The organism is Pseudoduganella ginsengisoli, assembly GCF_009720865.1.
GTDB lineage: Bacteria > Pseudomonadota > Gammaproteobacteria > Burkholderiales > Burkholderiaceae_D > Rugamonas > Rugamonas ginsengisoli.
This window is the reverse complement of sequence record NZ_WNLA01000013.1, coordinates 1-57,671: the sequence shown is the minus strand read 5'-3', so window position 1 is coordinate 57,671 and position 57,671 is coordinate 1. Positions and strand designations below refer to the sequence as shown.

The window sequence follows — 57,671 nt, the reverse complement described above, 5'->3', positions numbered from 1 at the left end:
CGATCTTGCCGCCCGTGTGGAAAACGTGGTGGTTCCGCACCGGCTTTGCCGCGCTGCTGCTGGGCGGCGCGTATGGCATTTACCGCGTGCGCATGCGGCAGTTGCAGTGGCAAAAGGAAAACCTGGAACGCGAAGTGAATTTCCGCACGGCGGAAGTTGAGTTGAAAAACTCGCTGCTGCAACAGCAAAAGACGGAACTGGAACGGCGCCGCGTGGAGGCGGAAGGGCAGCGCGCGGAAGCGGAGCAGCGCCGCATGGATGCCGAGCGCCAGAAGCAGGAAGTGGAATCGCAAAAGGAAGCGGTGGAGCAGGCGCACCGCAATATTTCCGTGCTGTCGGAAATCGGCCGTGAAATGGCGGCCACGCTGGACATTGAAAAAGCCATGCGCACCTTGTACCGCCATGTGCGGCACTTGATGGATACCGACATGTTCGGCGTCGGCTTTTACCGCGAAGAGACGGGTACCATTGATTTCCCGTTTTCCATGGAGCGGGGCATGCGCAGCCTGCCATACAGCCGCCGCGTCGATGACCCGGACCAGCTGGCCGTGTGGTGCCTGTTCCACCGCCACGATATTTTCATCAATGACTTTTATGCGGAATACAGCCGCTATATGGGACCGGCGGGGCTCGACAAGCTGAAGCCTGCGCTGCTGGCCGATGGTTCGGAACCGGAATATGCGCAATCGATGCTGTACACGCCGCTGGTCGTCAATGACCGCGTGGTGGGGGTGCTGTCGGTGCAGAGCCGCAACAAGCACGCGTACAAGCAGGTGCACCTGGACATGCTGCAAACCCTGGCCGCGTATGCCGCGGTGTCGCTGGATAACGCGATGGCGTACCAGCGGCTGGAAGAAACCTTGCGCGAGCTGCGCGATACGCAAGAACAGTTGATGCAGCAGCAGGCGCAGGTGCGCCTGCACACGGATGAACTGGCGCAAGCGAACCGCGCGCTGCAAGACAATGAAGAACGGCTGCGCTACGCAAAGCAAAAAGCCGAAGATGCGACGCGCCAGAAATCCGAATTCCTGGCCAACATGAGCCACGAAATGCGCACGCCGCTGGCCGGCGTGATCGGCATGCAGGGCTTCGCGCTGCGCGACCAGAAACTGCATGAGACCACGCGTGAACAAATCGAGCGCGCGCAAGCCAATGCACAGGCGCTGCTGGCCATCATCAATGACTTGCTGGACTTTTCCAAGATTGAAGCGGGCAAGCTGACGATTGAGAATATCGACTTCGCGCTGGCCGGCATGGTGGAAAACGTGGCCAGCCTGTTTGAAGAGCAGGCTGCCGCGTATTCGGTCGGCTTCTCAGTGGACTTTTCTGATGGCTTGCCTACCTATGTCGTGGGCGATCCGACCCGCTTGCGCCAGGTGCTGGTGAACCTGGTCGGCAATGCGTTCAAATTCACGCAGCGGGGCGAGGTGCGGCTGAAAGTCGAAAAGATGCCGCGCGATGCGAACATGGACGACGATTGCCATTTGATCCGCTTCACGGTGCAGGACACGGGGATCGGCATCGAGCCTGATGCGATGCCGCGCCTGTTCCAAAAGTTCGAACAGGCCGACAGCACCACCACGCGCCGCTACGGCGGCACGGGGCTGGGCCTGGCGATTTGCCGCCAGCTGGTGGAATTGATGGGCGGCGAAATTTCCGTCGCCAGCACGCCGGGCGTGGGCAGTATCTTCACGTTTGAAATCCCGCTGCAGGAAGGCGTGGCGCCGCCCGTGGTGCCGCACGTGCCGCGCGAACCGCACACGCACCAGTTGCGCGTGCTGTGCGCCGAAGACTTCCCGACCAACCAGATCATCATCCGCATGATGCTGGAAGACCTGGGCCACAAGGCCGACATTGCCGCCAATGGCTTGCTGGCCGTGGCCGCTTGCGCCCGCACGCGCTATGACTTGATCTTGATGGATGGCCGCATGCCGGAAATGGATGGCCCCAGCGCCACCCGTTTGATCCGCGCCGGCGGTCCGGATGGCGCGCCGGTGCGCGACCAGGAATTGATGATTATTGCGCTGACGGCCAATGCCAGCGAAGAAGACCGCAACCGCTACCTGGCGGCCGGCATGGATGACTTCCTGACGAAGCCGATCGATGAAGCGGCGCTGCATTACCAGCTCAGCCGCGCCATTGAACGCCAGCTGCAGCGGGGCATTGCGCTGCCGCCAATGCCGGCGCGCGAACAGCCGCGGCCAACGGTGGAAGAACTCGACAACATGTTTGGCGTGGCGCCGGTGACTGTGCCGTCGCCATCGCTGGCGCCCCGCCCTCAGCCAGGACAGTATGACGATCCGCTGAAAGCGCGCCTGCGCGCCGCCTTCCTGGCGGATTTGCCGGCCCGCCTGGCGGAGCTGGATGAAGCCATTGCCGCGGCCGACAGCGATGCGGCAGGGCGCCTGTTCCATGGCATGAAGGGCAGCGCCGCGTACCTGGATGAACCGGATTTGCGCACCCTGTGCGGAGAACTGGAAAAAGCCGCCGATTGTGCCGACTGGAGCGCCATCGGGGCCGGCTTGCCGGGGCTGCGCGCGCTGCTGGCCGGCGTCGCCCAGACCGTGCAGCCAGAGTAAGCGCGGCACCCATTGTTGAGCACGCATCAATCCGTTATCGGTTACACTGGAATCCTCGCTGGACAGCCGCGCGGACGGCGTGGAGAGTAATAAATGAAAGTATTGGTAGTAGACGACGATGTTGTGTCGCGCATGGTGCTGATGCACCTGATCGACAGCTGCGGCAAATTTGACATCGTGGAAGCGGAAGATGGCGCGGACGCGTGGCAGCAGCTGGAAAATGGCTTGCGGCCTGCCATTGTGTTTTGCGATTTGCGCATGCCGCGTTTGTCCGGCATGGAGTTGCTGCAGCGCGTCAAAGGCGATGCGGCGCTGAATGCGTTGCCATTTGTCCTGGTGTCGTCCGCCACCGACAAGGAAACCGTGCAGCAAGCCACGAAGGCCGGCGCTGCCGGCTACATCGTCAAACCGTTCCAGGCCGACCAGGTGCGCGTGCACTTGACGGCGTTCCTCGACCAGGCCGCCAGCGGCTATGAACACCAGGCGGAAGCGCCGTCGGCCACGCAACTGCGCCTGGGCATCAATGCGGACCGTTTGCTGGTCTACCTGACGGGATTCCAAAACCAGCTGACTGCCGCCAGCGGCGAACTCGATGCACTGTTTGCACGGGGCGAGCAGCAGGAAGCGCAATCGCGTATCGACCGCCTGCACGCGGGCTGCGTCACCCTCGGCTTGACGGGCGCCGCCAGCGCGCTGAAAAGCTTTGCGCCGGGATTCCTGTCCAGCGATGCGGTGCAAGCCGTGCTGGCCGACGTGATCCGCGCCGTCATTCACCAGTCTGCACTGGTCCGCAAATCCATCGGCGGTAATTAAGCGCTGCCGGATTACGCTGCGCTAATCCGGCCTACGGTCTTTGCCAACAACACTTGATGTAGGGCGGATTAGGTGCGCAGCGCCGTAATCCGCCATGCCTTGCCCTTGCCTTAAAAATACTTTAGGTTTAAAGTAAATGTCTGCAGGCTGACTTTTACCGACCAACCCCCCAAGGGCGACCAAGATGACAGCAATTGCCGCACCCGCATCGACACCTGCATCCGGGCACGAAGACCCGTTTGCACGTAACCACTTGCCTCCGCGCGGCTTGTGGCCTGAGTTGTGTTTCGACTTGCCGGAACTGCAGTATCCGGACCGCCTCAATTGCGCCGCCGAGCTGCTGGACCGCGCAATCGAGCGGGGCTGGGGCGAACGGATTGCCATCCGCAGCGCCGGCGCCGCATGGACCTATGCGCAATTGCAGCAGCAAGTGGACCGCATCGCATACGTGCTGCGTACGCGCCTCGGTTTAAAGACGGGCAACCGCGTGCTGCTGCGGGGCGCCAATCATCCGATGATGGCCGCGTGCGTACTGGCCGTGCTGAAAGCAGGTCTGGTGGCGGTGCCGACGATGCCGCTGCTGCGGGCCCGTGAACTGGGCGCGATTCTCGGCAAGGCTGAAGTCAATGCCGTGCTGTGCGCCGACGCGCTGCGCGGCGAACTGGATGCGGCAGAGCATTTGCCCGCCGCGGTGGTAACGTTCAATGGCGATGGCGGTCCCGGTTCGCTGGAAATGCTGATGAACGATGTCCCGCCCGGCGTCTTTGCGCCGTGCGATACCAGCGCGGAAGATGTGTGCCTGATCAGCTTTACGTCCGGCACCACGGGCGTGCCGAAAGGGACCATGCATTTCCACCGCGACGTGCTGGCCATATGCGACTGCTTCCCCCGTTCGACGCTGAAATCCGGGCATGACGATGTTTTCATCGGTACGCCGCCGCTGGCGTTCACGTTTGGCCTTGGCGGCTTGCTGCTGTTCCCGCTGCGGGCCGGTGCATCCACCGTGCTGCTGGAAAAGCTGACGCCGGAAACGCTGCTGCAGGCAATCAGGGATTTCAAGGCTACGATCTGCTTTACCGCGCCCACGTTTTACCGCCAAATGGCGCCGCTGGCGGCGCAATACGACCTGTCTTCGCTGCGCAAGTCCGTGTCGGCCGGCGAAGCGCTGCCGCTGGCCACGCGCGAGGCATGGCAGCAGGCCACCGGCCTGCGCATGATCGATGGCATTGGCGCGACGGAGATGCTGCACATCTTTATCTCGGCTGCCGATGACGATATCCGTCCCGGCGCCACGGGCCGGCCGATCCCCGGTTATCAGGCATGTGTGCTGGACCTTGACGGCCACCCGGCCGGCCCTGGCGTGATTGGCCGCCTGGCCGTCAAAGGCCCGACCGGCTGCCGCTACCTGGCCGATGAACGCCAGCGCGATTACGTGGTCAATGGCTGGAACTTGACGGGTGACGCGTATGAAATGGATGACGACGGCTACTTCTTTTACCGCTCGCGCACGGATGACATGATCATTTCCGCCGGCTACAACATCGCGGGGCCGGAAGTGGAAGACGCGTTGCTGCGCCACCCGGCCGTTGCGGAATGCGGCGTCGTGGGCAAGCCCGATCAGGACCGGGGCCAGATTGTCGAAGCGTTCGTCGTGCTGAAAAGCGGCGTCGAAGGCAACGACGCGCTGGCGGCGGCATTACAGGAATTCGTCAAAGGCCAGATTGCGCCGTATAAATACCCGCGCGCGATCCGCTTCGTGCCGGCGCTGCCGCGCACGGAGACAGGCAAACTGCAGCGCTTCAAGCTGCGCCAGGAATAGTCTGACAGATAAGGCCGGCTGCCTAGCCTGGCGCACCAGATAAGCATTGGAGCTGATGACATGAATATCGTATGCATAGGGGGCGGCCCGGCCGGCCTGTATTTTGCGCTGCTGATGAAAAAGCAAAACGCGGCGCACAACATCACCGTCATTGAACGCAATCGCCCGTATGATACGTTCGGCTGGGGCGTCGTGTTTTCCGACCAGACCTTGGGCAACCTCGCGCAAGCGGATGAACCCACGGCGAAAGCCATCCTGCAGGCGTTCAACCACTGGGACGACATCGACATTTTCTTCAAAGGCGAGAAAGTCACGTCCGGCGGCCATGGCTTTTGCGGCATCGGCCGCAAGCGCTTGCTGAATATCCTGCAGCAGCGCTGCGAACAGCTCGGTGTGCAGCTGGTGTTTGAAACGGACGTGGCGGATGACCAGCAACTGGCAGCGCAGTACAAGGCCGGCCTGGTGATCGCATCCGACGGCTTGAACAGCCGTATCCGCACCCGTTATGCGGCCACGTACCAGCCGCAGATCGAAACGCGCCAGTGCCGCTTCGTGTGGCTGGGCACGAAAAAGAAATTCGATGCGTTTACGTTTGCATTCAAGGAAACGGAGCATGGCTGGTTCCAGGCCCACATTTACCAATACGATGGCGATACGTCGACGTTTATCGTGGAAACGCCGGAAACCGTTTGGCGCGCGGCGGGGCTGGAAGACATGTCGCAGGAACAGGCATTGGCGTTTTGCGAAAAGCTGTTTGCCGAACAGCTCGACGGCCACGCGCTGATGTCGAATGCGGCGCATTTGCGCGGCTCAAACGTATGGATCAAGTTCCCCCGCGTCGTGTGCCAGCGGTGGGTGCACTGGAATGGCGCTGTGCCGGTCGTGCTGATGGGCGATGCCGCCCATTCCGCCCACTACTCGATCGGTTCGGGCACCAAGCTGGCGCTGGAAGATGCGATCGAGCTGGCGTCGTGCTTTGGCAAGGGCGCGGATATCCGCGCCACGCTGGAGCAATATGAAGCCGTGCGCTCGGTCGAAGTGCTGAAGATCCAGAGCGCGGCGCGCAATTCCATGGAATGGTTTGAAAATGTGCGGCGCTATACGGCGCTGCAGGCGCCGCAGTTTGCGTATTCGATGCTGACGCGCAGCCAGCGCCTGTCGCATGAAAATTTGCGGCTGCGCGATCCGGACTATGTGGCGGGCTATGAAAAGTGGCTTGCACGGCAAGCGTTCGAACAGTGCGGCTTGCCGCAGCCTGCGGAAAATGCGAAGCCTATGCCGCCCATGTTCACGCCCTATAAAGTACGCGGCCTGGTGCTGAAGAACCGCATCGTCGTGTCGCCGATGGCGCAATACAGCGCAGTGGACGGCACGGTGGGCGATTACCACCTCGTGCACCTGGGCGCGCGCGCGATGGGCGGCGCGGCCATGGTGATGGCGGAAATGACGTGCGTGTCAGCCGATGCGCGCATTACGCCGTGGTGCCCCGGCATGTATGCGCCGGAACACACGGCCGCGTGGAAGCGCATCGTCGATTACGTGCACGCGCACACCGATGCAAAGATTGCACTGCAGCTGGGCCATGCGGGCGCCAAGGGTTCGACGCGCGCCATGTGGGACGGCATCGACATGCCGCTGCCGGAGGCGGGCGACAACTGGCCGCTGGTGTCCGCATCGAGCCAGCAATATTTGCCGGGTATTTCGCAGACCGCGCGCACTGCCACGGTGGACGACATGCGCCGCATCGAAGCGGCCTTCGTGCGCGCCACGGCCGCGGCCGAACAGGCAGGCTTCGACTGGCTCGAATTGCACTGCGCGCACGGCTACCTGCTGTCTTCATTCATTTCGCCATTAACGAACCAGCGCGGCGATGAATACGGCGGCAGCCTGGAAAACCGCTGCCGCTTTCCGCTGCGCGTGTTTGCCGCCATGCGCGCCGCTTGGCCTGCCCACAAGCCCATGAGCGTGCGCATTTCCGCGCATGACTGGGTGGAAGGGGGCATTACGCCGGATGACGCGGTGGCCATTGCCCGCCTGTTCAAGCAGGCCGGCGCCGACGTCATCGACTGTTCGTCGGGCCAGGTCAGCAAACTGGAAAAGCCTGTGTATGGCCGCATGTTCCAGGCGCCATTTGCCGACCGCGTGCGCAATGAAGCGGGGATTGCCGCCATGGCCGTGGGCTCGATCTTTGAAGCGGACCATGCGAACGGCATCATTGCAGCGGGCCGCGCGGACCTGTGCGCCGTGGGCCGTCCGCACCTGGCGGATCCTGCATGGACGTTGCATGAAGCCGCCAAGCTGGGCTACCAGCCCGTCACGTGGCCCAAGCAATATATGCCGGGCAAGCAGCAGCTGGAACGCAACCTGGAGCGCGAACGCCAACTGGCGGCGGCGTCATCAGGACTCAGCCCGCAGGAAATCGCGGCGAAATTGCTGGAGGGGTGACATGGTCAACGCATTGGGTACATTACAGGGAAAACATGCGCTGGTGACGGGCGGCGGCCGCGGCATCGGCCTGGCATGCGCGCGCGCGTTGCTGCTGCGGGGCGCCAAAGTGACGTTGGCGGGACGCGACTTTGCGGCACTGGTGCAGGCGCAGCAAGCGCTGCGCGCACTGGGCGAAGTGGCGGTCCAGACCATCGACGTGGCCGATGAAACGTCCGTCAACGCAGGCTTTGCTGCGGCGGCGGAGCGTTTTGGCCGCATCGATATCCTCGTCAACAATGCGGGACAGGCCAAGCCCGCGCCATTCCTGAAAACCGATACGGCGCACTGGCAGCACATGCTGGCCGTGAATTTGTCGGGCGTGTTCCACTGCTGCCAGGCTGCGCTGCCCGCCATGCTGGATGCGGGCTGGGGCCGCATCGTCAATGTCGCGTCCACGGCAGGCTTGACGGGCTACCGCTATGTGTCGGGCTATGTGGCGGCCAAGCACGGCGTGGTGGGCTTGACGCGGGCGCTGGCGCTGGAAGTGGCGGCCAAGGGCGTCACTGTCAACGCCGTGTGCCCCGGCTATACGGAAACCGACATCGTCAAGGAAGCGATTGCCAACATTGTGGCCAAGACGGGCCGCACGGAAGAGGAAGCGCGCGCTGAACTGGCGGCAGGCAATCCGCAAAAGCGCCTGGTGCAAAGCGAAGAAGTGGCGAACGCCGTCGCGTGGCTGTGCCAGCCCGATTCCGCCGCCATGAATGGCCAGGCGATTGCCGTGGCCGGCGGCGAAGTGATGTAGGAGCGCCCATGGCAGCCGAACATGATTCCGACCCGGGCCACGCGCTGGACCTGGCCAGCCGCCTGACGCAAGACCACCACCAGTCGTTGAAACTATGGCTGCGCATGTTGTCGTGCACGGTGAAAATTGAAAATGAAATCCGTTCGCGGCTGCGCGCCACGTTTGGCATCACGTTGCCGCGCTTTGACTTGATGGCGCAGCTGGAACGCTATCCCGATGGCTTGCGCATGGGCGAACTGTCGAAGCGCATGATGGTCACGGGCGGCAATATCACGGGCATCACGGACCAGCTGGAACAAGAGCGCCTCGTGGTGCGCGTGCCCGACCCGAAAGATGGCCGCGCGTACAGCGTGAAGCTGACGCAGGAAGGCCGTAAAGCCTTTGCCATCATGGCGGAAACCCATGAAGCGTGGGTGGCGGAATTGCTGGCGCCCATGACTACGGACGACAAGGCCCAATTGATTACGTTGCTGTCGCAAATGAAGCGGCATCTGAATGAAGGAACTGCACAATGAAATACTTACCCGGCGAACCGCAGCACTTGCCCGGCAACCGCAGCCAGATGGCGGGATACCAGGCGCGCCACTTCCTGTTCGCGGTGGATAACGGCGTGGCCACGGTGGCGCTGAACCGTCCCGAGCGCAAGAACCCCCTGACGTTTGAATCGTATGCGGAATTGCGCGACCTGTTCCGCGCCTTGACGTATGCGGATGACATCCATGCGATCGTCGTGCAGGGCGAGGGCGGCAATTTCTGTTCCGGCGGTGACGTGCATGACATTATCGGCCCGCTGACCAGGCTGGATATGCCCGGCCTGCTGTCGTTCACGCGCATGACGGGCGACCTGGTGAAAGCCATGCGCGCCTGTCCACAGCCCATCATTGCCGCCATCGATGGCGTCTGTGCCGGCGCCGGCGCAATGATGGCGCTGGCGTCCGACATCCGCCTGGGCACGGAGCGCAGCAAAACTGCGTTCCTGTTCACCCGCGTGGGCCTGGCCGGCTGCGACATGGGCGCGTGCGCGCTGCTGCCGCGCGTGATTGGCCAGGGCAGGGCGTCGGAATTGCTGTACACGGGCCGTTCGCTGGGCGGCGTGGAAGGAGAACGGTGGGGCTGGTTCAACAGCCTGCACCAGCCTGAAGAATTGCTGGCGGCCGCGCAAGCGTTTGCCCGCGGCCTGGCCGATGGGCCGACGTTCGCGCATGGCATGACGAAGAAAATGCTGCAGCAAGAGTGGAACATGGGCGTCGATGAAGCCATCGAAGCGGAAGCGCAGGCGCAAGCGATTTGCATGGCCACCAATGACTTCCACCGCGCTTACCACGCGTTCGTGGCCAGGCAAAAACCGCAATTCGAAGGGGATTAAATGTCAGATAAAAGCTACCTCGACTGGCCGTTTTTCGATGCGCGCCATAAAGAACTGGAACAGCAGCTCGATGCGTGGGCGGCCCTGCATTTAAAGGATGCGCATGGCATTGATGCGGATGACAGTTGCCGCAAGCTGGTGAAGTTGCTGGGCGACGGCGGCTGGCTGCGCCACGCCGTGGGTGGCACGGCCTTTGGCGGCGCCGGCGGCACGATTGATACGCGCGCCATTTGCATTTTGCGTGAAACGCTGGCGCGCCATGAAGGCTTGGCGGACTTCGCGTTTGCCATGCAGGGACTGGGTTCCGGCGCAATCAGCCTGTTTGGCACGGATGCGCAAAAACACGCGTATTTGCCGAAAGTATCGCGCGGCGAAGCGATTGCCGCGTTTGCCCTGTCGGAGCCGCAAGCCGGTTCCGATGTGGCGGCAATGGCTTGCGCTGCCGAGTTTGTGGAAAACCCGGACGGCGGCGACTATGTGCTGAACGGTGAAAAGACGTGGATTTCCAATGGCGGCATTGCGGACTTTTACGTCGTGTTTGCCCGCACGGGTGAACAGCCTGGCGCGCGCGGCATCAGCGCTTTCATCGTCGATGCCGGTACGCCGGGCTTTTCCATCGCCGAGCGCATCGATGTGATTGCGCCGCATCCGCTGGCGCGGCTGAAGTTCGACCATTGCCGTATTCCTGCCACGCAGCGCATCGGCGAAGGGGGGCAGGGATTCAAGGTGGCGATGGCCACGCTCGACGTGTTCCGCACGTCGGTGGCGGCCGCCGCGCTGGGATTTGCCCGCCGTGCGCTGGATGAAGCGCTGGCGCGCGCCACGTCGCGCCAGATGTTTGGCCAGGCATTGGCGGACTTCCAGTTGACGCAGGCGAAGCTGGCGCAGATGGCGACCGGCATCGACAGCAGCGCGTTGCTGACGTACCGCGCCGCATGGCAGCGCGACCAGGGGCGCAACGTGACGAAAGAAGCGGCCATGGCAAAAATGACGGCCACGGAAACCGCGCAGCAAGTCATTGACGCGGCCGTGCAAATGTTTGGCGGCCTGGGCGTCGTCAGCGGCGTGCCGGTCGAACGCTTGTACCGTGAAATCCGCGCGCTGCGCATTTATGAGGGCGCGACGGAAGTGCAGCAATTGATCATCGCGCGTGAACTGCTGAAGGGACTCAAATGAAATTTCTGCAACCGCCTGGATGGGTAAGGCCGCGCGGCTATTCCAATGGCGTCGCGGCCAGCGGCGCCACCGTGTGCGTCAGCGGCATGATCGGCTGGGATGCGCAGGGCGTGTTCCATACCGATGACTTTGCCGGGCAAGTCAAACAGTGCCTGGAAAATATCGTGGCCGTGCTGGCGGAAGCCAACGCGCGTCCCGAACACATCGTGCGCATGACGTGGTACGTGGTCGACAAGCATGAATACATGGGCGCGTACAAGGAGATTGGCGCCGTGTACCGCGACATCATCGGCCAGCATTATCCAGCCATGACGGCTGTGCAGGTGGCCGGGCTGCTGGAAGAGCGGGCGCGGGTGGAAATCGAAGTGACAGCCATCGTACCCTGAGTATCGCTGCTGCTCCATATTGCGCGCCGTTGTTTTGATGAAGCACTGACAATGTGGTTCAATCGACAACGCAACACCGTGGAGTAGCAGTCATGTCTTACAAATCCCGATTTTTCTTCAGCACGCTGGCCTTGCTGGCTGTGCTGCCCGCCCATGCTTCATTGATCACTACGGCAGACCAGGCGCAGTTATCTTCATGGCTGGGCGAAGGTCCGCTGTCGCTGAATTTGCTGTTCGAGAAAACGCCGGGCAAGACGGCGGCGGATTTTCACGCGGCAGCCGATGGCAAGGGCCGCACATTCACTGTCATGCAAGCGTATGGCGTGGATGGCCGCTCGTGGCTGATCGGCGGCTATAACCCGCAAAGCTGGTCATCGAAAGGCGGGTTCAACATGACGCCGGACGAAGCCGACCGCGTTGGCTTCCTGTTCAACCTGACCAAGGGCGTCGTGTTCCAGCAATTGCCCGCGCTGGCAGGCGATGATTTTGGCGCCATGCAGACCGTCAACGAAGCATTGATGGGCCCCACGTTTGGGGCAGGCTTTGATTTGGCGGTGCCATTTGATTTAACCAATGGCGGCAGTTCCGCGCTGCTCAGCTATAACGATGGCATCCACCACCAAAACCCGTTCACCAGCCTGCTGGACAATACGCCGTACACAGGCACACCCAACCTGCGCATAGGCGCAATGGAAGTCTATACGGTGAACCTGGTGCCGGAACCGGGCACGGCCTGGCTGGCGGCCGGTGGATTGGCCGCGCTGGCGCTGGCGCGCCGGCGGCGCCGGGCTTAGGACTGGCTAGAAAGGCAAACGCAGCAAGTCGACCGTCATGCGGATCAGCTTGTTGCGGCCCGGCGTATAGGGCGGGAAGAACAGTTTCACCAAATGCAGCCATGACCCGCGCAGCACAGCCCGTTCATGGGAAAACGCCTTGAAGCCGTATTCGCCGTGCGCATTGCCGATGCCGGAATTGTTGACGCCGCCAAAGGGCAAATTGCCGTGCGCGAAATGCGCGACGCAATGGTTGACGCACGCGCCGCCAGAACTGGTGTGCGACAGCACGCGGCGGATGGATTGCCGGTCCGTGCTCCACAAATACAGCGCCAATGGTTTCGGCTGGCGGTTGATGTCATGGATTACCTGGTCCAGGTCCGTGTATTCAATGATGGGCAGCAGCGGGCCGAAAATTTCTTCCGACAGGATGGCGGCATCCGCCGGCACGCGTTCCAGCAGCGTTGGTGCGATATAGCACTGCGCTTCATCGATGTCGCCGCCCGTCAGTACCTTCGCGCCGCGCGCCACCGCATCGTTGAGCAAGTGCGCCACGCGCTGCGTGTGGCGGCGGTTGACCACGCGCGTCAAGTCGGCGCTGGCTTTTTGCGCCGCGGCGCCGGCGCCGTAGCGCTGCTGCAGCACGGAGCGGCATGCATCGACAAACGCTTGCTTGACGGACGCGTGCACGTACGCGGTATCGGGCGCCACGCAGGTCTGGCCATTGTTGAGGAATTTGCCCCACATCAGGGTTTCCGCCGCCATTTGCACGTTGGCGCTGGCGTCGACAATCACGGGGGATTTGCCTCCCAGCTCCAAGGTTACGCTGGCCAGGTGTTTGGCGGCCGCCGCCATCACGACTTTGCCGACGGCAGGAGAGCCCGTGAAGAAGATATGGTCGAACGGCATGTCGAGCAGCGCTTGCGACGTCGGCAGGCTGCCCTCAAACAGCGCCACTTCATCGGGCGGGAAGGTATCGGCAATGATGCGCCCCATCAGCGCTGACACGTGCGGCGTCATTTCCGACGGCTTGATGATGACGGTATTGCCCGCCGCCAGTGCCGATACCAGCGGGCCAAAGCACAGGCTCAGCGGATAGTTCCACGGCGCGATGACGAGCACGCGGCCCCGTGGCTGGTATTGCACTTGCGCGCCCGTGCCCAGCATGGTCTTGGTCGGCCACACGCGTTTGGGCTTCATCCAGCGCCGCACGCTGCCGATGGCCTGGTGGATTTCATCCATGACCGGCAGGAATTCCGACACTTCGACTTCCGCTTCGGGCTTGCGGTAATCCTGCGCAAACGCCTGGTGGAACGCCGTGCGGTGCGCCAGCATGGCGTCGCGCAGTTTTTCTATGCGGGCGATGCGCTCGCGGGCCGTGGAATCGCGCCAGCGCAGCGCCGTGGTTTGCTGGAGTTCGAATACGGCGCGCATGCGGTGCGGATCGGCTTCACCGGCGGCGGCTTGCAAAGTTTGGGAAGATGGGGCGTCGTTCATCGCGCAGCTGGGAAAGTTGGGCAAAGGATTACACTAGCATGCACGCCGAGCCATGGCTGACAGGTTTACTCTAAAGCTGGACTGGCCGGTGGCGCCGCCGCTGCGCTGTTGTTTTTCTGCGCTTTCCTTGCATTATCTAAAAGTGTGTCATAGCAACGCCGGCAATTGACACTGCCATGGCCGCCCGGCATGCTTGCCCGACAAGTCCACGGGGGAAGCGCATGCGCAAGTTGCTGCTGTTGGGATGCTGGCCCGGCCTTGCCGCCTGCCAGGGCAATGTGACGATATATGGCTCGCTGGATTTGGGGCTCGTGTATGAATGGGGAACGCCGGCCGCGACAGGCTGGAATGTGCAAAGCGGCGTCCAGGCGGGCTCCAGGCTGGGCTTCCGCGGCACGGAAGACCTTGGCAGTGGCTGGTCCGCCATGTTTGTCATCGAGTCCGGCATTGCCGGCGACACGGGCGCCAACCGCCCGACCGGTATCGCGTATGGCCGGCAAACGCTGGTCGGCGTGGCGGGGCCCGGCGGCACGCTGAAACTGGGGCGCCAGTTCAACTTGCTGACCTATGCGCTGAATGATATCGATCCGTTCGAAGGCGGCCATGAAGGGGCGTATTCGAACATCATGTTTTCCGATTACCGCACCAATAACGGCGTGTACTACACGTCGCCGCCGCTGGCTGGCGTGACGGTCGGCCTGGCTTATGGCGCCGGCGAAGTGCCTGGCAGCACGCGCGGCCGCCGTGAACTGGGTTATGCGGTGCAGTACAGCCGGGGACCGTTATTTGCCGTGCTGGCGCAGCGCAACCTGAACAACCTGGCCGCTACCAGTACCCAGCGTGTGACCTTTGGCGGCGCGACCTGGGATTGCGGGCTGTTCAAGGGCGCGCTGGGCTATGCGGTCAACCGGGACGGTGCGCTGCTCGACAGCAGCGACTTGCTGGTTGGCGCATCGTCGGTGCGGGGCGCGGATACCTACATGGTGTCGTGGATACGCCACCGCGACAGTTCGCGGCTGCACCAGCATGCCAGCCAGGCGGCGCTGGGCTATATGCACGCGGTTTCCCGGCGCACCAATTTCTACACGTCCTATGGGCGCGTCAGCAACGACAACGGTGCGCCGTTCACGGCGGGGAATGCGATCGAGACCGGCAGTGGCACCCGTGGCCTGGCGCTTGGCATGTACCATAAATTCTAAGGAGGGTTTGTCGATGAAGATTACCGCATCCTTTATTGCTTCGGCAGCGCTGTCCTTGCTGCCGCTGGCCGCATCCGCGCAGGAAGCGATGACGCTGTGCGTGGAAGACCAGCCGGCCTCGCCCTACACCTTTCCCACGCGCGACGGCACCATGCAGGTGCTGGTGAAAATGGCGGCCAAGCAGGCTGACGTTGCCGTGGCGATGCGCGTGCAGCCGTGGAAGCGCTGTATTGAGGAAGTGCGGGCCGGCACGATGGGCGGCATGCTGAACGCCGGCTATACGCCGTTCCATGCCGAGTATGCGGTCTTCCCCATGCAGGGCGGGAAACCTAATACGGCGCAGTCGCTGGCAAAAATGGACATCATGGCATTCCGGGTCAAGGGCGGCAAGGCTGACTGGGATGGCTCGAAATTTTCCCATGTCAGCAAGCCTGTGCTGATCCCATCGGGTTTTGCCACGATTTCCGACCAGTTGAAGTCCATGAACGTGCCGTTCGATGACAATACCAAGGAACCCGCGCGCAACTTCTACAAATTGATTGCCGGGCAAGGGGACATCCTGCTGGGATTTGACGGCGAAATGCAGGCGCTGGTTGCAGGGCGCAAAGAGGTGCAAGACAAGGTGGAAATGCTGCCAACGAAATTCATGACAGCGGACTTTTACCTGGCCGTGTCGAAGGTCTATTACAGCGCCAACAAGGACAAGGTGGATGCGCTGTGGTCAGCCATCGGCAAAGTGCGCAAATCCAAGGAATACCAGGACGCGATCAAGGATATCCGCTAGGGGATGGTCCCCCCGACAGGAATCGAACCTGTATCCCACGCTTAGGAGGCATGTGTACTATCCATTGTACTACGGGGAGGACGCGGCGCAATTATAGCCGACCGGAGACAAAAAGCTCAATTACGCGCCGCCATTCCCCTCGTGACGGCGCGCCAAGGCAAATTCACGACGATGCGTGCCGCTGCCGGTACAATGCTGGTTTCTTTCGATACGCGCAGGCCCTTACGCGGCCGCAGGCAGCAGGACACAATTCTATGGCAGTTATCTCTCTCACCAATGCGCAACTGGCGTTTGGCCACTTCGCGCTGCTCGACCAGGCGGAATTTTCGCTGGAAACGGGCGAACGGGTCGGCCTGATCGGCCGCAACGGCACGGGCAAATCGTCCCTGCTGAAAATTATTTCGGGCCGCTTCAAGCTCGATGACGGCTTGCTGGTCATGCAGCAGGGCTTGAAAATCGCCTATGTCGAGCAGGAACCGGAATTCGACCCGGAGATGACCGTGTTTGATGCCGTGGCGTCTGGTATGGGCGATTTGCAGGCGCTGTTGAAGGAATACGATGCGCTGACGGGCCAGTTCGGCCAGGGCAATGATGAAGCGCTGATGGAACGCATGCACGATATCCAGGTCAAGCTCGACGCGGCTGACGCGTGGAATTTGAAGAACAAGGTGGAGCAGACCTTGGACCGCCTGAACCTGGGCCCGGACGCGCAAATGAAAACGCTGTCGGGCGGCATGAAAAAGCGCGTGGCGCTGGCGCGCGCGCTGGTGTCGGCGCCGGATGTGCTGCTGCTCGACGAACCGACCAACCATCTGGACTTCATGTCGATCCTGTGGCTGGAAGGGCTGTTGCGCGACTTTAAGGGCAGCGTGCTGTTCATCACCCACGACCGCTCGTTCCTCGATAACGTGGCGACCCGCATCATTGAACTGGACCGCGGCCGGTTGCTGTCTTACCCGGGCAATTTCAGCCAATACCAGACGCGCAAGCAAGAACAGCTGGCGATTGAAGAAGTGGAAAACGCCAAGTTCGACAAGTTCCTCGCGCAAGAGGAAGTGTGGATCCGCAAAGGCGTGGAAGCGCGCCGTACCCGTAACGAAGGCCGCGTGCGCCGCCTGGAGCGCTTGCGCGAACAGCGCGCCGTGCGCCGCGACCAGCAGGGGCAGGTGCGCCTTGAAGTGGCGTCCGGCGAGCGTTCCGGCAAGATCGTGGCGGAACTGGAAAACGTGTCGAAATCGTTTGGCGACAAGGCCATCGTCCGCGACTTCACGGCCACCATCATGCGGGGCGACAAGATCGGCCTGATCGGCGCCAACGGCGCCGGCAAGACCACGCTGCTGAAACTGATCCTTGGTGAAGAAACGCCGGATCACGGCACGGTCAAGCAGGGCACCAAGCTGGCCGTCGCGTACTTCGACCAGATGCGCGCGCAGCTGAATGAAGAAGCGAGCCTGATGGACACGATTTCGCCGGGCAGCGACTGGGTGGAAATCAATGGCCAGCGCAAGCACGTGATGAGTTACCTGGGCGACTTCCTGTTTGCGCCGGAACGGGCCCGCTCGCCGGTGCGCACCTTGTCCGGCGGCGAGCGCAACCGCCTGCTGCTGGCGCGTTTGTTCGCCAAGCCGGCCAACGTGCTGGTGCTGGACGAACCGACCAACGACCTCGATATCGATACGCTGGAACTGCTGGAAGAATTGCTGGAAGATTACAGCGGCACGGTATTCCTCGTCAGCCACGACCGCATGTTCCTCGATAACGTCGTCACGCAAGTCATCGTGGCCGAAGGGCAAGGCAAATGGCGTGAATTCGTCGGCGGCTATACGGATTGGGAGCGCGTGCGCGATACCGTGGCGCCCGCCCTGGCGCCGATCAAGGCCGCCGCCAAAGCCGCCGCGAAAGCCGAACAGCCTGCGGCAACGGCAGCCCCTGCCGCCGCACCGGCCAAGCAGAAAAAGCTCAGCTACAAGGAACAGCGCGAACTGGAGGAATTGCCAGGCAAGATCGCTGCGCTGGAAGATGAGCAGACCGCGCTGACCCTGCAATTGTCCGACCCGGACTTTTACAAGAAAAACGCAGCGGAAGCACGCCGCGTGCAGGAACGCATCGAGCACATCGAACTGGAATTGATGGAAGCGCTGGAACGGTGGGAAGCGATTGAATCCCGAACGTAAGCAGAATTTCCTTTAAGTAAGTCTAAAAGGCCCGTTTCTTTACTGAAACGGGCCTTTTTCTTTGAGTTTCCCATCCGTGCGCTGCTGTTGAGTTGAAAGTTATATTATTCGCAAACTTGACAAGATTGCCTCAATGCATGAAATCCTATTCTTCCACAGTTGGCGCCATGCCAGCCTCCGTCCCCGCGCGCGTGTTGCCGTTTGCCGCGTACATGGCGTTCATTGCCATCGGGGACTTGCTGCCTGCCGCAGGCATTGCTACAGCCGAAGGGCGCTGGCTGTATGCCATCAAGATTGCCTTTGTGGCGGCGCTGCTGTGGGCTTACCGCCGCCAGTACACGGAACTGGCGCGCTTTGACGTGACAGCCCGCAGCGGTGCCGCCGCCGTTGCTGTGGGTTTGCTGGTCTTTGTTTTGTGGATCAACCTCGATGCGGGCTGGATGCAGTTCGGCGTATCGGCGGGTTTTGATCCGCGCAATGACGTGGGTGTAATCGACTGGCGCCTGGCATTGATCCGTATCGCGGGCGCCGCGCTGGTGGTGCCCATCATGGAAGAACTGTTTTGGCGCTCGTTTGTGCTGCGCTGGCTGGAGTCTGCGGATTTCGCCAGCGTGGAACCGGCACGGGTGGGCGTCAGGGCGCTGGCGATTACTGCGCTGCTGTTTGGCGTCGAACATCAATTATGGTTTGCCGGCATCGTCGCGGGCCTTGCATACAGCTGGCTGTATATGCGCAGCGGCAGCCTGTGGGTGGCCGTCATTGCACATGGCGTCACCAATGGCGCGCTGGGACTGTGGGTACTGGCGACCGGCAACTGGCATTACTGGTAAGGAGTAGCCATGCCGACCTATAAAAAAACTTTGCTGCTGGCGCTGGGCGCCGGCGCTGTATTGCCTTCCGTACCGGCGCACGCCATGCTGAGCGATACGATCCACCCATTCCTGGCCGTGGCGCGCAGCCATGACAGCAATTTGTTCCGCCTGGACGACAATGCCGTCATCGGCCAGCGGGGCGATGATTTGACGAACACGCAATTTGGCGTGCTGGTGGATATGCCGATCAGCCGCCAGCGCCTGACTGCGCAAATCAGGCGCTCGAAAGTCAAATTCAGCCATTACGACCACCTCGACTATGACGGCAAGGATTACAACGCGGATCTGGAATGGCACATCGGCAACCACGTGGAAGGGCACGTGGGCGGCAAGTATGCGCAGACGCTGACGTCGTTCAACGATTTCCATACGGCTGAGCGCAACTTGCGCGTACAGCGCCGCGAATATGTTGACGGCGCATGGCGCTTTCACCCCAGCTACCGCGTGCGCGCAGCCGTCAGCAGCAGCAAATCCACCTATGATTTGCCGGTCCAGCAATACAACAACCGCACGGAAAAGCAGGTGGACGTGGGCTTTGATTATCTGCCCGCCAGCGGCAGCCGCTTTGGTTTGCAGGCAACGCGGCTGGAAGGCAAGTACCCGAACCACCGCGCGGTGGGCGGCTTGCTCGTCGATGACAGTTTTACGCAGCACGAATTGAAGGCCAATGTGTTCTGGCAATTTTCCGCCACGTCGCAATTCCAGATGCTGGCCGGCTGGGCCGAGCGCAAGCATCCGGTGTTTGCGGAGCGCGATACCAGCGGCCTCAATGGCCGCGCGGCCATGAACTGGTCGATGCTGCGCAAGCTGAAAATGTCTGCGTCCGCATGGCGTGAATTTGCCGCCGTGGAAAGCAACTTCGTGAACAACAGCATCAACAAGGGCGCCAGCTTCAACACCACGTGGGATATCACGAGCAAGGTGCAGGCGTCGGCAATGGTGCGTCGCGAAAAACGCGATTTCAGTACGCTGGAGGGACGTCTTGCGGCGCCCAACCTGTTTGACAAAACCCGCATTGCAACACTGGGACTGACGTGGGCGCCAACGCTAACCTCGCAGTTGTCAGTGAATGCTTTCCATGAGGTGCGAAGCGGCAATGCTTCCACCAATTACCGAGCCAATGGCGCAGCAGTCAGCGCCAGCATACAGTTCTGAGCACCTGAGAAATACCATGACGGTTAACGACATTCCACTTATTTCATTCTTCCAGCGCGTGCTGGACCCCTTGATCATCATGGGTACGCTGTACCTGTTTTCACTGATGTTTGCCGAGCCGTTCACCGGCTATTCCCTGGTGCTGATGATCCTCGCGTTTTTCATCTCCACGTCCGTGTATCAATACGTCGATCCTTATCAGACCTGGCGCAGCGGCCGCATGCTGGCCTATGCGCGCGACATCTTCATTGGCTGGATCGTGACGGCGGCCATCCTGGTTTTCCTCGGTTCCGTCAGCGGCCTGTCGTACCACTACGACGAACACGTGGTGCTGGTATGGTTTGCCGCCACGCCGTTTGCCTTGCTGGCCAGCCATACGGCCGCGCGCAAGCTGGGCTCCGATCCGGAGCGCGAGACGCAGGAACGCTCCGCACTGATCATCGGCGCCAATGACGTGGGCGTGCGTTTCGCCAACACCATTGACCGTTTGCCGAATTTATTCATGACGGTGCGGGGCTTCTTTGATGACCGCGCGCAGGACCGCATGCCGCGCAACATGAGCCATCCCGTGCTGGGCAGCATGGAAAACATTGCGGCGTTTGTCCGTGAACACCACATCAAAATGATTTTCATCAGCCAGCCGATTTCCGCGCAGCCACGCATCCGCCGCCTGCTCGATGAATTGCAAGATACGACGGCATCCGTCTATTTCCTGCCCGATATCTACGTGTTTGACTTGATGCAGGCGCGCTTTGACAACGTGGGCGGCATGCCGGTCATCGCGATTTGCGAAAGCCCGTTCACGGGGTTCAACAGCCTCGTCAAGCGCGCGTCCGACATCGTGCTGGGCGGACTGATTACGCTGATGCTGCTGCCTGTCATGGCCATCATTGCGCTGGCCGTCAAGATCGACTCGCCCGGTCCGGCGATCTTCAAGCAGCGCCGCTATGGCTTGTATGGCGAAGAAATCATCGTCTACAAATTCCGTTCCATGTCCGTGACGGAAGACGGCGCCAAAGTCACGCAAGCGAAAAAGAATGACCAGCGCGTGACGCGCGTCGGCGCCTTCCTGCGCAGGACGTCGCTCGATGAAATTCCGCAGTTCATCAACGTGCTGCAAGGCCGCATGAGTATCGTGGGTCCGCGGCCCCATGCGGTGGCGCACAACGAGCAATACCGCAAGCTCATCAAGGGTTACATGTTGCGCCACAAGGTCAAGCCGGGCATTACCGGCTGGGCGCAAGTCAATGGCTTGCGGGGCGAAACGGAAACGCTGGACAAGATGGAAGCCCGCATCCGCTACGACCTGGATTACTTGCGCAAGTGGTCGCTGTGGATGGACCTGTGGATCGTGCTGCGCACCATGAAGGTGGTGGCGGGCCACGAGAACGCCCATTAACCACCTGAGCCATTCCCGAATTCAACATTAAAAGTGACTGAGCCATTCGTGCGCGTCAAAAAACCGCGCTGGGCTAAAATCTTTCCACATTAATAATGTTGCAAATAAATATTTACACAAAGGAAATATCTTGGACACTACCGCTTACACCAGCCGCGCTGTCCGCCAACGCGCCGCCACGGCCCTGATCCTGGCGGGCACTCTGGCCCTGGCGGCCTGCGGCAACAAGGAACCGAAAGCCGGCCAGGCGCTGGCCAGCGTCAATGGCTCGGAAATCACGGTATTGCAATTGAATGAAGAATTGCAGCGCTCCGGCGCTACGGGCCAGCCGGACACGGTACGCAAGCAATTGCTGGAATCGCTGATTGACCGCCAATTGCTGCAAAACGAAGCAGCCAAGGATAAGCTGGACCGCGACCCGAAAGTCATGCAGGCGATCGAACGGGCCAAAGCCATGATCATTGCCCAGGCTTACCTGCAAAAGCGCCTGGGTAACCAGGCGAAGCCGACCCACGCGGAAATCGAGGAATATTTCAACCAGCACCCGGAATTCTTTACGAGCCGCAAGCAATTCGACATGCGCGAACTGGTGGTGGCCAGCAAGGATGTGACCGATCCGCTGAAGTCGCTGATGGATAGCACGCGCTCGCTCGATGACGTGGCAGCGTGGCTGGACAATAACAAGGTCAAGTATGCCCGCACGCAAGTGTCGCGCACCAGCGCGGACATGCCGCCTGAGCTGAGCAGCAAGCTGTTGACGATGCCGAAAGGCCAGTTGTTCATCATCCGCGAAGGCGACCGCAGCTTGCTGATGCAAATTGCCGACGTCAAGGACAGCCCTGTCACCATGGACAATTCCGTCGCGCAAATCGAGCAATTCCTGGTCAACAAGAAAAACAAGGAAGCGGCTGAAGCGGAGCTGAAACGCTTGCGCGCCAACGCGAAGATCGATTACTTCAACAAGGCCGATACAGTGGCGGCCGCGCAACCCGTTCCGGCACAGGCCGCTGCCAGTGCAACGGAATCGGATGCGCGCGGTGTCGCGGGCTTGAAATAAGGAGAGGGCATCATGAAGAAAATCATCCTGTGGCTGTCCATGCTGCTGATGGCCTGCACGCTGCGCGTGGCCGGCGCTGCAGCGGATTCAACCGGTATTGTGCTGGGTTCCGGCGACGTGCTGCGCATTACCGTGTATGGCAGTCCCGACCTCGCGACGGAAACGCGCATCGCGGAAAGCGGTACCGTCACGATGCCGCTGGTGGGCCAGGTGCCGGTGGCCGGCCTGACCGTGCCGGCTGCCGAGAAAAAAATCGCCGGCTTGCTGGACAGCGGCGGCTACGTGAAAAAAGCCCAGGTCAATATCCTCGTCACGACGATCCAGAGCGCGCAAGTGTCCGTGCTGGGCCAGGTTAACCGTCCCGGCCGCTATCCGATGGATGGCAAGCGCAGCCTGATGGAAGCATTGGCGCAGGCAGGCGGCATCGGTCCGGAGGGGGGCGATACCGTGACCCTGATCCGTACCCGTGACGGCAAGACCACCAGCGAATCCATCGACATCATCAAAATGGTGCAGTCGGGCGATTTCGGCCACGATTATCAGCTGGCGCCCAATGACGTCGTGTATGTCGAACGCGCGCCCCGTTTCTACATTTATGGCGAAGTGCAGCGTCCCGGCCCGGCCCGCCTGGAGCGCGGCATGACGGTATTGCAGGCGCTGGCCGCCGGTGGCGGTTTGACGCCGCGCGGTACCGAGCGCGGCATGCGCATCAAGCGCCGCGACGCCAATGGCCAGCTGCAAATCATCAGCGCCAAGCAGGAAGACTTGCTGCAAGTTGACGATGTTGTGTACGTAAAAGAAAGCCTGTTTTAAGGAAGTATCATGAATTTTTCCCAGTTCCTGCTGATCTTGCACGCGCGCCGCAAGATCGTGCTGCTGACCTTGCTGGCCACGGTAACCGTCACGGTCGTGGTCAGTGCGCTGTTGCCGAAGACGTATAAAGCCACGTCCACCGTGCTGTTGAATTACAAGGGCGTGGATTCCGTGACCGGCATGGCGGTGCCAGGCCAGCTGATGCCCGGGTATGTGGCCACGCAGATCGATATCATCACCAGCAAGAATGTCGCGCTGCGTGTGATTGACCAGCTGAAGCTGGCGCAAAACCCGGACGTCATCGAGCAATTCCGCCAGGATACCGGGGGCAAGGGTACGGTGCGCGACTGGCTGGCGGACTTGATTTTGAAGAAAGTCGACGTTGTGCCATCGCGTGAAAGCAGTGTCGTGGAAATCAGTTTCAAAGGTGCGGAACCGCAATTCGCCGCTGCCGTTGCCAATGCGTTTGCCGACGAATACCAGAAGCTCACCGTGCAATTGAAAGTCGAGCCAATGAAGAAAGTCGCTACGTACTTCAATGGCCAGACCAAGCAATTGCGCGATGCGGTGGAAGCTGCGCAAAGCCGCTTGTCGAAGTACCAGCAGGAAAACGGCATTGTCAGCCTCGATGGCCGCCTGGACGTGGAAAACAATCGCCTGAATGACTTGTCCGCGCAACTGGTGGCGGCACAGGCGCAGCAAATGGAAGCGGCGTCGCGCCAGCGCATGGCGTCCGGCAAGGCCGGCGAAGCGCCGGACGTGGCCAACAGCCCGCTGATTCAAAACTTGCGCGCCAGCGTCAGCGCGGCAGACAGCAAGCTGGCGGAAATCGGCCAGCGCCTGGGCCGCAATCATCCGCAATACCTGGCCGCGAAGGCGGAAGCCGATCAAATGCGCGCCAGCCTGAATGCGCAAATCCAGACGGCCGCCAACAGTGTGGGCAACAATGCGCAAATCCTGGGGCAGCGTGAAGCCGCGTTGCGTGCGGCGCTGGCCGAACAAAAAGCCCGCGTACTGGAATTGAACCGTACGCGCGATGAATTGAATGTGCTGCAAAAAGATGTGGAAAGTGCGCAGCGCGCATTTGATGCGGCCACGCAGCGCCTGTCGCAAACCCGCATGGAAGGCCAGGCTGAACAATCGGAAGTGGCCATCCTCAACCCCGCCGTACCGCCGATTGACCCGGCTTCGCCGCGCATGCTGTTGAATACGGTGCTGTCCGTCATGCTGGGCGGCGTGCTGGGGATGGCGTTCGGGCTGGTGGTGGAATTCATGGACCGCCGCGTGCGTTCGACGGGCGATCTGGCCAATGTGGCGGATATCCCCGTGCTGGGCAATATTTCGTGGACGCCGCCGAAATCCCGTTCGCGCCTGGCGACCCTGCTGGCGCCGCGCCGCCTGCGATTGACGTAAAGATTGGACTAGACCATGAACGCAACCTTATCTTCCGCTCAAATGAAACCATCCCCGGACTCCAGTATCGGCACCATGCTGGTCGCAGCGGGCAAGATCAGCGCCGATAATTCCGAACGCGTGCTGCGCATGCAAAAGGAATTGGGCATCCGCTACGGCGAAGCTGCCCAGCGTCTGGGCCTGGTCAGTGAAACGGATATCCAGCAAGTGCTGGCGCGCCAGTTCGACTATCCGTACCTGCAGCAGGGCGATGGCGATTATTCGCCGCTGCTGGCCGCCGCATTCCAGCCATTCAGCCCGCAAGTGGAAGTGCTGCGCGCCGTGCGCAGCCAGCTGATGCTGCGCTGGTTTTCCCGCGGGCACAAGGCGCTGGTCGTGGCCGGCGTGTCGTCGGGCGATGGCGCCAGCGTGTTTGCCGCCAACCTGGCTGTCGTGTTTTCCCAGCTGGGCGAGCAGACCTTGCTGGTCGATGCGAATTTGCGCGCGCCGCGCCAGCATGACATATTCGGCGTCAAACGGCGCCAGGGGTTGTCGGACATTTTGGCGGGCAGGGCGGAATTGTCCACCGTGGCGCGCATCGATGATTTCATCGACCTGTCCCTGCTGTGTGCAGGCACCTTGCCGCCGAACCCGCAGGAATTGCTGAGCCGTTCCGGCTTTGCCGCGCTCAATGCGCAGCTGTCGGGCCGCTACGACGCCGTGCTGTATGACGTGCCGGCGTTTGAACGGGGTTCCGATGCGCTGGCGCTGGCGGCGCGCACTGGCGGTGTACTGTTGGTGGCCCGTAAAAATCACACGCCGCTCGATGATGTGCAAGCGCTGGTTGCGCAAGTGCGCCACACGGGGGCGGAAGTCGTGGGGGCCGTGATGGTGGATTTCTGACGCGCGACTGTTGAGCGAAAAGCCCCGGCCACAAAACGTCACACGATGACGGAATGGCAGCAATCTTGTCCTGGAGAGTAATCTTTCGGGAAAGAATATTATCTCGCTGGAAATCAGGATTGACCTAATCTTGTGTGGCATTGTTTACATCGCGTGAAATAAAATGCGGAATTGTTGGTCTGAGGCAACGAATAAAAACTTTTAACGTGCTATCTTTCCGCTCCATGCGATTGCAATGTTTTTGGGAGATCCAAATGAATTTCACGAGGCACTTTTGCCTGGCCGCCGGCATGCTGGCCGCATGTCTTGCAGCTACCGGCGCGTACGCGCAAGTTGACGCGACCATTGGCGGCACGGTCGACGCCAGCAAATTTTCCACCCGCTATGGTTTGTCCAGCGCCAGTACGGCGAACCTGACTTTCGTCAGCGATCCGGCCGGCAGCGGCCGCACGGTGCTGATGACCAGGGTTAAGAGTACGGACGCCAATGTCGGCGCCATCAAGCGCACAGACTTTTATCCGCTGAACGAGTCGCGCACCACGGGCATGCGCTGGTATGGCATCAGCGTGTATATCCCGTCCACGTGGGTCGTGCATCCGAATCCCACGGTGATTGCGCAAATCGATAACGGCACCACCGCCACCAACCTGGCCGCGCCCTTGTCGCTGCTGGTGCGGGGCAATGCGCTGGAAATGAATTTGAATTCGAATTACCTGTCGGCGACGTCGGCGACCGTGAGTAATTCGACCAAAGAAGTTATCAAGCTGGGGCCGCTGGTGACGAACCGCTGGTATTGCCTGGTGGTGCGCTCCGACTGGCAGCCAACGCTGGGCTCGGGCGCCATCACGATGTGGATGAATGGTGAAAAAGTCTATAACGCCAGTAATTCCACCAATTCGTATTTCGGCGCCGCGCACACGCCGCGCACCGGCCTCATGTTCCCCGGCCTGATGGGCGTGACGGAGCGGACCCTGTACACGGACTTCATCCGCCTCGGCGGCGCATCCACGACGGCCTTGCAAATGTACCAGGTCAGTCCGTGTGCAAACTTCATCGGCGGCAACGCTATCCAGTGGTAGTTTGGAGAACATCATGACCCACATTTCAAAGAAAATCCTGCCGGTGCTGGCCCTGGCATTGCCATGCTTGCCTGCGCTGGCGCAACTGGACCTGGCCCGCAGCGGCAGGATCGACACGGTTGCATCGGACCCCGTCAAGCTGCAATACGTGAGCCAGAACCTGGCGCGCAACGCCACGTCCACTTACCGCTACCTGGATGACGTGTATACGCTGCAGACCGGCAACACCAGCAACCTGCAGCTGGTTCCCGACCCGAAGGGCAGCGGCCGCAAGGTGTTGTTCTTTAAAGTGTCGAAAACCGACCCGCTGGTATCGGGCGGCTCGCGTACGGAACTGGCCACCAAGTATGAATACGTGATTGAAGGCTTGCGCTGGTATGCGTTTGCCGTGCTGTTCCCCACGGACTGGCAGTTCGACAACAATCCCACCGTGGTGGCGCAGCTGCATACGAGCCAGAAGACGCTGACGGTGCCGCCGCCCGTGTCGGTGGTGGCGTCGGGCCAGGACTTGAACATGGAATTCCACTATAACTACCGCAAGACGGACGGCACCGGGGCCGACCCCGCCACCCGCGCCAATACGGGCGAACAGGCCGTGCGGCTGGCGAAGATCCAGACCAATAAATGGTATTGCTTCGTGGTGCGCGCGGACTGGTCGTTCAAGCCCGGTGTCGGTTCCATCACGGCCTGGATGAATGGCAACATCGCCTATGAATCCAAGAATGCCTATAACGCGTATGACACGTGGCTGGGCAATTATCCGAAGATCGGCTTGTATTTGCCGGGCACCATGGCCGTTGCATCGCGGTCGCTGTACACGGACTTCATTTATGCGGGCGGTCCGTCCAGCACGTACGACGAGATGGCAGGCTTGTTGCCATGCGGCGCGACCGTATCGCCGACGCCGACCGTCATCAAATAAACGGTAGACACCTTTCTTCAAGGCCGCCGCGTGCGGCCTTTTTGCTTTTTCACTGCTGAGTCAATCGGGCGTCGCAAATTCAGCCTTACTGATAAGATCATTGTTGAATTTATGGCATTGTTGCCGTAAGTGCACTTTTTGGATCGATTCATGATGCGAACCGCCTCCCAAGGCCGCTGGACCGGCATACTGGTGTCCGGCCTGTTCTTTTTGACGGCAATTTTCCTGGGATTGCTGATCGGCGCCGAACAGCACATCCTGACAGCGCTGTTCCTGCTGCTGGTGCTGTCGCTGCCCATGTTTTACCTGGCCATTTTCGGCTTTGTCGACCAGCGCGGTGTGCTGCTGGGCTGCGGTTTCGCGCTGATGTTTGTTTCGCAGATGTTGCAAAACAGGGGCATTCCCGCAGGCTACCTGATGGAAGCGCTGATCTTCCTCTTCATGCTTTCGTCGCTGCGCGAAGCATTCAAGGTCGCCGCGGCGGACAGCACGCTGCGCTGGATCATCGCCCTGTTTCTTGCGTACTTTGCGCTGTCGCTGCTGAGCACCGTGATGGGCCGTTCACACTGGCGTGGCGCCGTGTGGCAGTTGCAGTACAACTTGAAATGGCCGCTGATGTTTGCGCTGGGCATGCTCATGGCGTCGCCAGATCAGGCGCAAGTAGTGTTGCGCCGCTTCATCATGTGGTCGTGGCTGTTTTTCCTGCCATTCCTCGTGTTTGAGCTGGCTGCGCCGGGCCTGTTCATCAAGCTGTTTGGCTATGCCGAAGATGTGCACGTCAATCCATTGCTGGGCTTTTCCCACCGCTTGCGCGGACCGTTTTCCCATTCCGGCTATATGGCGCTGATGTGCGGCCTGCTGGCGTCGGGTGCGGCCGCGTGCTGGCTGCAACACCTGGGACGGCGCTGGCTGGTGCTGGCGCTGATCTACACCGCCATGGCGATCAGCACTGGCCAGCGCCAGGAATTGATGTCGCTGGTGCTGGTGTATGGCTTGTTTGCCGTGATGGCGGGCCGCCGCCATGCCGGGTGGATTGCCATGGGCGCCATCGTCGGGGTCACCATGCTGGCCGCCGCGCTGATGGTCATGAACCACAATCCTTTCGATGAAATCATGCGCCAGTGGGGGGCAGGGCGTACGTCGGAATTGTCCGAGCGGGCCATCCTGACGCAGGCCGGCATGCGCATTGCCGACCAATATTTCCCGCTGGGTTCCGGCCTGGGCACGTATGGCGGCGCCGGCGCGCAGCGCTTTGACCATAGCCTGTTCCTGGACCAGGGCTTCAGCCGCTATTGGTGGTTCCGCCAGGGGATTTTCCTGGTCGATACGTACTGGCCCAGCGTGGCGGCGGAAACCGGCTATCCCGCCATGTTCCTGCTGCTGGCCAGTTTCATGCTGCTGTGGTGCACCTTGCTGCGGCGCGCGCTGACCGTGCCGCCGGCCGAGCGCCCGCTGGTACTGACGGCGCTGGCTGCCATGACGTTATTGCTGGCCAATTCGCCGACGTCGGCCATCGTCACCGATCCGCGCGGCGCCTTTGTTTTCTGGCTTGTCGTGGGTTGCGCATGGCGTGCTTCCATGACCCGTCGCGCTGTGTCCGCAGATCCAGTCCGGCCTGTCCGGCAGATGGATTTCAGCGTCCGTTATCAACCTTCGTGAGAGATGTATGAGCACTATGTTTTACCGGCCATCCGCTGCGGGCAGTGAAAGCCTGAAGGCCAGTTTGCCGGAATGGCTGCCTATCCTGCTGGGCATGCTGGCCATGTTCGTGCCCACTTTTTATGACTTGCTGCATGACGGCGCCTGGGCAACGGAAGAACAGGCGCATGGCCCGATTATCCTCGGTTTGTCGCTATGGCTGCTGTGGCGCAAATGGCCGGAAATGCTGGCCGCATGCGACGGCCCGCGTCCCGCGCATGCGGCGGGCTGGCCCTTGCTGTTGCTGGCGCTGGCGCTGTACGTGCTGGGCCGTTCGCAGCAAATCCTCGCGTTTGAACTGGGGTCGTTCATCGTCATGGGCGTGGCGCTGCTGCTGATCAAGCGTGGTGCGCGGGCCTTGGCGCTGCTGTGGTTCCCGTTTTTCTTCATGCTGTTCATGGTGCCGCTGCCCGGCAGTATCGTCAGTACGCTGACCATGCCGATGAAAATGGCGGTGTCTTACGTGACGGAGCAGTTGCTGTTCCTGGCCGGTTATCCGATCGGCCGCAATGGCGTGATTTTGCAAATCGGCCAGTATCAGCTGCTGGTGGCCGATGCGTGCGCGGGTTTGCAAACGCTGCTGACATTGGAAGCGCTAGGGCTGTTTTACTTGAACGTGGTGCGCCATACGTCCGCGTTCCGCAATGTGTGGCTGGCGCTGATGATCGTCCCCATTTCGTTTGGCGCCAATGTGATCCGCGTGATCACGCTGACGCTGATCACGTATTACTTTGGCGATGCGGCGGGACAGGGTTTCCTGCACGGCTTTGCCGGCATGGTGCTGTTCATCACGGCCCTGCTGCTGATCATCAGTACCGATAAATTCTTGCAATGGCTGGCGGCGCGCCGCCAGGCAGGGAGGACCGCATGAAACAGCAAATTGCCGTGAGCGTGGTGCTGGCTGCGCTGATGCTGTCGGCCAGCGCCCTGTCGGGCCATTTGACGCCGACCGTGAAGCTGGCGGACCAGGGGCCGCGCGTGGATCTGGCCGCCATGGTGCCGGAGCAATTCGGCGACTGGCGGGTCGATCCCGACATGATTCCGCTGCAAGTGGACCCCGCTACGCAGGCCAAGCTGGACAAGATTTATAACCAGACGCTGTCGCGCACGTACATCAACCGCGATGGCGAGCGCGTCATGCTGTCGCTGGCGTATGGCGGCGAACAAAGCGACCGCTTGCAAGTCCACAAGCCGGAAGTATGCTATGGCGCACAGGGCTTTGAAGTGGATAACCGCGGCTATGCGGAACTGGCGGCCGGTGGCGGCGTGCTGCCTGTCAAGCGGCTGTACGCCGTCAGCGGCGCCCGCCACGAACCCATCACGTACTGGATTACTGTGGGCGACCGCGCGATCCGGCCCGGTTTGCAGCAGAAATTGCAGCAATTGCGCTATGGCCTGGGCGGCACCGTGCCGGACGGCATGCTGGTGCGCGTGTCATCCATCGGCACGGATGAGCCTACTGAATTTGCGCTGCAACAGCGCTTTATTACCGACCTGTTGCAGGCTGCCGGGGCGCCTGCGCGGTTGCGGCTGGCCGGCAACCTGGCGCCACCACCTTTGTAACTTATGACGATACGCATACTTTATCTGACCCGCGAACCCCATCCCAGCTTCCGGCCTGACATCGCGACTTTGTTTGGCCAGTACCTGCCCCGGCATGGCGTGCGCGCCGACCTGGTCGCGCTGCAAGATGGCGAACCGGCCGCGTGGCAGGCCGGCGCCGCCCATACCCGCAAGGGCAAAGGCAAGCTGGGCCGGCTGATCACCCGGATGGGACTGGCTTGGTCGCTGTTCGGCCTGGCGCGCGGATCGCAATACCAGGCGATCCAGGTACGCGACCGTATCGGCGGCGCGGCCATCGGCTTGCTGGCGGCGCGCTGGCGCGGGCTGCCTTTCTTTTACTGGATGTCGTTCCCGTTTGCCGAGTCCTGGCAAGACATGGGGGCGGGACGGGAAGCCAGCGCCGGCTCTCCGCTGCGGCGCCTGATGTGGCGCGTACGGGGCAAGCTGGCGGCCTTCGTGCTGTACCGCGTCGTGCTGCCCCGCGCCGACCATGTATTCGTGCAAAGCGATGCGATGCGCACCATGCTGGCCCGGCGCGGTCTCGATCCTGCCGCCATGACGCCCGTGCCGATGGGCGTGGCGATACCGGACCGCCTCGATGCGGTCGAGCCCAGCGACGACCCGCGCCTGGCTGGCCGCAAGGTGCTGGTGTACCTGGGGGCGCTGGAACGCATGCGCCATCCGGAAGTTATGGTGGAAGCCATGGTCGAAGTGGCGCGCCGCGAACCGCAAGCGCTGCTGGTGCTGGTGGGCGATTCGCAAACTCCGGGCGAACGGGCATGGCTGGAGCAGCAAGTCGTCCGCCTTGGCGTACAAGACCATGTGCTGATCACGGGCTGGATGGCGCCCGCTGACGCATGGCGCTATTTGCGCGCCGCCACCATCGGCTTGTCGCCATTCCCCCGCTCGCGCGTGCTGGAAGTGGCGTCGCCCACCAAGGTATGCGAATACCTCGCGTATGGCGTGCCGGTGGTGGCCAATGACCAGCCTGACCAGGCGGCGTTGCTGGCGCAAACGAATGGCGGTTTATGTGTGCCGCTGACGGCCGACGGCTTTGCCCGCGGCATTCTTGAATTGCTGGGCGATCCTTTGCGCGCCAGCGCCATGGCCGTGGCGGGACGTGAAGCGATCCGCGCCGCCCGCAGCTACGACGTGCTGGCGCAATCGCTGGCGCAGCAATATCAGCGGCTGCTGGCGCAGCCGGCCACGCCATGAAGGGCGCGCATCCCTACAGCGGCCGTGCCGTCAAGGGCGGCATGGTGATCTTTATTGCCGGGCGGGGCCTGTCCGGCGTGCTGACGTTTATCGCATTCGGCCTGGCGGCACGGCTGCTGCCGCTGGCGGAATATGGCCATTACGCGGCGGCGCTGGCCGTGATGGAAGTGGCGCTGGCGGTATCGACCGGCGGACTGGACTGGGTGACGGCGCGCCTCGTACCCGATGCCCGCGTGCATGCCAGCGGACGCGCTACGGGGGCTGCCGTGCTGCGCCTCGCAGCCCTGCAAGGCATGCTGGTGGCCGCTGTCGCGTGCGTCGTCTATGCGGGAGCGGATGAACTGGCCCGCTTGATGAAATTGCCGGCTGCGGCGCCCGCGTTTCACCTGGTGGCGCCGCTGGTGCTGGCCGAAGGCCTGGGCCGCCTGGCGCGCGACCAGATGTTGACAGTCTTGATGGCGCAGCGCGCCGGCCAGATGGCCCAATTGCTGCGCGTAGGCACCTTGCTGGCATTGTTGCTCTGGACGTGGCGCCAGGATGCCAGCCTGGAGGCGGCCGCCATGCTGCACCTGGAATTGACGGCTGCCGCCTGCGCAGCCGTGGCGGGAAGCCTGGCGCTGGCGCTGGTGCTGTGGCGCTTGCGCACCGTGCCTGCTGCCGACCCGCATTGGCAAGCGCCGGGTGGCCTGCGCCGCCTGGCCATGCACACGTACGCCAGTTATTTGCTGTCGCTGCTGTGCGGGCCGCAAGTACTGACCATGGTGGTGGCCCGCATGCTGGGCGCCGATGCGGCCGGTGCATTTGGCTTTGCCCGCACGTTTGCCGACCAGGTGCGGCGCTATCTGCCGACCGACCTGTTGCAAAGCATCGTGCGGCCCACATTGGTCGCGTATTACAGCGCCACCCGTGAATTTGCCGGCCTCAGCCTGCGGGCGGGCTTGCTGATGAAATCCGCTGCCGCCGTGCTGTTCCCGCTGCTGGTGTTCTTCACGGCATTTGGCGACCTGGGCATGCGCGCGCTGGGCGGCGTCCGCTTTGCCCCGGCCTGGCCGGTACTGGTGGTGCTGCTGTGCGGCGCGGGCACCACGGCTTGGCGCCGCGTGGTGGAACTGTGCGCCAACACGGTGCTGGAATCCGGGCTGGTGGCGCGCGCCAATGCGGCGCTGGCGGTGTTGCCGCTGGTGATGGTGGCGGCGCTGCAAGCGACGGGCAGCCTGGTGCTGGCGGCCGCCTTGCCGGTATTGGCGGAAGCGCTGTTTTGCCTGCGCGTACAGGCCGGATTGCGGGCGCGCGGCTACCAGTCGCCTGCCGATGGGGCGGGGTGGCTGAGGCTGGCCGCGGGATTGCTGGTGTGCGTGCCGCTGGCGCTGCTGCACGCGGCCCATCCGCTGCCGCTGGCCGTCGCGGTGGTGCTGGCTGGGCTGGCGGCATTGCTGGCGCTGCGCATGGTGCGGCTGATCAATGCCAGCGAAGGCGCGCTGGTGGCGACATGGAATGGCAGGCTGGCGCGCCTGATCGGCGCGGCGCCGCAGCCGGCATAGGCAAGTCCAAGAATTGAAAGGAGCAGCAGTGGGATCGGAGTGTAATGTGGTCATGGCGGGGACGTCGCTGGAGTCTCCCGGCGGCATGACGTCCGTGGTGCGCATGTACCGCGACATGGGGTTGTTTGATGCGTGGAACGTGCGCTACCTGGCGTCGTATGAAAAACCAGGCAAGGCTACGCAAGTGCGCGTGATGGCTGGCGTGGCGGCTTCTCTGCTGTGGCTGCTGCTGCGGGGGAAAGTCAGCTTGCTGCACGTGCATTCCGCGTCGCGCGGCAGTTTCTGGCGCAAGTCCGTGCTGTGTGCGCTGGCGCGGCTGTTTGGCGTGCCTTACGTATTTCATTTGCACAGTGGCGAATTCCCCGTGTTTTATGACCAGGAGTGCGGCCCCCGCGCACAGCGCTGGGTGCGCCGCACCTTGGAAGGGGCGCACACACTGGTGGCGCTGACGGGCCAGTGGCAGACGGCATTGGCCCGTATTGCACCGAATGCCGCCATCACGGTGCTGGGCAATCCCGTGCACGTGCCGTCTGCGCTGCCGCCTGCGCATGGCGCCACGCCGCCGCAATTGCTGTTCCTGGGCCGCTTGCGCGATAAAAAAGGCGTCGCCGACATTGTGCGCGCCATGCCGGCCGTGCTGGCCCGCTATCCCGATGCGGTCTTCACGCTGGCCGGCGACGGCGACCTCGAAGGCACGGCAACGCTGGCGCGCGAATTGAACGTGGACCATGCGCTGCGGCTGCCAGGCTGGGTCGATGGCGCCGCCAAGGATGCGCTGGTGGCACAGGCAACCATGCTGCTGCTGCCATCGTATTTCGAAGGGTTGCCGGTGTGCGTGCTGGAAGCCATGGCCGATGGCGTGCCGGTGATTGCCACCACGGTGGGCGGCATTCCCGAAGCGCTGGACCACGGCCGCTGCGGTGTGCTGCATGCACCGGGCGACGTCGATGCGCTGGCTGGCGCCATTGTCGCGCTGCTCGATGATGCGCCGCGCCGCCAGGCGCTGCGGGAAGCGGCCTTTGCCCGCGCCCAGCATACGTATTCAGCGGCGGCAGTGCGTGGCGCCATCGATGCACTGTATGACGAGGTACTGGCTCCTAAAAGAGAAGCCAGAACTGTGCGCTAGCGAACATTAAATTTTTATCAATAGTGATAAATTGCTCCTGTTGAGCTAAAGAGGTCCGCAATGAAGAAGAAAATATTGGCTGTCGCCTCTGGCGGCGGCCACTGGGTGCAGCTGTTACGGTTGCGTCCGGCATTTGAAGGCCAGGACGTGGCCTATGTGACGGTGCAGCCCAGCTATGTCAGCCAGGTGCCTGGCAGCCGTTTTTATGCGGTCACCGACGCCACGCGCTGGAGCCGCTGGGACCTGGTGAAAATGATTTGCCAGGTCAGCTGGATCGTGCTGCGCGAGCGCCCTGACGTCGTCATCACGACCGGGGCGGCGCCAGGCGTGGTCGCTTTGCGCATGGGTAAGTTTTTAGGCGCAAAAACCATGTGGCTCGACAGCATCGCCAACGTGGAACATTTGTCCATGTCCGGTGAAAAAGTGCGCAGCTTTACCGACTTGTGGCTGACGCAATGGCCGCATTTGGCTGGCAAGAATGGCCCGAATTGCCATGGGAGCGTGCTGTGACGATGATTTTTGTGACGGTGGGGTCGCAAATGCCGTTCGACCGGATGGTGTCCGCCATCGACTTGTGGGCGGAACGGACCAAGCCCGACGCCGACATCTTTGCGCAAATCGGCGATAGCCAGTACCGCCCCCGCGCCATGCGCTATACGAAGGCGCTGACGCCGGCGGAATTTTCGCAAACCGTGGCGCAGGCCGACGTGATTGTCGCCCATGCGGGCATGGGTTCCGTGCTGACGGGCATGGAACTGGGCAAGCCGCTGGTGCTGATGCCGCGCCGCGGCGATTTACAGGAAACCCGCAATGACCACCAGATTGCCACCGCCCACTGGCTCGCCCAGCGGCCCGGCATCTTTGTGGCGGAACAGGATGAAGACTTGCCGGCGGCGTTAGCCGCTGCGCAAGCTGCTTCAAAGGGGAGTGCGGCAATTTCACCGTATGCGTCGCCGGATTTGCTGGCGGCCGTGCGGCAATTTATTTTGCATGCACCTTAGAATGCTGTGCTTTATTGCAATGCAGCAATGATATGGCGCGATCTACGTATGTCACGTAGTCTACATATGCCTGACATGCGGCTGACATACACTGAATTGCGCCATGCAATGATACTATACTAACTTCAATACTAAAATGTTAATTCACGGAAAGTCCACTATGTCTACTGTTGCGGTCATCGGCCTCGGCTACGTTGGTTTGCCTCTGGTGATTGAGTTCGGCAAGCATATGCGCACGATTGGTTTTGACATCGTCCAGTCCAAGGTCGATGCCTGCCTGCGCGGCACCGATCCATCGCGCGAGCTGTCTGACGAACAAATGCAAGCCGCCACCTTGGCTGAATATTCGTCTGATCCGGCCATCCTGGCGGAAGCGGACTACATCATCGTGGCCGTGCCGACTCCGGTCGACAATGCCCACACGCCGGATTTCACGCCGCTGATCGGCGCCAGCCGCAGTGCAGGCAAGCACATGAAGAAGGGCGTCACCGTGATTTACGAGTCGACCGTATACCCGGGCGCGACCGAAGAAGTGTGCATTCCCGTGCTGGAAAAAGAATCCGGCCTGAAATGGAAAGAAGATTTCTTTGTCGGCTATTCCCCTGAGCGCATCAACCCGGGCGACAAGGAACACACGCTGACGAACATTGTGAAAGTCGTCTCGGGCGATACGCCGGACACGCTGGAAAATGTGGCGAAGCTGTACGAAACCATCGTGGTGCCGGGCGTGCACCGCACGTCGTCGATCAAGGCGGCCGAAGCGTGCAAAGTCATTGAAAACACGCAGCGCGACTTGAACATCGCACTGATGAATGAATTGGCCATCCTGTTCGACAAGATCGGCATCGATACGGCTGAAGTGTTGAAAGCGGCAGGCACCAAGTGGAACTTCCTGCGCTTTTCGCCGGGACTGGTGGGCGGCCACTGCATCGGCGTGGACCCATACTACCTGACCCATAAAGCGGAACAGCTGGGCTACAACCCGCAAGTGATTTTGGCCGGCCGCCGTATCAATGACGGCATGGCGAAATATGTGGCGGAACAGACCATCAAGCAAATGATTGCGGCCGACTGCTATATCCGCGGCTCCAAGGTCAACGTGCTGGGCCTGACCTTCAAGGAAAACTGCCCGGACTTGCGTAACTCCAAAGTGGGCGACGTGATCAATGAATTGAAAGCGTATGGCGTACAAGTGTTCGTGCACGATCCGTATGCGGATCCGGAAGAAGCGCTGCATGAATATGGCGTGGAGCTGACGGCATTTGAAGATTTGCCGCGTGCCGACGCCATCGTCGCCGCAGTGCCCCACAAGCCGCTGCTGGCGCTGACGGCGGAAGACTTCGCGCGCAAGCTGGTCAAGGGTGGATGTTTTATTGATATTAAATCGATGTATGACGAAGCAGCGCTGTGCGCAGCCGGCCTGCACGTCTGGCGTATGTAAGAGGAGCGTATGAAAATTCTGGTCACCGGCGGTATGGGCTTCATTGGTTCGCATACCTGTGTGGAATTGCTGGCGGAAGGGCACGACGTGGTCGTGCTCGACAATTTGTCCAATTCCGATGTTTCTGTCTTTGAGCGCGTGCAGCGTATCGCGGGCAGGCCCTATGCCTTCGTGCAAGCCGATTTGCGTGACCGGGAAGCCATGCGGACGGTGTTCCGTGAACACCGTATCGATGCCGTGATTCACTTTGCCGGCTTGAAAGCGGTCGGCGAATCCGTGCAAAAGCCCATCGAGTATTACGATAACAATGTAGTTGGCAGCCTCGTGCTGTTTGAAACCATGGCGGAAGCGGGCTGCAAGACGCTGGTCTTCAGTTCTTCCGCCACCGTGTATGGCGATCCGGCCTCGGTGCCGATCCGCGAAGATTTCCCGCTGTCGGCCACCAACCCGTATGGCCGCAGCAAGCTGATGATTGAAGACATCTTGCGCGACCTGGGACGCTCCGATGCATCGTGGCGCGTGGCGCTGCTGCGCTACTTCAATCCGGTGGGCGCGCATGACAGCGGCTTGATTGGCGAATCGCCGAACGGCATTCCAAACAACCTCATGCCTTACGTGTCGCAAGTGGCTTTTGGCCAGCGCGAATTCCTCAACGTGTTTGGCGACGATTATCCGACGCCGGATGGTACAGGTGTGCGCGATTACATCCACGTGGTGGACCTGGCGATCGGCCATTTGCGCGCGCTGGCCAAGCTGGCGACAGTCACTGGTGTGCATGCCTACAATCTGGGTACCGGGCGTGGCAACAGCGTACTGGAAATGGTGCGCGCTTTTGAACAAGCCAGCGGCCGTCCTGTGCCATACCGTATCGCCCCGCGCCGTGATGGCGACATCGCTGCCTGCTATGCCGATACCAGCTTCGCGGAACGCGAATTGAACTGGAAAGCGGAACGCGGCATCGCGCAAATGTGTGCGGATGCGTGGCGCTGGCAAAGCGGCTCCCGCTAATTGGCTGAGATTTGGCAGAGCTCCGGCTGAGCCGGTCGAACATACCGGGCCCATTGAATTCACCTCAAGGAATACATAATGAAAGCAATGATACTGGCCGCAGGAAAAGGGACGCGTGTCCGTCCCCTGACTTATGACTTACCGAAACCCATGATCCCCATCCTGGGCAAGCCCGTGATGGCGTACCTGGTGGAACACCTGGCCCGCTTCGGCATCACGGAAATCATGGTCAACGTCAGTTATCTGCACGAAAAGATTGAAGAGTATTTTGGCGAAGGCCACCAGTTCGGCGTCCAGATCGGCTATTCATTCGAAGGTTATGCCAACAGCGATGGCGAAGTCGTGCCGGAACCGCTGGGTTCCGCCGGCGGCATGCGCAAGATCCAGGACTTTAGCGGCTTCTTCGACGAAACCACGATCGTGCTGTGCGGCGACGCCATCATTGACCTCGATATCAAGTCCGCGCTGTTCGAGCACCGCCGCAAAGGGGCGCTGGCTACCGTGATTACGCGAGAAGTCCCGTGGGACAAAGTGTCGTCGTACGGCGTCGTCGTGACGGATGATGATGGCCGCATCAAGGCATTCCAGGAAAAGCCGTCGCGCGAAGCGGCGCTGTCGAACTTCGCGTCGACCGGCATTTATATTTTCGAGCCGGAAGTGCTGGACCTGATCCCCAATGACCGCCCATTCGACATTGGTTCCGAACTGTTCCCGCTGCTGGTGGAAAAAGGTTTGCCATTCTATGCGCAAGCCCGCAAGTTCGACTGGATCGATATCGGCAGCGTCAAGGATTACTGGGAAGTGCTGCAAAGCGTGCTGCTGGGCGAAGTCGCCAACATGAAAGTGCCCGGCATCCAGGTCGATGATGGCTTGTGGGTGGGCTTGAATACCAGCATCGACTGGAGTAATGGCACGCGCATCGAAGGCCCCGTCTACCTGGGTTCCGGCGTCAAGGTCGATGCCGGCGCCTGCATCATCGGCCCAAGCTGGATTGGCCATGGCAGCCACATTTGTTCCGGCGCGGAAGTGGTGAAGAGTGTGTTGTTCGAATATACTCGCGTGTTACCGGACGTTACGCTGGAAGAATTAATTGTCTTCAAGGACTATAGTGTCGACCGCGCGGGCGAAATGAAGCACATTTCGCAATATGAGAAGGGCGAGTGGGGCAATGCCCGTGACCGCCGCCGTTGCCGCCGGAAAGAAGAAGAAATGTCACTCAAATTGGAACACGCTTAATGAAAATTTACCCGATCATCCTGTCTGGCGGTGCTGGCACCCGGTTGTGGCCACTATCGCGGGCAGTGTTGCCGAAGCAATTGCTGCCGCTCGTTACTGAAAAAACCATGCTGCAGGAAACCGCATTGCGTGTTGCGGGCGTGCAAGATATGCAGGCGCCGCTGATTGTGTGCGGCAATGAACATCGTTTCCTCGTGGCCGAGCAAATGCGCGAAGCCGGCATCAAGCCGCTGGCGATCCTGCTGGAACCCGTGGGCCGCAACACGGCGCCGGCAGTGGCCGCTGCCGCCAACTACATCAAGGGTATTGATGCGGATGCGATGATGCTGGTGCTGCCGGCAGACCACGTGATCAATAATGTGGCAGCTTTCCACGCTGCCGTGGACCGCGCTGCGGCGCTGGCCCGCGAAGGCGCGCTGGCCACGTTCGGCATCGTGCCGACCGCCCCGGAAACGGGCTATGGCTACATCAAGAGCGGTTCGGTGGTCAAAGGCGTGGCAGGTGATGGCTATGAAGTGGAGCGCTTCGTGGAAAAACCGGACCGCGCCACGGCGGAAACGTTCGTCAAGGCCGGCACCTACTTCTGGAACAGCGGCATGTTCCTGTTCCGCGCCGAAGCCTACCTGCGCGAGCTGGAACAATATGCGCCGGAGATGGCCAAAGCTGCTGCGGCTGCCGTGCAAAATGATTACAGCGACCTGGACTTCTGCCGCCTGGATGAAGCCGCGTTCACGGCCAGCCCGTCGGACTCCATCGACTATGCCGTGATGGAAAAGACCAGGCACGCTGTCGTGGTGCCGGCCGATATCGGCTGGAGCGACGTGGGTTCGTGGTCGGCGCTGCATGAAGTGCAGCCAAAAGATGCGGACAACAACGTCACCCGTGGCGACGTGTATCTCGATGGCGTGTCCGGCACCTTGGTGCGCGCGGAATCGCGCATTGTGGCCGTGGTCGGCGTCAAGGACCTGGTCGTCGTGGAAACCGCCGACGCCGTGCTGGTGGCGCATAAAGACCAGGTACAGCGCGTCAAGCAAATCGTTGATCACTTGAAGTCGGAAGACCGTACGGAACACTTGATGCACCGTAAAGTATTCCGTCCATGGGGCAGCTATGAAGGCATCGATGTGGGCGACCGCTTCCAGGTCAAGCGCATCATCGTGAACCCGGGTGGCAAGCTGTCGCTGCAAATGCACCACCACCGCGCGGAACACTGGGTCGTCGTATCGGGCACGGCCCGCGTGACGTGCGGCGATGAAGTCAAGCTGTTGACGGAAAACGAATCCACGTATATCCCGATCGGCATGAACCACCGCCTGGAAAACCCGGGCAAGGTGCCGCTGCACCTGATCGAAGTGCAGTCCGGCAGCTACCTGGGCGAAGACGATATCGTGCGCTTCGAGGATGTCTATCAGCGCACCTGATCTCCGCTGCCTGCACGTCGCCGCCGGGATGGCGCTGTCAGCCATCCTGGCGTTTGCCAGCCCCGTGTGGGCGCAATCTCCCCGCATCCCCACGTCGCTGCAGCCGCAGCAGCTGGCGGTCATTGTCAATGACGACGATCCGGACAGCGTGGCCATCGCTGCGCTGTACCGTGAAAAACGTTTGATCCCCGTGGGCAACGTGGTGCACGTGCGTATCCCGGGCCAGCCCCGCAAGCTCGATGCCGCGCAATTTGCGCAGATCAAGCAACAAATCGACAGCAAACTGCCGCCCCGCATCCAGGCCGTGCTGATGGCGTGGACGGCGCCGTATGCAGTGGAATGCCAGGGCATTACGGCCGCCTACACGCTGGGATTCGACCCCGCGCTGTGCAGCAAGCCTTGCGGGCCCGGCAAGCCCAGCCCGTATTTCAATGCGCCGTCGCGCCAACCCTACACCGACCATGGCCTGCGCATTGCCATGCTGCTGCCTGCGTCGCCGCAGGAACTGGCCAGGGCCGTCATCGAGCGGGGCGTCAGCGCAAAGCCAGCGCCGCATGCCGGCGCGTATTACGTCATCACGCCGGACAAGGCCCGCAACAGCCGCGCGCCATTCTTTCCCCGTCCCGGCGTGCTCAAGGGGCGCGACGTGGAAATGCACGTGGCCAGCAGCACGGCGCTGGAAAATGTCAGCAATATCCTCGTGTATCAAATCGGCGCCGCGAAAGTCGATAAGCTCGATAGCGTGCGTTTCCTGCCGGGCGCGCTGGCCGACCATTTGACGTCGCTGGGCGGAGATTTGCTGGGTTCCACGCAAATGAGCAGCCTGCGGTGGCTGGAGGCGGGCGCCACGGCCAGTTATGGCGCCGTCAGCGAGCCATGCAACTACTGGCAAAAATTCCCGCATCCGGCCGTCTTGCTGTCACATTACGTGCGCGGTGAAAGCGCCATCGAGGCGTACTGGAAAAGCGTGGCGTGGCCGGCGCAAGGCGTGTTTATCGGCGAACCGCTGGCGGCGCCCTATCGCTAGACAAGTACTGTTGTATCCATGCTCACAGCGCATGGAATCTCACCTCTAATTTCACCTTGAAAGTACGGTGGAACCCGCATTCTTCTGTGGTTCTGGCTGCATATTAGTCCGTTCGGATTAATGACGTGTCATCAACTCGTCATGTGCTTCTATTAATATGCAAAACATAACAATAAGTACATTTTGTTAATGTTGGCGCCGCCAGCAGCCGCCCTTCACCACAGGAATACCACATGAAACAACATACCTTGCACGCCGTGCCGGGACGCTTGACCGTGCTTGCCGCCTTGCTGGCTGGCATGTCCGCCCCTGCGTTCGCCGTTTCCGACAACATCGTCATCAGCCAGGTCTATGGCGCGGGCGGTAACGGTTCGGGCGCCACCGGCGCGACCTTGAAGCACGATTACATCGAGCTGTTCAACCGTGGCTCGACGCCGGTTTCGCTCAATGGCTGGAGCGTGCAATATGCATCGTCGACCGGCACGTCGTGGCAGGTGACGCCGCTGACCAGCGTCACCCTGGAACCTGGCCAGTATTACCTGGTGCAGGAAGCGGCAGGCGCTGGCGGTACCGCCAGCACTGTGGTGGCGGATAAAGTCGGCTCCATCGCGATGGCGGCGGGTGCGGGGAAAGTGGCGCTGGTGTCCAGCACGACGGCGCTGACGGGCGCCGCGCCAACAGGCGGCACGGTGGTGGACTTTGTCGGTTATGGTTCGGCCAATGGGTACGAAGGCGCGGGCCCGACGCCGACGCTGGGCAACCTGCTGTCCGCTTACCGTGGCAATGACGGCTGCACGGAAACCGACAGCAACAGCGCCGACTTCGCGACGGCTGTGCCGGCGCCGCGCAATACGCTGACGGAAAAACGCCTGTGCTCAGTGGCGCCGCAAAAGCCTATCGTGGCCACGTGCCCGTCGGTGCTGGCGCTGGCTCAAGGCTATGCCGGCAGCGCAGCGCTGTCCGCAACGGACCTCGATGGCATCGTCAACGGCGCCACGATTTCGTCCGGCGCCATGGCGGGTATCTCGTTGACTGGCTTCACGGCTGCACCGGAAGAGGGAGGTGTCGCCACCGTCAACCTGACGGCGGCGGACAGCCTGGGTGTCGGCAACTACCCGGTGACGGTGCAGTTCTCCAACAACCAGGGCCAGACCGCATCGTGCCCGCTGACCGTGAAGATTTCCGGCCTGGCTGCAGTGACCAAATCCATCCCTGAAATCCAGGGCCCTGGCGCCACCAGCCCTTATGCGAATTCCGTGCAAACCACGGAAGGCATCGTGACGTTGAAAGTCGGCACCGGCTTCTTCCTGCAAGACTTGAATGGCGACGGCAATCCGGATACGTCGGACGGTATCTTCATTTATACGGCCAACAGCCCGGCCAACGTGAAGGCGGGCGACAAGGTGCGCGTGACCGGCACCGTTACGGAATACACGCCGGCTGGCGCGGCCCGTTCGTACACGGAAATCAAGGATGTGACGGCAACCGTCGTCATGTCGGCCGGCTACACGATCACGCCAACCAATGTGGTGCTGGGCGATGACTTGTCCAAAGTCGAAGGCATGCTGGTCAACTTCACGCAGCCGCTGACCATCAACCAGGTGGAATTCCTGGGCGACCGTGGTGAAATGACCCTGGCCAACGGCCGCCTGGAAGTGCCGACCAACCGCTACCCGGCCCGCACGGCGCAGGCGTATGCACTGGCCGCGTCGAACGCCGCCAACATGATCGTGCTGGACGACGGCATCTTCACGACGCCAACGACGATTCCTTACATCGGCCAGGACAACACGGTGCGCGCGGGCGACACGGTGACGGGCCTGACCGGCGTGATCGACTTCGGCGCCATCGGTGGCGGCGGCGCAGCCTTCAAGGTACAGCCTGTGACGGCGCCGCAAATTTCGCGCACCAATCCGCGCGAAGATGCGCCGGTGCTGCCGGCCGGTAACGTCAAAGTCGCCAGCGCCAACGTGCTGAACTTCTTCACGACGTTTGCCAACGGCACCGACGTGGAAGGCCGCACGGGCCAGGGCTGCAAGATCGGCAGCACGACGTCGGCGTCGAACTGCCGTGGCGCCAACAACATGACGGAATTCATCCGCCAGCGCGACAAGATCGTGGCCAAGCTGAAAGCCATCGATGCGGACGTCGTGGGCCTGATGGAAATCCAGAACAATGGCGAATACGCGGTCACGTATTTGACCAATGCGCTGAACGCCGCCATCGGCGCGCCAGTGTATGCCGTGGTGCCGGCGCCAGCTGCATCGGGTACGGATGCGATCCGCGTGGCGATGATTTACAAGCCGTCGAAGCTGACCTTGGTGGGCGGCGCATTGTCTGACGGCGATGCCATCAACAACCGCGCCCCGATGGCGCAAACGTTTACGGCTGCCAACGGCGAGAAATTCTCGCTGATCGTCAACCACTTGAAGTCCAAGGGCAGCTGCCCAAGCTCCGGCGCCGATGCCGACCAGGGCGACAGCCAGGGCTGCTGGAATGCCAACCGTATCTTGCAGGCTCAGCGCCTGATCAATACCTTCGTGCCGCAAGTGGTGTCGGCAGCGGGTGACCCGGACGTGCTGCTGATTGGCGACATGAATTCGTATGGCATGGAAGATCCGATTGCCGTGATGACGAATGCCGGTTTCGTCAACCAGCTGGAACGCTTCATCCGTCCAAATGGCATGCCGTATTCGTTCATCTTCGGCAGCAACAGCGGCTACCTGGATCACGCGCTGGCCAGCGCAGCACTGAGCCCGCAAGTGGCTGGTGCGGCGGAATGGCACGTCAATGCGGATGAGCCGACGGTGATTGACTACAACCTGGAATCGAAGCCGCAAGACTTGTACACGGCGCTGCCATACCGTGCGTCGGACCATGATCCTGTTGTGATCAGTCTGAATTTGCAGCCGAAGTTCGTCGATGTGACGGGCAGCGTGCGCCTGACGCAGCAGGGCGCGGCTTACAACCGTGTGACGTTGAAATATGTCGCAGCGGTGACGGTGACCAATACCAGCAACGCGCCGCTGACCGGCCCATTCCAGCTGCAACTGAATGGCTTGACCGCCGGCCTGACGCTGGACAACGCCAGCGGCATGCACGATGGCGCGCCATACGTCACGGTGAACACAACGTTGGCGCCAGGCGCCGTGATCAACGTGCCGCTGACGTTCTCCGGCCCGGCACGCCTGATGGTGACTTACACGCCAAAGTTCTTCCGCGGCTCGTTCTGAATTCTTAAGTTAGGAAAATTAAATGTTTAATGCCTTTGTTTCTTTCGCGCGCCGTGCTGCCCTGGCAGTGGCGCTGGCTGCTACCAGCGGCCTGGCTGCGGCCGGTACGATGCATGTTTCGATCGACACCAGCACGTTTGGTACCGACACCGGTTATCTGGATATGTATTTGTCGGCCACCACTGGCGTGCCGCTGGCCACCGCGACCATTTCCAACCTCAGTGGCTTCGACAAGGCGGGCCGCGATGACTCTGCCAGCTACGGTTTTGTTGAAAATGCAGGCGGGTACGTGCTGAGCAACGATACGCTGAATTACCTGTCGCATGCCGTGAACTTCGGCAGCCCGCTGGCGTTCGATGTGACGTTTGCCGGCGATTACGATAAAGATATTTCCTATGTGTCGCACCTGTTCATATCGGCTTTCGACAGCGACTTCCTGCCGCTGGGTGATTACGACCCACGCACGGGCGCGTTGCTGGACTTGACCTGGACGCCATCGCAGACTCCCGGCGGCCAGGGCAGTGTCGGTACCGTTCCAGAACCCGGTGCATGGCTGCTGATGGGCACCGGCATTGCCGGCATGCTGGTTGCGCGCCGCCGCCGCGCCACCAGGCCCGCCTAAACCTGTTGTAAAAGCGCACCGTTGCGTGCGCGACACGTTGTGTTAAAACGCACGGCCTTGTCATAGGGCCGTGCGTTTTTCTTTACGTGGCAAAGGGCGTGCGGATTTAGACGAAATTTGAATCAAACCTCTATTTAAATTGTATTAGTACTGACAAACAGGGGTGATGCATAGTTAAATTCTGCCTTTTTCCACCACTGGTGCATCATGCCTGCCCGGATACTTGTATTAGACAGCGACCCTGCAGTCCAAGATCTGATGTCGCTGAACCTGCGCCAGGCCGGCCACGAACCGGCTTGTCTCGCGGATGCTGAAAGCGCATTGCTGCAATTTGAAGATTCCCTGCCTGACTTGCTGCTGGCGGAATGGGATTTGCCCGGCCAGTCCGGCCTGGCATTGACGCGCCGGTTGCGCGCGCTGCCGCGCACGCGTGATTTGCCCATCATTATGGTGATGGGGCGCACGGCGGAAGCCGACCGCATCATGGCGCTGGAGTGCGGCGCCGACGACGTCATGACGAAACCGTTCAGTCCCCGCGAATTGCTGGCGCGCATGCACGCGGTGCTGCGCCGCCGCCAGCCCCATGTGTCGCCCGATACCGTGCAAATGGCGGGATTGCGGCTCGATCCCGGCACGCTGCGCGTGACGGCGGGCGAGCGGCACGTGCCGCTGGGCCGCGTGGAATTCCGCCTGCTGAATTTCCTCATGCACCACCCGGAGCGTGTGCACAGCCGCGCCCACTTGCTGGACCAGGTGTGGGGCCGCCACGTGTACCTCGATGAACGCACAGTGGATGCGCACGTGGGCCGCCTGCGCAGCGCATTGCAGCCGTCAGGGCATCACGACCATATTGAAACCGTGCGCGGCAGCGGCTACCGCTTCGTCGCGTGGGATGCGTCCTGTGCCGCGTGAATGACTGGCCGGCAGTGGAATTACCCGTCATCCTCAGCAAGCTGGAGCAGGAATACCTGCTGAATGCGATCGAAGCGGCCTTGCCGATCGACCACCCGCGCCGCTTGTTTTTATGGGCACAGGGCCAGTTGCAGGCACTGTTGCCCCATCAGGCGCTGGTTTGCTGTCAGCTTGATGGCGGCGGCCAGGTGCGCGATGTCCAGTGCGTCTATGGCGCGCTGCTGGAACGCGGCGTGCTCGAGCGGCTGACTGGCGCGGACAGCGGCCTGGCGCAGCAACTGGCGCAACTGTGGCAAACGGGCCAGGCGCGGCCTGCCATACTGGAAGCGGAACCAGCGCCGGACATCCCTGCACCACAGCGCCTGGCGCCGCTGCGCCCGGCCTTGCTGGCAGCGCACCGGCACACGGCACAAAGCAATGTCTTTGCCAATGTGCTCGTGCATGGCAGCGGCGCGCTGGCCGGTGGCGCAACATTCTTTGCGCTGTTCGGCATGCCATTTCGTCCCGGCCCGCGCCACGCGTATTTCCTGGAATTGCTGATGCCGCACATGCACATGGCGCTGCTGCGCATCGTGGCGGGCAGCGCGGCGCCGGACGCGGCGGTGCAACCTGCGCTGGAAGCCGGGCGGCCTGTCAGCCGGCGTGAAATGGAAATCCTGCAATGGGTGCGCGAAGGCAAGAATAATCAGGAAATCGGCCGCATCCTCGGCATCAGCGAATGGACCGTGAAAAATCATTTGCAGCGCCTGTATAAAAACATGGGCGTCAGTAACCGGGCGCAAGCGGTAGCGCGGGGCATTGCGCTCCGCTTGCTGGCGCCGGCCGGCGGCAGTGCAGGCAGCGGTATATAGTGGCGCTATCCTGTCGTTCCCGTTGTCGTTCCCTTTATCGCCGGAGTGGCCATGCGCCTGCTGTTTATCCTGTTGTGTTCCTTTGCCTCCGCCAGCGCAGCGTGCGCCGGCGGTGATCCGCTGGCGCGCCTGCGTGCATTAAGTGCTGCCGCGCAATGCCGGCAATCCGCTGATTGCCGCACTGTCCCTGTCGGTGTACGCGCGTGCGGCGGGCCCGCATCCTATCTTGCCGTGGCGAAGTCTGATGAAGTTGCCGCGCAGGCACTGGCGCAGCGCCATGCGGAACAGCGGCGGCAACAGATGGCCCGTTCGCCGGAGCCGCCATCGACGTGTGAAGTCATCCGGGATCCGGGCGCCCAGTGCGTGGCAGGGCGCTGCGTGGCTGGCAATTCCGCGCTGCCCGCCGAATAGATAAAAAAACGCTGTACTCCCAAAAGAAGTACAGCGTTCAAAAATGCGCCGGCCCCCGCCGGCGCTGCCTCAAGGGCGCACTTAGTTAGCTGCGTTCGTGCCTTTTACTGCGGTGGCCGCTGGCAGCGGGTCGGTGGCGTCAACCGATACCAGCGTGGTGCTGGTGGTGCCGCCTGCGCCAACCAGCTGGAACGCGCCCAGGTAGTCTTTGCCAGCAGTCAGGCCGGACCAGCTGCTTACCACGGTGCCGGTGCCGCCGGTGTAGACGATGCCTGGCGCCGTTACCTTGAAGTTGCCGCCTACGTCCGCAGTGGACAGTACCCACGAGCTCAGCTTGAAGGTTGCCGAACCGCCGTGTGGCGCATAGCCCACCACGCACACGCGGTAGCTGCCGGCTGCCGGAGCGGTCAGGGTCACCATTTCAGACGACGTCGAACCGCCGCTGCTGCCGACCACGGTGCCGGCGCTGTTCACGACAACCAGGTCCAGGTCATCGGTGGAGCCAGCCTGGTAGCCGGTGGTGTCTTCGTCTTTCAGCGAGAAGCGGGCTGCCAGGGCGCCGGCCGGCACGGTCACGTTGGCTGCAAACACGCCGGTGCTGCCGCCTGCCGTGCAAGCTGCCACGCCGCCGTCCGGCGACTTGTCGGTGGTGACGGTGCCGGTGAAGCGGTCAGCTGGCTTCAGGCCGGCTTTCTTCACCGTCATGGCGCCAGTGTAGCCGGTGCCGATGGTCAGCGCCTGGGTGCCGGCAGTAGCTTCGCTGCTGATTTCAGAGCGGGCTGCAATCATGGCGGCCTTGGCCGTCAGCGGGCTGCGTACCGTGTGCACGCCATCGCTCCAGGTCAGCGAACCGTAGTTCCATACGCCTTGCGCTGCGCTGTTGTTGGTCAGGTTCACGGTGAAGGTGGCTTTCGCGCCTGGCTCCAGGGTCAGGGTCGATGGCGATACCGTCACGGTGTAGCCTGGCAGCGTTGCTGCAGCGGTGTAGGTTGCTGCGGTGTCGCCCACGTTGGTCACGGTGCGGGTGATCGACGCTTTGCCCAGCACTTCCGCGATGGTCAGCGACGGCAGGTTCAGGTTGTATGGCTGGATCGAACCCAGGTTCGTGCAGTTGGCGCTGTTGGCAGCCAGCTTGCCCAGGCCGCACAGGTAGCGGATCCAGTCCACTGCATTCGAGTCATACACCAGGCCCGGATCGGCTGCCAGGTTAGGCTGCACGTGGCCAGCGCCTTGCGCCCATGGCAATTGGCCGTTCGACATGCCAGGCTGGCCGTCGTTGTACGTGTTGTACGCGGTGGTCATCAGCGCCGACTTGATGGCGGCCGGCGACCAGGTTGGGTGCAGGTTGCGCAGCAGCGCGCCCAGGCCGGCCACGTGCGGGCTGGACATCGACGTACCTTGCAGCGAATCCCATGCCGCGTCCGGGACCACGGTGCCATTGGTGATGGCGTCATGCAGCGCCGGGTTGCCAGGGGCGGAAACTGCGGCAATGATGTCCACGCCTGGGGCGGTCAAGTCAGGTTTCAGCGTGTTCAAGTCGCCTTTGTTCGGGCCACGGGACGAGAAGCCAGCCATTTTCGGCGCCAGCGTTGCGCCGACCGACGCCACAGCCTTGGTCAGCGACGACGTCGCATCCGAGTGGGCGTTGACGTAGTTCTTGATGGTGGCGCCGTCAGCGGCGGTCACGTGGATGGCTGGCAGCACGTGCAGGTCAGCCACCAGGCCTGAACCGTTGTCGGCCAAGATCATGCCGGCGCCGCCGGCAGCCAGTACGGCTGCGCCTTTGTCGACACGGGCAGTGGTGCCACGGTCGCACACGACGACTTTACCGGCTACTTTGGCTGGGTCCAGTTTGACGTTGGCGGAAATGGCAAAACCAGGATTCAGCGATGGGTCGGCACGGTCTTTATCCGTGTAGCACAGGCCAACGGCGGATTTGTCCTTGGTCGACAGGTTGGCGTAAGGCACAACGGCGGCGTTGCGGGCCAGGATGGTCGGCACGTTTGCCAGAGCGGTCTGGTTGTACGATGCGCCGCTGAACGTGCCTGCACCTGGAATGGTGACGCTGGCGCCCATGAAGCGGTTGTGGGTCGATGCCGCCACGGTGGTCAGCCATGGGCTGATGTGCGCCACGGCATTGCCTGGGCCCGAGTTGCCTGCGGAAGCTGCGACGAACACGCCGGCGTTGGCAGCGTTGAAGAACGCCACTTCGACGGAATCCATCACGTTGGTTTGCGAGCCGGAAATCGAGAAGTTGATGACGTCCACGCCATCCTTGACAGCGGTTTCAATGGCTTTCACGGAGTCGGACGTGAAGCAGCTGTTCGATACGCCACTGCCGTCTTCGGCTGCCGGGTCCAGGTACGACCAGCACACTTTATAAGCTGCCAGGCGGGCGCGCGGCGCTACGCCGGACACGTCACCCACCGGGATGCCGCCCATCGTGGCAGCCACCATCGAGTTGCCGCCTGCGGTGGTCGACGTGTGCACGCCGTGGCCGCCCTTGTTGCCGGCGTCAGCGCCGCCGTGGAATGCGTCGCGTGGCGAAGCGAAGTCGCTATAGTGGGCGGTTTTCTTTTGCGACAGGAAGCTGGCGTTGAAGAAGCGTGCGCCGATCAGCTTGTTGTTGCAGTGGGCGGTCGTGAAGCCTGGACCGGTTTCGCACGTGCCTTTCCAGTCAGCCGGCGGCGGGCCGTACACCTGGGTGCCCGATGGGTCGATGGTTGGACGGCCGTTGGCGTCCACGCGGTCAGCGTAGCCTGGGTTTTCCGGCCATACGCCACTGTCGACGATACCGATGATGACGTTTTCACCAGCGGAACCTTTGCCGCCCAGCTTGTCCCACAGGCCGGTGCCTGGCTGGTCCAGGCCCAGGAATTTCGGCGTGTACGTGGTTTCCAGTTTGCGCGGCTCGTCCACGGTGATGGCGGCAACAGCGCTGTTTTTCTTCAGCGCGCGGACTTCGTCATCGGTCAGCAGTGCGGCAAAGCCGTTGAACACGGTGTTGTACTGGTGCAGGATGGTGGCGTTGGCCACGGTGGCTTGCACGCTGGCCTGTTTCTGGTCCAGGTAAGCCATGTAAGCTTGCACGTCGGCTGCGCTCACATCGAGCTTGCCGGTGGCAGGCTTGGTGGCTGGCAGGCCGGCGACTTCGCCGGTGTAGGACGCGACTGGCTTGTCGGCCAGCTGCACGATGTACGGACGGCGGATTTCTTGTGCGTTGACGGTGAAGGCGATGCTGGCGACGAGTGCCAGCACGCCCAGGGAGACTGGACGGAGTTTCATTATATTGTTCCTGGGTTATAGGTTGTCGAAAGCGTGCTTACTTGGCGGCGCGGCGGCGGCGCGAAGCCATGCCCATACCAGCGGCGCCCAGCATCAGCAGGGCAATCGAGCCCGGCTCTGGAACGGTCGTCATTTTCAGGTCGTCAATCGCGAATTGCGCGTTGTTGAATGCAGGGAAGTCGACGGAATTGACGCAGCCGTCATTGGTGAAAACGCACGAGCTGATCGACAGGCTCGTCAGGTGCTGGTCGGCCCAGTCGGCGCCCAGGTCCCAGTGGGAAAACATGAAGTCGCCGTTGGCATTCTGGCCGGCGAAGTTGCGGGCCGCGGTGATGATGCCGCCGCCGACTTTCTGGCCGGTCAAGATCAGCTGGCCATAGCTGAAGTCAGGCAAGCCAACGATCGGGCCGACGAACGCGAAGTTCAGGCTGCTGATCTGGAAGTCATTGGCTTTCGCGGAGAAGTCCACGGAACCGTCATTGATGCCGGCATAGTACTGCGAGTCGCTGGCCGGGCAGGCCAGGATCGTGCAAGCTTCGGTGCCGTTATTGACCGTCATGCCGGAACCGGCTTGCGCTTCAATGTCCGGGCCCAGCAATTGGGCCAGCGGGCTGGCTTTGGCGGTCAGCGTGTAGTCGCCCAGCTGGACGGATTCATTGCCGTTCAGGTTCAGCGGGCTGATGCCATTGAAATCGATGAAGGAGGTGACCGAAGCCTGTGCAGCTGGAGCCCAAATCGCGGCGCCGAACATTGCCGTTGCCAGTGCGGACTTCAGAATGGAGCGGGTGCGTATCATGTATCTTCCCTTGAGTTTGTAATTGCAGGTGGTCCTGCTGATCTGTTTTGGCTTGGCTGGGGTACAGCCAAGTGTGTCCCCGGCTCTCCTCCGGGAGTACGCAATATAGCAATTGAGACAATGAACGTGAAAAGATTCTCAATGTTGATAATTCGTAAGTTACAAAGCTTTAACAAATTTTGTTTTCTTTTCACTATGACGACTTGTAACTGTTAGTCACAATAAAAACTGCGAAAATTCTTCAGCAACGTGTTGCGAAATTTCACACGTCTAGATCTTTGTTGACACACTTTAATTCAGATATTGTCAAAACTTCAAAGTGCGTGGTAGGCTCTCAGGTCCCCTCGGATCACCTTTTTTCCGGCAGTGTTACAGGAGTGTTTCAGATGCAAGCAGCAAAGATTCAAAGCAATATTGGTGGTCGCCGCGCGCAAGGTTTTACGTTGTTGGAATTGCTGGTAGTAATCGTGATCATTGGCTTGCTGGCTGCGTATGTCGGTCCCAAGTATTTCTCGCAGCTGGGCAAATCGGAAGTGACGGTGGCCAAGGCGCAGATCGAAGCGTTTGAAAAGTCGCTGGACACGTACCGTCTCGATGTCGGCCGTTATCCGACGGCGGAGGAGGGGTTGAATGCGCTGTTGACGGCGCCTGCAACGGCCGGGGCGAAATGGAATGGCCCCTACCTGAAAAAAGGCATTCCGCTGGATCCATGGGGCCACGCTTACCTGTACCGCGTGCCGGGCGCCAAGGCTGAATATGAAATCGTTTCGCTTGGCAAAGATGGCCAGCCTGGCGGCGAAGGCGAAAACGCGGACATCACTTCGCAATAACCGTTGCCGGCGCAGGTAGCCGCACGCCACAACTTTACGTCCCAACGCTCCCCCCATGCAGTTCGATGTCCGCACCCTGTCGCCGGAAATGGTGATCGGCCACCAGGTGGTGGATGGCCGCGACGAAGCCGATGCGCGCCGCCAGGTCGAGGCGCGCGGCTTGTTTGTTTCTTCCATTACCCCCGTACGCGGCGCGCGCCGCAGCCGCGGCAAATCGCTGTCATTACTGCTGTTCAGCCAGGAATTGCTGGCCTTGCTCAATGCCGGCCTGGGCGTGGTGGAAGCGCTGGAAGCGCTGCTGGAAAAGGAAGCGGCGCCTGCCACCCGCACCGTGCTGGAACGCTTGCTGGGCGGCTTGCGCGAAGGCCAGCGCTTTTCCGCCGTGCTGGCGGACCAGCCTGACCTGTTCCCGCCGCTGTATATCGGCATTGTCCGCGCAGCGGAAGGCACCAGTGATTTGCCCCGTGCACTGGCCCGCTACATCGAATACCAGCAACGCATCGACCTGGTGCGCGGCAAGATCGTGTCGGCCGCGATTTATCCCTGTATCTTGCTGCTGGTCGGCGGCGGTGTCAGCCTGTTCCTGATTGCGTACGTGGTGCCCCGGTTTGCCGAGGTGTACCAGGGCGCGGGCCGCAATTTGCCGTGGATGTCGCAAGTGATGCTGAGCTGGGGCCAGTTTGCCGCCGAACATACGGCGGGGCTGCTGGGCGGCGTCGCGTTGGCGCTTACGGCGCTGGTGCTGGGGATCCGGCGCCTGCTGGCCAATGGCGGCTTGATGCGCTGGCTGTCCAGGCTGCCCGGTATCGGCGAACGGGTACGGATTTATGAATTGTCGCGCCTGTATCTGACCCTGGGCATGCTGAGCGAAGGCGGCATCACCATCCTGCACGCGATCGACACCGTGCAGGGTATGGTGTCGTTAGCTGTGCGGGAAGGCTTGCAGGCGGCGCGGCTGGAAATCGAAGCGGGCATGCCGCTGTCGACGGCATTTGAAAACAATGGATTAACCACGCCGATTTCGCTGCGCATGCTGCGCGTGGGCGAGCGTACCGGTGACATGGGACCGATGCTGACGCAATCGGCTGCGTTTTATGATGGCGAAATTTCGCGCTGGATCGACCGCTTCACCCGCACGTTTGAACCCATGCTGATGGCCGCCATCGGCCTGGTGGTAGGCGCCATTGTGGTGCTGCTGTATATGCCTATCTTTGACCTGGCGGGAGACATGTCATGACAATTGATTCAGCGATGCTGGCCCGCGCCAGGGCGCGCTGTGAACAGACCAAGCGCACCTTGGTCGATGAACTGGAAGCGCTGACGGGCATCGAGCCGCGCGTGGCGGTGCTGGAATTGGCCAAGCCGTTTGGCTTGCGCGTGGTGGAAACAGCAGACATGCTGGCGTTGAGCCCCGCGTTTGACTTGCTGCCGCTGTCACAGGCGATGGCCCGCCACTGCGCGCTGCTGCGCGGCGGCGATGGCGCGCCGGTGGGCGTGATTGCCGACCCGTTCAACCTGGATTTGCAAACGTGGCTGTCGACCCATGCGCGCGCCACGCCGCATGCGCCGCTGCAGCTGGTGCTGGCGCTGCAAGCCGATATCCAGGCTTACCTGTCGAAGCAGGAAGAATCCGCGCGCGCCGTGGACAGCCTGCTGCCCGGCGCATCGGAAGGCCGGCGCGACGGCAAGACCGCTGCCGTACTGTCGTTTGCCTCGGCGTCGGAAGCGGCCAGCCCCGCCGTGCGCCTCGTCAACTCCACCTTGTATGACGCGCTGAAAGCCGGCGCGTCGGACATCCACCTGGAAAGCACGGCCGGCGGCCTGGCCGTCAAATACCGCGTCGACGGCGTGCTCGATCACGCGACGGCCGTCAATGGCATCGAAGTGGCGGAACAAATCATTTCGCGCTTAAAAGTGCTGGCGGAACTCGATATTGCGGAACGCCGCGTGCCGCAGGACGGCAGCTTCCGCGTCGAATCGGGCGGCCGCGAAATCGACTTGCGCGTGTCCATCATGCCATCGATCCACGGCGAAGACGCCGTGATCCGCGTGCTGGACAAGCGCGCCATGATCGAATCCTACGGCTCGCTGACGCTGGAAGCGCTGGGTTTCGATGCGCCATCGCTAGCCACGTTGCGCACGCTGGCGCAGGAAGCGTACGGCATGCTGCTGGTGACGGGGCCGACCGGTTCCGGCAAGACGACGACCTTGTATGCGGCGCTGACGGAAATCCATAACGGCCGTGAAAAAATCATCACGATTGAAGATCCCGTCGAATACCAGTTGCCGGGCATCTTGCAAATTCCCGTCAATGAAAAGAAGGGCCTGAGCTTTGCCAAAGGCTTGCGCTCGATCCTGCGCCATGACCCGGACAAGATCATGGTGGGGGAAATCCGCGACCGTGAAACTGCGGAAATTGCCGTGCAGTCCGCGCTGACGGGCCACCTGGTTTTGACCACCGTGCACGCGAATAATGTGTTTGACGTGTTTGGCCGCTTCACGCACATGGGCATCGACCCGTATGCGTTCGTGTCGGCGCTGAACGGTATCTGGGCGCAGCGCCTGGTGCGCATCAATTGCCCCCACTGCGCGGCGGAATACACGCCCTCTGACCAGGAACTGGCCAGCGTCAACCTGACGCGCGCCGACGTGCAGGATTACCGCTTCATGGAAGGCAAGGGCTGCGGCGATTGCCGCGGCACCGGCTACAAGGGGCGCCGCTCGATCGCGGAAATCCTCACGCTGAACGATGAAATCCGCGAACTGATCGTCGACAAGCGGCCGATCCGCCAGATCAAGCAGGCGGCCTATGCCAACGGCACCCGTTCGCTGCGCGCCGCCGCGCTGGAAGTGGTGAAGCGCGGCGGCACGACGCTGACAGAAATTAAACGGGTGACGCTGCATGCCTGACGTAACTGACAAATTGGGCCGGCGTTTGCCGGGACAGGCGCTGCGCATTTCCGTTTCGCGCCATGCCATCAGCGTGGTGCGCACCAGCCGCTGGGGCCGCGCGCCGCAGCCCGTGGTGCGCCAGGCTTTTTCGCCGGAAGATGCTGCCGCCCACCATGACCAGCAGGCGCTGGGCATCGCGTTGCGCGATGTGCTGTCCAAACTGGACACTGGGGGATGGCCCGTGCACTTTGTGCTGGCCGATGAACTGGTGCGCATGTGGCAAGTGACGCCCCCCGCGCAGTCAACGCGCCTGGCCGATATCGAAGCGGCTGCCGCGCTGCGTTTCTTTGCACTGTATGGCGAAGCCGCGTCTGGCTGGCACATTGCCGGCGACTGGGATACGCGCGCGCCGTTCTTTGCCGCCGCGATTCCCCGCCCGCTGCTGGCCATGCTGGGGCAAGTAGCGCAAGAACACGGCATGGCGCTGGTGGCCGTTGAGCCGCAAGTGGTGGCGGCGTGGAACCACTGGCGCCGCGCCATTAAGCCGGGCGCGTGGTTTGGCCAGGTTCACGATGGCTTGCTGGCGCTGGGCATTGCAGGCAATGGCCGCCTGCGCGCCGTGCGCACGCTGCCGCTGCCTGCTGCGGGTTTCGATGGGAATGCTCATGCGTGGCTGACGCAGACTATACAAAGGGAAGCGCTGCTGGCCGGCGTGGATGTGCCGCAACTGGTGCAGCTGTGCGGCGAAGTGCCGCCATTGCTGGCCAAACCGGCAGGACAAGACCAGACCCCAGTCGCCATGCTCGGCGCGGCGCTGCCTGGCGAAGTGATGCCCGGGGAGTGCGCAGCATGAGACAGATGCAAATTGATTTCGCACCGCCATCGGCGCGCCGCACCTTGTACCGCACGCCGCCGCTGGCGTGGGCGGCATTGCTGGCGGGCGGCGTGCTGTGCGCCGCAGCTGCTTATGTGGGCTATAACACGGTGGCGCAGTTGCGGGCGGCGGATGCGCGCATCGCCCGCACCCAGCAACTCCGCCAGCCAGCCGCGCAAGCGCGCGTGGAAACGCCCAAAGCCGTCATTCCGGAAGCGCAGGGCAAGGCCGTCAACGCCGCCATCATGCAATTGAACGTGCCGTGGCGCGAACTGCAGCAATCCGTGGCGGAGTCGACGCCGAAGCATATCGGCTTGCTGGCGCTGGAACCCGATCCGCGCAAGCAGGCGCTGAAAATTACAGCGGAAGCCAAGAGTGCGGACGACATGATTGCGTATATCGAACAGTTGAAAGAGCAGGAATTTTTTGCCGCCGCCGTACTGGTGCGCCACGAAATCATGGACTCGGACCCGAACCGTCCATTGCGGTTCCAGGTTGAAGTGCAGTGGGGGGCGCGATGACACGCGCATCCATGGATTTGGCGCCGTGGCTGTTGCGCGCCCGTGTGGCGGCGCTGCGCGCGGGCCCGGCCGCATGCGTAGCCGCCGTACTGTGCGTGGCGGGCATCGCCGCCTGGGCGTGGGTCGCGCCGCAGCACGCGGCGCTGCAGCGCAAGCTGGCGTTTGAACGGGCGCACCCGGCCACGGCGGTGCCGCAGACGCTGGCCGTAGCGGCGCCGCCGCCATCGGCCGATGAAAACCTGGCCGCGTTTTATGGCGTGCTGGGTGAAAAGCGCCATACGGAACAATATGTGAAAGTGCTGTTCGGCCTGGCCGGCAAGGCAGGATTGAGCCTGTCGCAGGGCGAATACAAATTCAGCTACGACAAGGCCAGCCGCGTGACGGCGTACCAGATGGTATTGCCCGTCAAAGGCGGCTACCAGGCGATCTGGCAATTCGCGCTGGAAGCGCTGCGCGCGCTGCCATTTGCGTCGCTGGACGATATCGGCTTCCGCCGCGACACCATTGCCGACACCCAGGTGGAAGCGCGGGTGCGGATCACGTTTTATTTGAAGGACGCGCCATGACGCCGCGCCATATCCTGATGGGCGTGGCGCTGGCGGGCGCTGCTGCGCTGGTGCTGTTTGGCGACAACAAGCCCGACAGTGACGTGGCGGAGCCTGCCGAACGGCGGCTGCCCAAAGCAGCGCCGGTGGTTGCCGCAGCGCCGGCCCAGCCTGCGACCGCAGGCAAAGGCGCCGCGCCAGCCGCTGTGGCGATCTTGCGCCTGCTGCCGCG

Annotated in this window: 49 protein-coding genes, 1 tRNA gene and 1 pseudogene (1 of these 51 running past the window's edge); 47 read left to right on the top strand and 4 right to left on the bottom strand. The window is 61.8% G+C overall.

Annotation, left to right across the window (positions count from 1 at the left end; all coding sequences use genetic code 11):
• The 10 genes from GM668_RS18365 to GM668_RS18320 all read left to right on the top strand — a co-directional run.
• Positions 1–2,579 carry the 3' portion of a two-component regulator propeller domain-containing protein gene (locus GM668_RS18365; protein WP_155440412.1) on the top strand. 2,407 nt of this gene lie to the left of the window's left edge, so 2,579 of the gene's 4,986 nt are visible here — the last part of the coding sequence; the start codon falls outside the window, past its left edge; its stop codon occupies positions 2,577–2,579.
• Positions 2,580–2,672: 93 nt separating this feature from the next.
• A complete protein-coding gene (locus GM668_RS18360; protein ID WP_155440411.1) occupies positions 2,673–3,392 on the top strand; it encodes a response regulator in 720 nt (239 codons plus the stop codon).
• Positions 3,393–3,576: 184 nt separating this feature from the next.
• A complete protein-coding gene (locus tag GM668_RS18355; RefSeq protein ID WP_155440410.1) occupies positions 3,577–5,211 on the top strand; it encodes an AMP-binding protein in 1,635 nt (544 codons plus the stop codon).
• Between the two features lie 60 nt (positions 5,212–5,271).
• A complete protein-coding gene (locus GM668_RS18350; RefSeq protein ID WP_155440409.1) occupies positions 5,272–7,656 on the top strand; it encodes a bifunctional salicylyl-CoA 5-hydroxylase/oxidoreductase in 2,385 nt (794 codons plus the stop codon).
• A gap of 1 nt (position 7,657) precedes the next feature.
• A complete protein-coding gene (locus tag GM668_RS18345; protein WP_155440408.1) occupies positions 7,658–8,443 on the top strand; it encodes an SDR family NAD(P)-dependent oxidoreductase in 786 nt (261 codons plus the stop codon).
• A gap of 8 nt (positions 8,444–8,451) precedes the next feature.
• The gene (locus GM668_RS18340) at positions 8,452–8,958 is read left to right on the top strand and encodes a MarR family winged helix-turn-helix transcriptional regulator (RefSeq protein WP_155440407.1); all 507 of its coding nucleotides are present in this window, start codon (positions 8,452–8,454) and stop codon (positions 8,956–8,958) included.
• Complete coding sequence (locus tag GM668_RS18335; RefSeq protein ID WP_155440406.1) at positions 8,955–9,809, top strand: enoyl-CoA hydratase family protein; 855 nt, start codon at positions 8,955–8,957, stop codon at positions 9,807–9,809. Before GM668_RS18340 ends, GM668_RS18335 begins: the two co-directional genes overlap by 4 nt.
• Entirely contained in the window at positions 9,810–10,985 is a 1,176-nt protein-coding gene (locus tag GM668_RS18330) for an acyl-CoA dehydrogenase family protein (RefSeq protein WP_155440405.1), read from the top strand.
• Positions 10,982–11,371, top strand: a complete 390-nt coding sequence (locus tag GM668_RS18325; RefSeq protein WP_155440404.1) for a RidA family protein — start codon at positions 10,982–10,984, stop codon at positions 11,369–11,371. Before GM668_RS18330 ends, GM668_RS18325 begins: the two co-directional genes overlap by 4 nt.
• 92 nt (positions 11,372–11,463) lie before the next feature.
• Positions 11,464–12,165, top strand: coding sequence for a PEP_CTERM-anchored TLD domain-containing protein (locus GM668_RS18320; protein ID WP_155440403.1), 702 nt, complete (start codon positions 11,464–11,466; stop codon positions 12,163–12,165).
• 6 nt (positions 12,166–12,171) lie between these two features.
• On the opposite strand, the gene GM668_RS18315 is transcribed toward GM668_RS18320, so the two are convergent.
• Positions 12,172–13,641, bottom strand: coding sequence for an aldehyde dehydrogenase family protein (locus GM668_RS18315; RefSeq protein ID WP_155440402.1), 1,470 nt, complete (start codon positions 13,639–13,641; stop codon positions 12,172–12,174).
• Positions 13,642–13,862: 221 nt separating this feature from the next.
• On the opposite strand from GM668_RS18315, the gene GM668_RS18310 reads away from it, so the two are divergent.
• Together GM668_RS18310 and GM668_RS18305 are read left to right on the top strand one after the other, a co-directional pair.
• On the top strand, positions 13,863–14,840 hold the full coding sequence (locus GM668_RS18310; protein ID WP_170305699.1) for a porin: 978 nt from the start codon (positions 13,863–13,865) through the stop codon (positions 14,838–14,840).
• Between the two features lie 13 nt (positions 14,841–14,853).
• Positions 14,854–15,624, top strand: a complete 771-nt coding sequence (locus GM668_RS18305; protein ID WP_155440400.1) for a transporter substrate-binding domain-containing protein — start codon at positions 14,854–14,856, stop codon at positions 15,622–15,624.
• A 4-nt stretch (positions 15,625–15,628) separates the two neighbouring features.
• On the opposite strand, the gene GM668_RS18300 is transcribed toward GM668_RS18305, so the two are convergent.
• Positions 15,629–15,703, bottom strand: a tRNA-Arg gene (locus GM668_RS18300).
• Positions 15,704–15,878: 175 nt separating this feature from the next.
• Here GM668_RS18300 and GM668_RS18295 point away from each other — a divergent pair.
• The 28 genes from GM668_RS18295 (at position 15,879) to GM668_RS18160 (ending at position 47,696) form a co-directional block, all read left to right on the top strand.
• On the top strand, positions 15,879–17,798 hold the full coding sequence (locus tag GM668_RS18295) for an ATP-binding cassette domain-containing protein (RefSeq protein WP_155440399.1): 1,920 nt from the start codon (positions 15,879–15,881) through the stop codon (positions 17,796–17,798).
• 167 nt (positions 17,799–17,965) lie between these two features.
• A complete protein-coding gene (locus GM668_RS18290; RefSeq protein WP_155440398.1) occupies positions 17,966–18,628 on the top strand; it encodes a CAAX prenyl protease-related protein in 663 nt (220 codons plus the stop codon).
• Between the two features lie 9 nt (positions 18,629–18,637).
• Positions 18,638–19,825 (top strand): XrtB/PEP-CTERM-associated polysaccharide biosynthesis outer membrane protein EpsL, encoded by a 1,188-nt coding sequence (epsL, locus tag GM668_RS18285; RefSeq protein ID WP_155440397.1) that lies wholly within the window; start codon positions 18,638–18,640, stop codon positions 19,823–19,825.
• A gap of 16 nt (positions 19,826–19,841) precedes the next feature.
• Positions 19,842–21,224, top strand: a complete 1,383-nt coding sequence (locus tag GM668_RS18280; protein WP_155440396.1) for an undecaprenyl-phosphate glucose phosphotransferase — start codon at positions 19,842–19,844, stop codon at positions 21,222–21,224.
• A gap of 130 nt (positions 21,225–21,354) precedes the next feature.
• Positions 21,355–22,281, top strand: a complete 927-nt coding sequence (locus GM668_RS18275) for an EpsD family peptidyl-prolyl cis-trans isomerase (protein WP_155440395.1) — start codon at positions 21,355–21,357, stop codon at positions 22,279–22,281.
• A gap of 12 nt (positions 22,282–22,293) precedes the next feature.
• Entirely contained in the window at positions 22,294–23,094 is an 801-nt protein-coding gene (gene epsE, locus GM668_RS18270; RefSeq protein ID WP_155440394.1) for a polysaccharide export protein EpsE, read from the top strand.
• A gap of 9 nt (positions 23,095–23,103) precedes the next feature.
• Complete coding sequence (epsF, locus tag GM668_RS18265) at positions 23,104–24,507, top strand: chain length determinant protein EpsF (RefSeq protein WP_155440393.1); 1,404 nt, start codon at positions 23,104–23,106, stop codon at positions 24,505–24,507.
• A 15-nt stretch (positions 24,508–24,522) separates the two neighbouring features.
• On the top strand, positions 24,523–25,389 hold the full coding sequence (gene epsG, locus GM668_RS18260; protein ID WP_155440392.1) for a chain length determinant protein tyrosine kinase EpsG: 867 nt from the start codon (positions 24,523–24,525) through the stop codon (positions 25,387–25,389).
• 254 nt (positions 25,390–25,643) lie between these two features.
• Complete coding sequence (locus tag GM668_RS18255) at positions 25,644–26,468, top strand: polysaccharide lyase family 20 protein (RefSeq protein WP_170305698.1); 825 nt, start codon at positions 25,644–25,646, stop codon at positions 26,466–26,468.
• A gap of 13 nt (positions 26,469–26,481) precedes the next feature.
• Positions 26,482–27,390, top strand: coding sequence for a polysaccharide lyase family 20 protein (locus GM668_RS18250; protein ID WP_155440390.1), 909 nt, complete (start codon positions 26,482–26,484; stop codon positions 27,388–27,390).
• A 150-nt stretch (positions 27,391–27,540) separates the two neighbouring features.
• Positions 27,541–29,049 carry an O-antigen ligase family protein gene (locus GM668_RS18245; RefSeq protein WP_155440389.1) on the top strand — a complete coding sequence of 503 codons (1,509 nt, stop codon included), beginning with the start codon at positions 27,541–27,543 and terminating at the stop codon, positions 29,047–29,049.
• A gap of 7 nt (positions 29,050–29,056) precedes the next feature.
• Positions 29,057–29,959 (top strand): exosortase B, encoded by a 903-nt coding sequence (xrtB, locus tag GM668_RS18240; RefSeq protein ID WP_155440388.1) that lies wholly within the window; start codon positions 29,057–29,059, stop codon positions 29,957–29,959.
• Entirely contained in the window at positions 29,956–30,651 is a 696-nt protein-coding gene (epsI, locus tag GM668_RS18235; protein WP_155440387.1) for an exosortase-associated protein EpsI, B-type, read from the top strand. Before xrtB ends, epsI begins: the two co-directional genes overlap by 4 nt.
• A gap of 3 nt (positions 30,652–30,654) precedes the next feature.
• Positions 30,655–31,866 (top strand): glycosyltransferase, encoded by a 1,212-nt coding sequence (locus tag GM668_RS18230; RefSeq protein ID WP_155440386.1) that lies wholly within the window; start codon positions 30,655–30,657, stop codon positions 31,864–31,866.
• Positions 31,863–33,407 carry an oligosaccharide flippase family protein gene (locus GM668_RS18225; protein ID WP_155440385.1) on the top strand — a complete coding sequence of 515 codons (1,545 nt, stop codon included), beginning with the start codon at positions 31,863–31,865 and terminating at the stop codon, positions 33,405–33,407. Before GM668_RS18230 ends, GM668_RS18225 begins: the two co-directional genes overlap by 4 nt.
• Before the next feature lie 28 nt (positions 33,408–33,435).
• Positions 33,436–34,533 (top strand): glycosyltransferase family 4 protein, encoded by a 1,098-nt coding sequence (locus GM668_RS18220; protein ID WP_211923416.1) that lies wholly within the window; start codon positions 33,436–33,438, stop codon positions 34,531–34,533.
• 60 nt (positions 34,534–34,593) lie between these two features.
• Positions 34,594–35,043, top strand: a complete 450-nt coding sequence (locus GM668_RS18215) for a UDP-N-acetylglucosamine--LPS N-acetylglucosamine transferase (RefSeq protein WP_155440384.1) — start codon at positions 34,594–34,596, stop codon at positions 35,041–35,043.
• A gap of 2 nt (positions 35,044–35,045) precedes the next feature.
• On the top strand, positions 35,046–35,534 hold the full coding sequence (locus GM668_RS18210; RefSeq protein ID WP_229499536.1) for a glycosyltransferase: 489 nt from the start codon (positions 35,046–35,048) through the stop codon (positions 35,532–35,534).
• A 160-nt stretch (positions 35,535–35,694) separates the two neighbouring features.
• Positions 35,695–36,975: a nucleotide sugar dehydrogenase gene (locus GM668_RS18205; protein ID WP_155440382.1), complete on the top strand. Its 1,281-nt coding sequence runs from the start codon at positions 35,695–35,697 to the stop codon at positions 36,973–36,975.
• Between the two features lie 9 nt (positions 36,976–36,984).
• Positions 36,985–37,983, top strand: a complete 999-nt coding sequence (galE, locus tag GM668_RS18200; protein ID WP_155440381.1) for a UDP-glucose 4-epimerase GalE — start codon at positions 36,985–36,987, stop codon at positions 37,981–37,983.
• Between the two features lie 78 nt (positions 37,984–38,061).
• Positions 38,062–39,219 (top strand): nucleotidyltransferase family protein, encoded by a 1,158-nt coding sequence (locus GM668_RS18195; RefSeq protein ID WP_155440380.1) that lies wholly within the window; start codon positions 38,062–38,064, stop codon positions 39,217–39,219.
• The gene (locus tag GM668_RS18190) at positions 39,219–40,640 is read left to right on the top strand and encodes a mannose-1-phosphate guanylyltransferase/mannose-6-phosphate isomerase (protein WP_155440379.1); all 1,422 of its coding nucleotides are present in this window, start codon (positions 39,219–39,221) and stop codon (positions 40,638–40,640) included. The genes GM668_RS18195 and GM668_RS18190 overlap by 1 nt, the downstream gene beginning before the upstream one ends.
• Positions 40,621–41,667: a TIGR03790 family protein gene (locus GM668_RS18185; RefSeq protein ID WP_229499516.1), complete on the top strand. Its 1,047-nt coding sequence runs from the start codon at positions 40,621–40,623 to the stop codon at positions 41,665–41,667. The genes GM668_RS18190 and GM668_RS18185 overlap by 20 nt, the downstream gene beginning before the upstream one ends.
• A 233-nt stretch (positions 41,668–41,900) precedes the next feature.
• Positions 41,901–44,900, top strand: a complete 3,000-nt coding sequence (locus GM668_RS18180; protein ID WP_155440378.1) for an ExeM/NucH family extracellular endonuclease — start codon at positions 41,901–41,903, stop codon at positions 44,898–44,900.
• A 22-nt stretch (positions 44,901–44,922) separates the two neighbouring features.
• Entirely contained in the window at positions 44,923–45,522 is a 600-nt protein-coding gene (locus GM668_RS18175) for an NF038129 family PEP-CTERM protein (RefSeq protein ID WP_155440377.1), read from the top strand.
• Positions 45,523–45,729: 207 nt separating this feature from the next.
• Positions 45,730–46,434, top strand: a complete 705-nt coding sequence (locus GM668_RS18170; protein WP_155440376.1) for a winged helix-turn-helix domain-containing protein — start codon at positions 45,730–45,732, stop codon at positions 46,432–46,434.
• Entirely contained in the window at positions 46,431–47,285 is an 855-nt protein-coding gene (locus GM668_RS18165; RefSeq protein ID WP_371868728.1) for a LuxR C-terminal-related transcriptional regulator, read from the top strand. Before GM668_RS18170 ends, GM668_RS18165 begins: the two co-directional genes overlap by 4 nt.
• A gap of 51 nt (positions 47,286–47,336) precedes the next feature.
• Entirely contained in the window at positions 47,337–47,696 is a 360-nt protein-coding gene (locus tag GM668_RS18160; protein ID WP_155440375.1) for a hypothetical protein, read from the top strand.
• Between the two features lie 81 nt (positions 47,697–47,777).
• On the opposite strand, the gene GM668_RS18155 is transcribed toward GM668_RS18160, so the two are convergent.
• Entirely contained in the window at positions 47,778–50,981 is a 3,204-nt protein-coding gene (locus tag GM668_RS18155; protein WP_155440374.1) for a S8 family peptidase, read from the bottom strand.
• 37 nt (positions 50,982–51,018) lie between these two features.
• Positions 51,019–51,777 carry an NF038120 family PEP-CTERM protein gene (locus GM668_RS18150; RefSeq protein WP_155440373.1) on the bottom strand — a complete coding sequence of 253 codons (759 nt, stop codon included), beginning with the start codon at positions 51,775–51,777 and terminating at the stop codon, positions 51,019–51,021.
• A 386-nt stretch (positions 51,778–52,163) separates the two neighbouring features.
• On the opposite strand from GM668_RS18150, the gene gspG reads away from it, so the two are divergent.
• From gspG to GM668_RS18115, 7 genes and pseudogenes are all read left to right on the top strand, one after another.
• Positions 52,164–52,607 (top strand): type II secretion system major pseudopilin GspG, encoded by a 444-nt coding sequence (gspG, locus tag GM668_RS18145; protein ID WP_155440372.1) that lies wholly within the window; start codon positions 52,164–52,166, stop codon positions 52,605–52,607.
• Positions 52,608–52,662: 55 nt separating this feature from the next.
• On the top strand, positions 52,663–53,844 hold the full coding sequence (locus GM668_RS18140) for a type II secretion system F family protein (RefSeq protein ID WP_155440371.1): 1,182 nt from the start codon (positions 52,663–52,665) through the stop codon (positions 53,842–53,844).
• Complete coding sequence (locus GM668_RS18135; protein ID WP_155440370.1) at positions 53,841–55,517, top strand: GspE/PulE family protein; 1,677 nt, start codon at positions 53,841–53,843, stop codon at positions 55,515–55,517. The genes GM668_RS18140 and GM668_RS18135 overlap by 4 nt, the downstream gene beginning before the upstream one ends.
• Positions 55,510–56,352, top strand: coding sequence for a hypothetical protein (locus tag GM668_RS18130; RefSeq protein ID WP_155440369.1), 843 nt, complete (start codon positions 55,510–55,512; stop codon positions 56,350–56,352). Before GM668_RS18135 ends, GM668_RS18130 begins: the two co-directional genes overlap by 8 nt.
• Positions 56,349–56,894: a hypothetical protein gene (locus GM668_RS18125; protein ID WP_155440368.1), complete on the top strand. Its 546-nt coding sequence runs from the start codon at positions 56,349–56,351 to the stop codon at positions 56,892–56,894. The genes GM668_RS18130 and GM668_RS18125 overlap by 4 nt, the downstream gene beginning before the upstream one ends.
• Complete coding sequence (locus GM668_RS18120; RefSeq protein WP_155440367.1) at positions 56,891–57,460, top strand: hypothetical protein; 570 nt, start codon at positions 56,891–56,893, stop codon at positions 57,458–57,460. The genes GM668_RS18125 and GM668_RS18120 overlap by 4 nt, the downstream gene beginning before the upstream one ends.
• Positions 57,457–57,671: pseudogene (locus GM668_RS18115) on the top strand (hypothetical protein); the annotation flags it as partial. The gene GM668_RS18120 and the pseudogene GM668_RS18115, both read left to right, overlap by 4 nt.

Coding starts and splice junctions, on each gene's coding strand:
- GM668_RS18305 (WP_155440400.1), top strand. CDS start 14,854: ATGAAGATTACCGCATCCTTTATTGCTTCGGCAGCGCTGTCCTTGCTG.
- GM668_RS18175 (WP_155440377.1), top strand. CDS start 44,923: ATGTTTAATGCCTTTGTTTCTTTCGCGCGCCGTGCTGCCCTGGCAGTG.
- GM668_RS18170 (WP_155440376.1), top strand. CDS start 45,730: ATGCCTGCCCGGATACTTGTATTAGACAGCGACCCTGCAGTCCAAGAT.
- GM668_RS18230 (WP_155440386.1), top strand. CDS start 30,655: ATGACGATACGCATACTTTATCTGACCCGCGAACCCCATCCCAGCTTC.
- epsG (WP_155440392.1), top strand. CDS start 24,523: ATGAACGCAACCTTATCTTCCGCTCAAATGAAACCATCCCCGGACTCC.
- GM668_RS18335 (WP_155440406.1), top strand. CDS start 8,955: ATGAAATACTTACCCGGCGAACCGCAGCACTTGCCCGGCAACCGCAGC.
- GM668_RS18345 (WP_155440408.1), top strand. CDS start 7,658: ATGGTCAACGCATTGGGTACATTACAGGGAAAACATGCGCTGGTGACG.
- GM668_RS18120 (WP_155440367.1), top strand. CDS start 56,891: ATGACACGCGCATCCATGGATTTGGCGCCGTGGCTGTTGCGCGCCCGT.
- GM668_RS18185 (WP_229499516.1), top strand. CDS start 40,621: ATGTCTATCAGCGCACCTGATCTCCGCTGCCTGCACGTCGCCGCCGGG.
- GM668_RS18150 (WP_155440373.1), bottom strand. CDS start 51,777: ATGATACGCACCCGCTCCATTCTGAAGTCCGCACTGGCAACGGCAATG.
- GM668_RS18245 (WP_155440389.1), top strand. CDS start 27,541: ATGATGCGAACCGCCTCCCAAGGCCGCTGGACCGGCATACTGGTGTCC.
- GM668_RS18290 (WP_155440398.1), top strand. CDS start 17,966: ATGCCAGCCTCCGTCCCCGCGCGCGTGTTGCCGTTTGCCGCGTACATG.
- GM668_RS18140 (WP_155440371.1), top strand. CDS start 52,663: ATGCAGTTCGATGTCCGCACCCTGTCGCCGGAAATGGTGATCGGCCAC.
- GM668_RS18310 (WP_170305699.1), top strand. CDS start 13,863: ATGCGCAAGTTGCTGCTGTTGGGATGCTGGCCCGGCCTTGCCGCCTGC.
- GM668_RS18250 (WP_155440390.1), top strand. CDS start 26,482: ATGACCCACATTTCAAAGAAAATCCTGCCGGTGCTGGCCCTGGCATTG.
- GM668_RS18190 (WP_155440379.1), top strand. CDS start 39,219: ATGAAAATTTACCCGATCATCCTGTCTGGCGGTGCTGGCACCCGGTTG.
- GM668_RS18325 (WP_155440404.1), top strand. CDS start 10,982: ATGAAATTTCTGCAACCGCCTGGATGGGTAAGGCCGCGCGGCTATTCC.
- GM668_RS18360 (WP_155440411.1), top strand. CDS start 2,673: ATGAAAGTATTGGTAGTAGACGACGATGTTGTGTCGCGCATGGTGCTG.
- GM668_RS18160 (WP_155440375.1), top strand. CDS start 47,337: ATGCGCCTGCTGTTTATCCTGTTGTGTTCCTTTGCCTCCGCCAGCGCA.
- GM668_RS18255 (WP_170305698.1), top strand. CDS start 25,644: ATGAATTTCACGAGGCACTTTTGCCTGGCCGCCGGCATGCTGGCCGCA.
- GM668_RS18280 (WP_155440396.1), top strand. CDS start 19,842: ATGACGGTTAACGACATTCCACTTATTTCATTCTTCCAGCGCGTGCTG.
- GM668_RS18295 (WP_155440399.1), top strand. CDS start 15,879: ATGGCAGTTATCTCTCTCACCAATGCGCAACTGGCGTTTGGCCACTTC.
- xrtB (WP_155440388.1), top strand. CDS start 29,057: ATGAGCACTATGTTTTACCGGCCATCCGCTGCGGGCAGTGAAAGCCTG.
- GM668_RS18180 (WP_155440378.1), top strand. CDS start 41,901: ATGAAACAACATACCTTGCACGCCGTGCCGGGACGCTTGACCGTGCTT.
- GM668_RS18215 (WP_155440384.1), top strand. CDS start 34,594: ATGAAGAAGAAAATATTGGCTGTCGCCTCTGGCGGCGGCCACTGGGTG.
- GM668_RS18225 (WP_155440385.1), top strand. CDS start 31,863: ATGAAGGGCGCGCATCCCTACAGCGGCCGTGCCGTCAAGGGCGGCATG.
- GM668_RS18155 (WP_155440374.1), bottom strand. CDS start 50,981: ATGAAACTCCGTCCAGTCTCCCTGGGCGTGCTGGCACTCGTCGCCAGC.
- epsI (WP_155440387.1), top strand. CDS start 29,956: ATGAAACAGCAAATTGCCGTGAGCGTGGTGCTGGCTGCGCTGATGCTG.
- GM668_RS18355 (WP_155440410.1), top strand. CDS start 3,577: ATGACAGCAATTGCCGCACCCGCATCGACACCTGCATCCGGGCACGAA.
- epsF (WP_155440393.1), top strand. CDS start 23,104: ATGAATTTTTCCCAGTTCCTGCTGATCTTGCACGCGCGCCGCAAGATC.
- GM668_RS18350 (WP_155440409.1), top strand. CDS start 5,272: ATGAATATCGTATGCATAGGGGGCGGCCCGGCCGGCCTGTATTTTGCG.
- epsE (WP_155440394.1), top strand. CDS start 22,294: ATGAAGAAAATCATCCTGTGGCTGTCCATGCTGCTGATGGCCTGCACG.
- galE (WP_155440381.1), top strand. CDS start 36,985: ATGAAAATTCTGGTCACCGGCGGTATGGGCTTCATTGGTTCGCATACC.
- GM668_RS18330 (WP_155440405.1), top strand. CDS start 9,810: ATGTCAGATAAAAGCTACCTCGACTGGCCGTTTTTCGATGCGCGCCAT.
- GM668_RS18315 (WP_155440402.1), bottom strand. CDS start 13,641: ATGAACGACGCCCCATCTTCCCAAACTTTGCAAGCCGCCGCCGGTGAA.
- GM668_RS18205 (WP_155440382.1), top strand. CDS start 35,695: ATGTCTACTGTTGCGGTCATCGGCCTCGGCTACGTTGGTTTGCCTCTG.
- GM668_RS18340 (WP_155440407.1), top strand. CDS start 8,452: ATGGCAGCCGAACATGATTCCGACCCGGGCCACGCGCTGGACCTGGCC.
- GM668_RS18135 (WP_155440370.1), top strand. CDS start 53,841: ATGACAATTGATTCAGCGATGCTGGCCCGCGCCAGGGCGCGCTGTGAA.
- gspG (WP_155440372.1), top strand. CDS start 52,164: ATGCAAGCAGCAAAGATTCAAAGCAATATTGGTGGTCGCCGCGCGCAA.
- GM668_RS18210 (WP_229499536.1), top strand. CDS start 35,046: ATGATTTTTGTGACGGTGGGGTCGCAAATGCCGTTCGACCGGATGGTG.
- epsL (WP_155440397.1), top strand. CDS start 18,638: ATGCCGACCTATAAAAAAACTTTGCTGCTGGCGCTGGGCGCCGGCGCT.
- GM668_RS18130 (WP_155440369.1), top strand. CDS start 55,510: ATGCCTGACGTAACTGACAAATTGGGCCGGCGTTTGCCGGGACAGGCG.
- GM668_RS18195 (WP_155440380.1), top strand. CDS start 38,062: ATGAAAGCAATGATACTGGCCGCAGGAAAAGGGACGCGTGTCCGTCCC.
- GM668_RS18320 (WP_155440403.1), top strand. CDS start 11,464: ATGTCTTACAAATCCCGATTTTTCTTCAGCACGCTGGCCTTGCTGGCT.
- GM668_RS18125 (WP_155440368.1), top strand. CDS start 56,349: ATGAGACAGATGCAAATTGATTTCGCACCGCCATCGGCGCGCCGCACC.